This is a genomic window from Rhizobium sp. 01N447_2 (assembly GCF_056399245.1).
On the sequence record NZ_JBFTQY010000041.1, the window covers coordinates 1 to 56915 of the forward strand.

Consider the following 56915-nt stretch of genomic DNA (forward strand, 5'->3'; position numbering starts at 1 on the left):
CGGCTGGAATGCTCAGACGGGCGAATATGGCGACCTTTATGCGCAGGGCGTCATCGATCCGGCCAAGGTGGTTCGCACCGCGCTGCAGGATGCGGCCTCCATCGCCGGCCTTCTCGTCACGACGGAAGCCATGATTGCCGAGAAGCCCAAGAAGGACGCGCCGCCGCCGATGCCCGCCGGCCCCGGCATGGATTTCTAGAATCTCGCCCGCCCGCACCACCGGGCGGGCCTTTTCCGAGGGAATAGAGATGGTTCAGACGATCAAAAACCGATCGCAGGTGCCGCTGGACTCCCGCGATCTTGCAACCTGCCAGCGCGTCTTCGACAAGTTCAGTGCCGATTACGGGGTGGCAAGGAACAGCGACGAAGCCGAACGAATGGCCAGCATCATCATCGAGCTCTACCGACAGGGCGTGCGCGACCCCGATCACCTGCAGTCGATGGTCGAGGCGGCCCGCGGCCTCTTCGAAACGAGCGAGCGCCCGCCTACTGCTCCGGGAATTTGACCATGCTGCCGCCGCCGGTCGCCTGGTCCGTCGGGAAGACTTCAATTCGGGCGACGTCAGCGGTTTCGAACGCATCAGCCCGGATAGGCTTTTCGCCGCTTTCGTCGGACAGTCCCTGAGCGCGTCGGCCTCGGCCGACGGCGTAAACCCTCAGCCCATCTCGCGTAGCCTGTCGACCCGCTCGCAGCACCAGTGACCACGCCGCGACGGAGTGGCTCCGACATAGATCTCGCATCTGCTGACGACGACGTTTTCGCCGGTGACATGTTCGGCCTCGATGACGCTCCATGCCGCCACCTCGACCGGCTCGGGCCGCGCACCCGGCCGCGCTGGCCTTAGCCAGCTCCGGCAAGAACTCGAATTCCCTTTGCGCGGTCCGTCGCGGAACTGGCGGGTCCGGCGGAATTGACAAGGATCGGATCTTTTGAGCATTTCTGGGAGAATGATTCCACGTCTCCAGCCGAACGCTTCAATCCCCCTTCCCCCCGCGGATTTCTTCCAACGGCTCGTTGAGGCAGGCTTCGACGGTGACATCGAGACCGGCCCGGCAAGCCGGACTGTGTTTTCGACCGACAATTCCATCTATCAGGTCGAGCCGGCCGGCATCCTTTTCCCAAAGGGCATCGAAGACCTGCAGATCACGGCGGCCGTGCTGTCGGAGCCGGCTTTTCGGGGGATCACCGTCGCGCCGCGCGGCGGCGGAACCGGCACGAACGGTCAATCTCTCACCTCAGGCATCGTCGTCGACTGCTCGCGACACATGAATTCCATTCTCGAGATCGACCCGATCAGGAAAATTGCGCGGGTCCAGGCAGGCGTGGTCAAGGATCAGCTGAACCAGGCGTTGAAGCCCTACGGCCTGTTTTTTGCGCCTGAACTCTCCACCTCCAATCGCGCCACCATCGGCGGCATGGTCTCCACCGATGCCTGCGGCCAGGGTTCATGCCTCTACGGCAAGACCAGCAACCATGTGCTGGGATTGCGCATCGTGCTTGCGGATGGGACCGACTGGTGGTCCCGCCCGCTCGATGCGGAGGCACTCACGGAGATCGCCGCGCGCCAGGATCGCGTCGGCGAGATCCACAGGACGGTCGACCGCATCGCGCGCGAAAAACGGGACCGGATCACCGATATTTTTCCGAAACTCAACCGCTATATGACCGGTTACGATCTCGCGCACATCCGGCGCGGCGACGGAYGCTTCGACCTCAATGCCATCCTCTGCGGCTCGGAGGGAACGCTGGCGATGATCGCCGAAGCCGAACTTAACCTTCTGCCGATCCCCGCCCATGCGGCACTGATCAATATTCGCTACGGGGACTTCAACACTGCATTGGAGGATGCCCGCACGCTCGTCGCGTTGAAGGTCGCCTCAGTGGAAACGGTCGATGAAAAAGTTCTAGGCCTCGCCAGGAGCGACATCGTCTGGACCGGCATTGCCCGCTTTTTTCCCGACGATGCCGGCCGAACCACAAACGGCATCAATATCGCGGAAGTGCTCGCCGACGATGAAGCCGAACTCGACCGCAAGCTGGCCGAAGTGACTGCCGCGCTTGCTGCGGGCGCAAATGCGCATCACATGGGTTATACGATTGCGCGGGATCATGCCGATGTCGAGGCGATCTGGTCGATGCGCAAACGGGCGGTCGGCCTGCTCGGCAATGTGGACGGACCGGTCAGGCCTGTCGCCTTCGTCGAGGACACCGCCGTGCCGCCGGAAAACCTCGCGGCCTATATCCGCGAGTTCCGCGCATTGCTTGATGGCGCGGGCCTTTCCTACGGCATGTTCGGCCATGTCGATGCCGGCGTCCTGCACGTGCGGCCTGCCCTCGATCTCACCCGTGATGACCATGTCCGGCTGGTCCGGGAGGTCAGCGATGCCGTCGTGGCGCTGACGCGTAGATATGGCGGCGTGCTCTGGGGGGAACACGGCAAGGGGGTGCGTTCCGAATATGTGCCGGAAATTTTCGGCGACCTCTATCCCAGCCTGCAGGAGATCAAACGGGCTTTCGATCCGGAAAACCGCCTCAACCCGGGCAAGATCGCAACCCCTTCCGGCGAGCAAGCACTGCTGAAGATCGACGACGTTCCGCTGCGGGGAGATACCGACCGCATCATCGGCAACGAGATCCGCGCAGCCTTTGACAATGCCGCCTATTGCAACGGCAACGGCGCCTGTTTCGATTTCGACGAAACGAGCCCGATGTGCCCCTCCTATAAGGCGACACGCGACCGGCGTTTTTCACCCAAGGGCCGCGCCGCCCTGATGCGGGAATGGCTGAGGCTGCTTGCCGAGAAGGGCATCGATCCCCGCCAGGAGGCAAAGCGCTTGCGGCGAAGCGGCCCGCTCGCGAGCTTCGCGCGGCGCGCCTTCAACTCGCTGAACCCTCAAAATCGCGACGACTTTTCCCACGAGGTCCGCGTTTCGATGGATACCTGTCTGGCGTGCAAGGCCTGCGCGGGGCAATGTCCCGTGAAAGTCAGCGTCCCGGCCTTCCGCTCCAAATTCCTGGAACTTTATTACGGACGCTACCTCCGTCCGCTGAAGGATCCGCTGGTGGCAGCCATTGAAACCACCCTGCCCCTGGTCCACCGGATACGACCTGCCTACAACCTGGTCGTCGGCACGCGAGCCGGCAGGATGATGATGCGCGTCGCCGGACTGACGTCCCTGCCCCGTCTGCCGGCGATCTCTCTGGCGAAGGAAGCCGCCCGCCTTGGCGTGCCGCTTGCGACCCTTCGGCAAATCGAGGCCTTGTCGCCGCGTGAGAGGGAGCGGAGCGTCATCTTCGTCGCCGATGCGTTTACCGCCTATTTCGATCCTGAGGTCGCCCTCGCCGCAATCGGGCTCGCACGGAAAATGGGGCTTTCGCCCTTCCTCGCAGCATCCCACGTCAATGGCAAAGCCCTGCACGTTCATGGCTATCTCGGACGTTTCGAGGCTGCGGCAGGGCGGACCGCGCACTATCTGCAACGGCTGGATGATACGGGCGTGGCGCTGGTCGGGCTCGATCCGTCGATGACGCTCGCCTTTCGCAGCGAATACAAGGAGGTGCTGAAGGCGACCATTCTCCTTCCGCAGGAATGGCTGGTCGCCAATCTCGACCGGCTTGCCGCTTCCCCCTCCACCATCATAGGCAGGAGCTTCCGGTTGATGGCCCACTGCACCGAACGCACCAATGCGCCTGGCTCAATCGCACAATGGAAAAAAGTGTTCGAGAGCCTCGGCATCGATCTTCAGGCAGTGCAAACCGGCTGTTGCGGAATGGCCGGCACCTTTGGTCACGAGGCCAGTAATCGGGCGATTTCCGAGCGCCTCTATGCGATGAGCTGGAAGCCAGAGCTTGATGTGGCAGGCGAAGGCGATATCCTCATGGCAACGGGATATTCCTGCCGCTCTCAGGTGAAGGAAATCGACGACAAGCGCATTTCCCATCCGTTTCAGGTCATCGATCGGATAATTGCTGAAAAGCCAGACTTCGCGCAATAGGGGGCACTCAGATACCTTGCCGAGAAACGGAACTGCTTCAACACGTTACGCCTCACCATACATCAATAATGATGATCTCGGCCGGACGCATCAGGATGCTTTTCCCCGAAGAACGGTCATGTGCTCGTGCTGCACTTCGTTCGCGTCGTTTAGCACCGCGCACCAAAGCCTGTTGCCGAGCCGAAGCGACACCCGCTTGGTGCCCTCATGTTCAGCCGTGCCGACTTCCACCGTGCTGACGACGGAGCCATGTCGCATGTGACGGCGGAGCGCGGCCAGCGACAGTCCGAACCGCTCCGCAAGTTCGGATGACTCCAGGATGAAATCGCCATTTGCATCACGCTCGATCAACACCGGCTTATTCTCCCACCGCTTTACATATCGATGACAAACCGRCTCAGGCCACTGCCGGGATCGCATTATCTTCCTTTGGCAGCAATCGCGCCACTGCGCTCAGCAGATCCGTCTGCGATATCAGGCCAAGGATCCGATAATCGTCATCGACAATGATGACCGCATGCGTGTGCCCGTCCGTCAGAACGGGCAACAGCGACAGAGCAGGATCCGAAGGTCTGGCCACCGCCGGCCTCGCGATCGCATGCGCGATGGTCTCGGTGCTCATCGACAATTCCCGCAAGCCGACAGCGCCGACGAGACGGCCCTCCGGGTCCTTCACCGGCAAGGTGCGGATATTATGCTTCAAAAGAAGATGCCGTGCGGCATCCGGCTCCGAAGCTTCGCCAATGGCGATCACGTCACGCGACATGATATCGGCACAGCTGATCTTGCCGTTTGAGCGGATGGCCGCTTGCAGCTCGACCTGCTGCAACAGCCGGCCGAGGTCTGCCCGGTCGATATCGAAGGTTTCGTCGAGCGCTTCGAGGGCCGCATCGACATCCTCCTCGCGAAAACCGACCCGCACGGCCGATGGCAGGTCGATTGTCTGATGGGTATTCTCCGCGGATTTCGGAACGACGTGCGGATAATTCCGCTTGGAAAGCTTGTGGAACAACAAGCCAAGGCCGACGAGAATGCAGGAGTTCAAAGCGACGGGCACGAAAGGAAAGAGGAATCCCCAGCCGGCAACGACAGGACCGCCGAGCACGGCGGTCAGTGCAGCGGCTCCTCCCGGTGGATGCAGGCAGCGCGTGAAGGACATCGCGCCGATGGCAAGCGAAACGCCGACGCCGGTCGCGATGATCGGATCGCGAATGAAGTAGGCGGCAATAATCCCCATCAGGGCGGAAATCGTATTGCCGCCGATGATTGACCATGGCTGCGCCAGCGGACTTGCCGGCACCGCGAAAAGAAGCACCGCGGACGCCCCCATCGGCGCGACGATCAGGGGAAGATGCGGCCCCTGGCCGAACAGATAGCCGCTGATGACGCCGGTGAGACCAATGGCCAGCAAGGCGCCGAGACATCCAATCAATCGCTCTCGTAAGGTCGCACCGGCCAGAATAGGTGAAAACAAACGGAAGCGGCGGAAGCGGCTCGGTCCCACCTTCGGGGAAACGGGATACTGCATGACAAGACCAATTTTAAGCGAGGATTATCTGGCGGCGAGGGAGGAAGACGTTCGGGCTAGTTTGTCGCCAGCCTGATATCTCTGCCTTTAGTCGCGCTGAGGACTTCGTGGAATGCGTTGAACGCGCTTGGGCGATCATTCCTGCGGTAGACGAGCAGCGTCTCGACAGGCCCGAGCTGATGGGTCTGGACAGGCGTCGGCCAGTGCATGAGATCAAGGACGGATCGCGGCATGACGCCCGCCGTATTGCCGGTCGCAACGCTCGCCAGGATAGCGTGATAGGAGCCGAGTTCGCTCGTCGGCAGGGCGCTCGATTTGCGCGCCCAGTTTTCGGCGATCCGGCGATAGGTGCAGCCGGGTTCCAAAGCGGCGAGTGATCCGACACGCAGGTCTGCGGCGGATTTGATGGAGGGATGCCCGGACGGCAACACGATCAACAGGTCCTCGACAAAAACCGGCTCCATCTCCAGCGCCTTAAGTTCGGCATCGAAGCTCGGGTCTTCCTCGCGCATCGTCTTCGGCGGGCGGGCAATCAGCGCGCAATCCAGCGCATTGGAGAGAACGTCGCGGGTCAGATCGCGGGACGCCCCCATCGTCAGATGAAGTGACACATCAGGCCACATTTGATTGAATTGCGTCAGCGCAGCCGGCAGCCTGCTTGCCGCCGTGCTCTCCATGGTGCCGACCCGCAATGTCCCCGATGGGGCGAGAGGCCGCACGGCCTGGCGCGCTTCGAGCGCAAGCGCCATAAGCCGGTTGGCATAGGCGAGAAACGTCTCGCCCTCACGTGTCAACGTCATCTTCTTGCCGTCACGGCTGAAGAGCGAAACGCCGAGGTCCTCCTCCAATTGCTGGACGCGCGTCGTCACATTCGACGGCACCCGCCCTACGGCCTTGGCAGCCTTGGTAACACTGCGGTCGCTGGCAACGGCGAGGAATATCTCGATCGATGAAAGGTCCAATGAAAGGATCTCGTTTCCGGAATTAAGACGATAGATAATTCTCTATATAAAAATCATTGCCTCAGCTCAAGCCGGTTTCGGCATCGGACCAAAATCATGAGCCCAAGCAGACGAACGATTGCCGAAAAAAGGGTCGCGACGCCGAGGAAATAGCCATGCAAGCCGCGACATGGCCTCTGTTGGATGACGTTTTGAGGGTTTGAGGCTGGCATGAGGTTTGCATGCCTAGGGCTATCTGCAGATCGATCGGCGACGACCTCAATGTTGCAACTTGTCTTGACCTGTCTTCTTCTGAGCGTCGCTTCAGGCTTGAGCATGCGCCGTTTTCTTCTGCCGTATTTCCCAGGCGGCGATCTCGCCGAGAAATCCGCCCCGGTGACAATCGTCGCAAGCGCCGTCTTTCTGGCGGCAATCGCTTTCACCGTCTCCGATCAGGATCTTTGGGCGAAATCGCTCATCCTGATGCTCGGCCTTGCGCTGGCAGCCATGTTCGACGATGCAAGACCCAGGCTGACGATCGCTCTCTCCGCCATCAGTCTGGCTGCCTACCTCGGGCTTCGTTCGATCGCCTGAGTATCCAACCATCACGCAAACAGATCAGTGGCGATTGAACACTGCAGCGTATCGCGGTGTCGACGCCCATTCGTCAACAGAGCCACATCTTACAACCTGAAACATCTCCCGACGGGGGACAAAGAAGACTTCACGCAATACGAGCAAATGATCTCTATTGAAGAATATTCTTTCGCTGTTATTCTGTATTATAGAACATTACCGAAGCACACTGGGATCGCAGCAAGCAGAAATCGGACCTCCCGCGATCGGTGTCTCTCGACTCCAGGAAATCGAGACCATCGATCCCGGGACCTGATCGTGACGATGCCGAAATCCGGTTTCGTAACGACAACGGCTCCCGCGCCGCACGGATGTTCGAGTTGCGCTGACGATGGGGAGGCGAGTGGCGATCATGGACAACGACCCGGCAGGAAAAACCTGGTCGGAATGGTATGCGTGGCATCCTGTCTTGCCGATCGATGACTCAGTGTACTGGCTCGAGACCGTATACCGACGGGAAAGTCCGGAAGGTTTCTGGCAATATCGTTCGTTCCGGCCCGAATGTGAGCGCCGGCAGGCTCTGATCGACATGCCGGTCTGTCCCGGCGCTTAAAACCCGACAACGATCGCCAGCTAGGCTTGCGTCAACCGAGCGCCTGGCTGACGAGCGCATAGGTTCTCGGCTCATGCGCTGCCTGATGTCCCGAAACCGGAAGCCAAGGGCCGCCGAGCGACATGGTCGTCACGATGTCGTAAACGGGAAGTCCGCAGCGAGAGAGGAACTCGGAAAAGGTTCCGCCCTGCTCGCGTGTGTCGAGGCGCAGGAACGATCCTGCATGCTCAGCCGCATGCGGGCGGACGACGGCGATCGCGTCCGCGTCACTGCGCGCCACAATAGGACCGATGACATGGCCACGCCCGAACCGCCGGCAAAGCGAGAAAGCCTCGATCCTGCCGGCGCGGGTCAACACGATGCCTTTGGAATTTGCCATCAGCCGAGCCAGGAGCAGCTTGCGATCGGTGCCGAAGGCCACGCAGTCCAATTCGGCGATCGCTTCCAGATCGCCAGCCTCCACTGCCCGTATCACCGCACCGGACGGCAGCTCCACATCCGGCGGCGAGACCGCTTCGCCCTGGCATTGAAAGACGAGCGCCTCGCGAACAAAGTTCAGGGACCGATAGAGACGTCGCGCTGCACGCGTCGCATTCAGCCCGAGGTTGCGCCCGGCGACCTGCTCCAGCGCGTGGCCCATGAGCCATTGCCCGGCGCCATTTGTTTGAAGACGAGGCGAGGTGATGACCATACCGATCGTGGCAAATTGCGCGTCGTAGGGAAACCACATCGCAGAGCCCAGGATGCGGCCGATGTCATCGATCGCCACGATGCCCTGGCCGAATTCCCGCAAGAACTGCCAGTCTTCGCCACGATGCGGCCAGGCGACGGTCATCGACAGCGCATGCAACTGGTCGAGGGCAACGCTGTCGATCCCGGCAATGTGCGTCTCGAAACTATCGACGAACCTGGATTCGGATGTCAGTTCACTCACTCCCACCCCCTGCCGCATTTTTCTGGCCAAGCCTGTGCCCGGAAACTTCTCTGCCGAGACTAGAACAGATCGTTCGATACAATTCACTGGTGAGGCCGGCGCAAACACAACAATCGACCAAATCCGCTGCGCTTTCGGCAAATAAAGCCTGGGCCGTCCTCTAAAGTCATTGGCTAGGCCCGACCGGCCGCAGTCGTCGTTCACCGTGAGAACCTGGAATGTCGCCTCCCGTCAGCCCAGTTGCAAGCACCTCGAAGATCCGCGCACTGTGAGGAATCCCATGCAGGCAATTGAAATTCTCGAAAGGCTCGTTGGCTTCCCCTCCGTCGTCGGCACGCCGAACGGTGAGATCGTGGCGTGGATCCGGCGCTATCTGCAAAGCCACGGCGCTGTCGTCACGGAGCTTCCCGGCCCGGAGGGAGACCGGTCGAACCTCTTCGCCACCATCGGCCCGAGGGAAACGCCAGGCTATATCCTCTCAGGCCATATGGACGTGGTCCCCGCCGCCGAGGGCGGCTGGACCAGCGATCCGTTCCGCCTGCGGGCCGAAGCGGACCGCCTCTACGGTCGCGGCGCCACCGACATGAAGGGCTTCCTGGCCGCCGTTCTCGCGACCGTCCCAGCGCTTGCTGCCATGCCGCTTCGCCAGCCCGTCCACCTTGCCTTTTCCTATGACGAGGAGGCCGGCTGCCGCGGCGTGCCGCACATGATCGCCCGCCTGCCGGAGCTCTGCGCAGCCCCGCTTGGCGCGATCATCGGCGAGCCGAGCGGCATGCGGGCAATCCGCGCCCACAAGGGCAAGGCCGCCGCCCGGCTGACGGTCAGGGGCCAGTCCGGCCATTCCTCGCGTCCGGACCTGGGACTGAACGCAATCCATGCCATCACCGATGTTCTGGCCTGCGCTCGCGCCGAAGCTGAATACCTCACCTCCGGCCCATTCGAGCATGTCTTCGAACCGCCCTACTCCTCGCTTCAGGTCGGCACGCTGAAGGGCGGCCAGGCGGTCAACATCATTCCCGACAGCTGCGAGGCCGAGTTCGAAGCGCGGGCCATTTCCGGCGTCGATCCCGCCACTTTGCTGGCGCCGCTCCGAGCATCGGCCGAGGCGCTGTCGCCGCTCGGCTTCCAGGTGGAATGGCGCGAACTCAGCGCCTATCCGGCGCTTTCGCTTGCCGCCGATGCGCCGCTTGCGGCCCTGCTTGGCGAACTGACCGGTATCGAGCCGCTCGCCGCCGTTAGCTACGGCACGGAGGCCGGCCTTTTCCAGCGCGCGGGCATCGACGCGATCATCTGCGGCCCCGGCGACATCGGCCGCGCCCACAAGCCGGACGAATTCATCCTCACCGGCGAACTGCTCGCCTGCCAGGCGATGATCGAGGCGCTTGGCCGCCGCTGCGCCTGATGACATCGAGATCAAGGAGCCGACGCAATGACTTTTCTCTTCAATTCCGATGCGAAGCGCGGCGCCATCTTCGCCGAAGCCTTCGCGCGCGAACTGCCCGACATTGCTTTTTCCATGGATCCCAACTCGATCGAACCAGACGCCGTGCGCTACCTGATCACCTGGACGGTGCCGGATGATCTCGCGCGCTACCGCAATCTCGAAATCCTCTTTTCGATCGGCGCGGGTATCGACCAGTTCCGCATTGATGCCGTGCCTGCGTCGGTCAAGGTCGTGCGCATGGTCGAGGACGGCATCATCAGGATGATGCAGGAATATGTGACGCTGGCAGTCCTTGCGCTGCACCGCGACCTGCCGGCCTATCTCCACCAGCAGCGGCGCCGGACCTGGCAGACGATCGCTTCTAGGCAGGCCTCCGRACGCCGCATCGGCGTGCTCGGGCTCGGCATGCTTGGGAGTGCCGCGCTCGAACGTCTGCAGCCCTTCGGCTTTCCGCTTTCGGGCTGGAGCCGCAGCCCGCGCGAGATCGACGGCATCCGATGCCTGAGCGGCCGCGACGGTCTCGATACTCTGCTTGCAACCACCGACATTCTTGTCTGCCTGCTGCCGCTGACGGATGAGACGCGCGGCTTCCTGAATGCCGAGCTCTTCGCCGGATTGCCGGCTGGCGCTGCACTCGTCCATGTCGGCCGCGGCGCTCAGCTCGATCATCAGGCGCTCGTCGACACGCTCGACGCCGGGCATCTCTCCGGCGCCGTCGTCGACGTGACCGAGCCGGAACCGCTGCCTGAGGACCACGCCTTCTGGAACCATCCGAAGATCCTGCTGACGCCGCACATTGCGAGCGTCACCCAAGCTGAAACCGCCGCGGCGGCCGTGATCGGCAACATCAAGCGGCACCAGGCCGGCCTCGATCCGATTGGACTGATCGATCGCAACCGCGGCTACTGAGTTCTCAACCTAGGAAAGCAAAATCATGTCCCTCCTCAAGACGATCGACACCAACCCATCCTTCGCGCCGCGCGAATCCGGCCCCCTCCCCGAACGGCTGATCTCGGGCAATCCTGCCTTCAAGACCTGGGCACAGGATGTCGCCCGCAGCGAGTCGGTTCATAGCGGTGTCTGGGAAGCGACACCCGGCGAGACACGCTCGATCAAAGGCGAGACCTTCGAGTTCTGCCACATCCTTTCCGGCCTGATCGAACTCACGCCGGAAGGCGGTGAACCGGTGGTCTACAAGGCGGGCGACAGCTTCGTCATGAAGCCGGGCTTTATTGGCGTCTGGAAGACGATCGAGACGGTGCGCAAGATCTACGTCACCGTGACGTGACGCCGTAGATTTGACTGCCGCAGCGGCGAAAACGCAATTTTTCGCCGCTGCGGCACCACCGGTCGATGCATGCTGCTCGCGTTCCCCAGTTAGGCTTGTCTCAGCCCATCCCGAGGACATGCGATGACACTCAGCTTCGATCCGAACACGATTTCCACGCCCGTCGGGCATTTCATCGGCGGCCGGCTGGTTCCGGCCGAGGCCGTCATCGACATGCACCGTCCATCCGACGGCAAGGCCTATGCCGGCTGCCCGCTGGCCGACGAGGTCCTTGTCGATCAGGCCGTCGAAACCGCCAGGACCGCGTTGAAGACGAGCAATTGGGGTGGTGTGCGGCCACGCGAGCGCACCGTGGCGCTGCAGCGCTGGGCGGACCTGATCGAAGCCGAGGCGGAGCCCCTCGCCAGGCTCGAGGCGCTCTCCTCGACACGGCCCATCGGTCATCTCGTCGCCGGCGACATCGCCGTCACCGCCGAGCAGATCCGTTTCTTTGCCGAATTCGCCGACAAGGAGGGCGGCGACCTCGTCCCGACCGACGATGCGAACTTCGGCATGATCATGACGGAACCCTATGGCGTCGTCGGCGCCATCACGCCCTGGAATTTTCCCTTGTCCATGGCCGGCTGGAAGCTCGGTCCGGCGCTGGCGGCAGGCAATGCGGTGGTGTTGAAGCCATCGGAAATGACGCCGTTTTCCACACTCTATCTCGCCGAACTTTCGGTGCGGGCGGGCCTGCCGGCCGGTCTCGTCAACATCGTGCTCGGCGACGGCCCGACCACCGGAAATGCGATCACCGGACATCCAGGCATCTCCAAGATCAGCTTCACCGGCTCGACGGCAGCCGGCGCGGCGATCATGACCAATATCGCCCGCACCGGCGTGAAGCCGATGACGCTCGAACTCGGCGGCAAGAGCCCGCAGCTGGTTTTCGCCGATGCCGATCTCGAGCTTGCGGCGGGCGCAATCGCCGGCAGCATTCTCTCCAACGCCGGTCAGGCCTGCGTTTGCGGATCCCGCCTGATCGTCGAGGCGAAGGTGGCGGACGCGCTCGCGGCAGCACTTATCGAGAGGCTGGCGGCCATCCGCCCGGGCCCCACCTGGGATGAGGCGACTGACTATTCGCCCGTCATCTCCGAACGCCAGATCGCCCGCATGGACGGTATCATCCGTGCCGCCATCGACGACGGCGCCGAATGCCTCACCGGCGGCCGCCGGCTCGACCGCGAAGGCTATTTCTACGCACCGACCCTGATGTCAGGCGTGACGGCAACATCGCCGGCGGTTCTGGAGGAAATTTTTGGACCGGTCCTGACCATTCAGACCTTCGAGGACGAGGAGGAGGCGCTCAGCCTCGCCGACCATCCGGCCTACGGGCTCGCCGCCGGCCTCTTCACCCGCGATCTCTCGCGTGCCATCCGCGTGACCCGCCGCCTTCAGGCCGGCACCGTCTGGGTCAACCGCTACGGCCGCTCACGCGACCATATCCTGCCGACCGGCGGCTACAAGCAGTCCGGCATCGGCAAGGATCTCGGGCGCGAAGCCTATCTCGCCAACCGCAAGAGCAAGAGTGTGCTCATCAGCCTGTGAGGACCTGCGATGAAGACCTACAAGATTGCCCTTCTGCCCGGAGACGGCATCGGCCGCGAYGTGACGGCAGCGGCCTGGGCCGTGCTCGAAAAGGCCGCTCAATCGAACGGATTTTCTCTTGATGCAACCAGCTATCCCTGGTCCTGCGACTACTATCTGGAGAATGGCAGCATGATGCCCGCCGATGGCATCGAAACGCTCAGATCCTTCGACGCCATCCTGCTCGGCGCCGTCGGCTGGCCTCGCAAAGTGCCGGATTCCGTATCGCTGCACGGACTTCTGCTGCCGATCCGCAAGGCTTTCGTGCAATATGCCAATATCCGCCCGCACCGGCTGCTGCCGRGTGTGCAGGGACCGTTGCGGTCTGACGGCTTCGACATCCTCTGCATTCGTGAAAATACCGAAGGCGAATATTCCGGCGCTGGTGGCCGCGTCCACCAGGGGACCGATAATGAAGTGGCTGTGGAGACCTCGATTTTCACCCGCAAGGGAGTCGAGCGCATCCTGCGTTTCGGCTTTGAGCAAGCGCGTGCGCGCAGCGGCAAGCTTGCCTCGGTGACGAAGTCCAACGCCCAGAAATATTCGATGGTCTTCTGGGACGAGATCACCCAGAGGCTTTCTGCCGAATTTCCCGATGTCGAGGTGACCAGCTACCATATCGACGCCATGGCCGCCCGCATGGTCATGGCGCCTGATAGTCTCGACGTCGTGGTCGCCTCCAACCTGTTCGGCGATATTCTCACCGACCTCGGCGCCGCCATCCAGGGCGGGCTCGGCTTTGCCGCCTCCGCCAATATCAATCCCGATCGTTCGGCGCCCTCGATGTTCGAACCGGTCCACGGGTCGGCGCCCGATATCGCTGATCTCGGCATCGCCAATCCGATCGCCGCCATCTGGTCTGGCGCGATGATGCTGGAGCATTTGGGAGAAGCGGCTGCCGCCGCAAGGGTGATGGCATCAATCGAGGCGACGACGGCACGCGGCATCGGCGCAATTCCCGGCAAGGACAAGACCGACGCGATCACGGCATCGGTGCTTTCGGCACTCGGCTGATCAATGGAGAACAGAATGAACGGATTAAGGGATAGCAGTCTGCTTCGTGAGCTGGGGCTGATCGACGGAGAATGGCGCGGGGCTGAAACCGGGCGCACGATCGAGGTGATCGATCCGGCGACCCAGCATGTGCTGGGCACGGTGCCCGACATGGACGGAGCCGATACGAGAACGGCGATCGCGGCGGCGGAAAAGGCCTTCGGTCCATGGCGCGCAAAGACCAATGCCGAGCGCGGCGCGTTGCTGGAAGCCTGGCACGATCTGATGCTCGATAATATCGAGGATCTGGCGCTGATCCTGACCCGTGAGCAGGGCAAGCCGCTGACGGAGGCGCGCGGTGAAATCCGCTACGGCGCCTCGTTCATCAAATGGTTTTCCGAGGAGGCGCGCCGCATCGGCGGAACGACCATTCCCTCGCCGACGGCGGATCGGCGGATCGTCGTTTTGAAGGAGCCCGTCGGCGTGTCGGCGATCATCACGCCGTGGAATTTTCCGAATGCGATGATCACCCGCAAGGTCGGGCCGGCGCTCGCCGCAGGCTGCACCGTCGTCGTCAAACCATCGGACCTGACCCCCTTTTCGGCGCTGGCGCTCGGCGTATTGGCAGAGCGCGCCGGCATCCCCAAGGGGGTGATCAATATCGTCACCGGCATGCCGGCCGGCATCGGCGACGAACTGATGGCGAACCAGACCGTCCGCAAGATCTCTTTCACCGGCTCGACCCGCGTCGGCTCGCTGCTGATGCGCGGCGCGGCCGACAGCGTCAAGCGGCTCAGCCTCGAACTCGGCGGCAACGCGCCCTTCATCGTCTTCGACGACGCCGATCTCGATCTGGCCGTGGAAGGCGCAATCGCATCGAAATTCCGCAATGGCGGGCAGACCTGCGTCTGCGCCAACCGGCTTCTCGTCCAGTCCGGCGTCTATGAGGCCTTTGCCGCCAAACTTTCGGCGCGCGTATCGGCCATGAAGGTCGGGGCCGGCACGGATGCCGGCACCGATATCGGGCCGATGATCAACAAGGCGGCGATCGAGAAGATCAAGCGCCATGTCGACGATGCGGTGGAAAAGGGAGCGAGGATCCTTACCACCGCGGGTTCCGTGCCTGAAGGCAATCAATATGCGGTGCCGATGGTGCTCGGCGGTGCGACGACCGAGATGCAGCTTGCCAGCGAAGAGACCTTCGGACCCGTTGCCCCGCTTTTCCGTTTCGACAACGAGGAAGAGGCGATCCGCATCGCCAACGCCACGCCCTTCGGGCTTGCGGCCTATTTCTACACCGGGAGCCTGAAACGCTCCTGGCGTGTCGCCGAAGCGCTCGAATTCGGGATGGTCGGCCTGAACACAGGGGCGATCTCGACCGAGGTCGCTCCCTTCGGCGGCGTCAAACAATCCGGTCTTGGCCGTGAGGGCGCGCAATGCGGCATTGAGGAATATCTCGAAATGAAGAGCTTCCACATCGGCGGGCTTGCCTGACCATAGGAAAACAAAGAACGCCGGGAAATCATCCCGGCGCTGGATGATCGGAACGACGGCCGATGCTCCTGCTGGAGCAACTCCGACACGCCGTTTCGAATACTCCGCAGCCTTTGGCGGATTCCTGCAAAATTACGGCGCCTAAAACAACATTTCTTTGACGCTGCTTTGACGGCAGGGTGCTACGGCCGGTTTGCGAAGTTACGCAGAGGGATTTCAACCGGTTATGCTTCAGTTCGATCATCTCCATAGCATAGATTTACATTTCGCAATCCCGGTTTCCCTTCTCGGTTGCTTGCCAGACGCCGCAGTTGTGGCAGACTGGTCCCCGGATGCCAGGTTTTCCGGCCGCCAAACGAGCGTATCGGAGGCAACGGGGGCGGGGCCGGTGGATCGCATGAACAAGGAGCACGATCCGTTTCGGATGTTCCTGCTCGGGCCTTTTGCCCTTGTGGACGCTGGGGGGCGGTCGGTTACTCCGAAATCCAAAAAGGCCCAGGCTCTTCTGGCGATGCTTGCATTGTCCGCCCGGGGCTCGCGCTCGAGAATCTGGCTTCGGGACAAGTTGTGGAGTGATCGCTCCGACGACCAGGCGGCAGCCAGTCTGCGCCAGGCCCTTTTGGACATTCATAAGAGTCTGGGGCCTGCGCGTGATCTCTTGATTGCGGATAAGAATACCGTTTGGCTGGATATGGACCGACTCGTTCTTGATACCGAACTGGAGGTTCGGACAAAGCGGTCCGCGGATCAAATCACCGACGAGTTGCTCGAAGGTATAGACATCCGCGATCCAGAATTCGAGGACTGGTTAACGCTTGAACGGCAGAACTGGTATAGCCGGCTCAATGTAGGACAAGTCCACGACGTCTTCGAGCCGCGACAGCAGCCGAGCCGCGATATTGCCAAACATTCCGCCCTGCTACCTCTGACGGGTGCCCCGGATGTGCCAAGACAAGGCAAACCCGCGGAAATCGCCAGCAGCAACCCATATCGGCGGCCGGCAGACGGTGACTGGCAATGGGTCATGGTCCTTAAGCCCCCTATCGTGGTGGGTGTTGGAGAGGGCGGACAAATTGCTGCGACACGGTTCCAGAATCTCATTGCAAAAGCCATCACCGATGGGCTGGCCATTGGCGTCAGCGACCTCTCCTTCACCTTGCCGGATATTGAAGAGAGCGAACAGCGGATCAGCCTTCCGATATGCCTACAGCTTCGCCTCACGTTTGACGGTGACATGGTGATGATCGAACTGGTGATGAAGCACCTGATCAATAACCGTATTCATTGGCTGAGCAGTCAGGCAATCAACCGCACGCAGTTCGAGCGAGGCGAGTTCGGCACCGCCGCTGCGCTGATCAGCCAGGCCGTCGATCAGCTGACCTATTTCCTGGAGACCCAGGCAAACGACAGTCGATTGTCGCAAGACGGCCTCCTGATCGACGCCGTCAATGCGATCTTTCGGCTGTCGCGTAGCGATCTGGATAATGCGGAGCGGCGCCTGGAAGAACAGATCCAGTATCAGCCGCGGTCATCGACTTTTGCGTGGCTGTCATTCATCCGGACTTTCCAGGTTGGCCAACGTTTCAACGCGCTTGACGCGCATCTGATCGAGCAAGCTCAGGCATATGCACGCAAAGCGCTGGAACTCGATCCGCAGAATTCCGTGTCGCTTGCGCTCGTCGGCCACGTCCATTCGTTCTTATTCGGCGAATACGACTATGCGGCCAACCTGTTCGAAAAATCGATCCGCCTGAACCCGGCCCTGCCGCTCAGCTGGGATCTCTATGCGATGCTGCACTGCTATGCAGGCCAGCCCGACAAGGCGGTGGCCATGGCGCGTTGGGTACAAGAGCTCGGCGTCTACAGCCCGCATAAATATTACTTCGATACGACCAAATGCATTGCGGCAGCGCTTGCGGGCGATCATGCCGCAGCCATAGCTGCAGGCGAAGAAGCCCTCCGGGCACGGCCGAACTTCAACAGTCTGCTGCGCTATCTTACCTCCAGTCACGCCCATTCCAACAATCTCGGCGGCGCGCGGCATTACCTGCAGCGTCTTGAGACGGTCGAGGGCAGCTTCTCCATCAACGCCTTCCGCGGCAGCGGCTATCCGCTGCTCGACACAGGCGGCGGGCAGATTTTGATCGACGGCCTGCTCAAGGCCGGCGCCAAGCTGCGCTGAACTCCGGACAAATCTTCACATCATCGCGCAAGGAGGCTGCAATGGAAGCGGACACTACTGAGGAATCGCAATCGAAAATTGTTTTATTTCTAAACAGTTATAAATTCAGGATTGAGCCGGATACGGTCCTTCCATGCGAACCCAGGGACGATGCCGGTGCTGATCCTCTCGCCGGTGCATCACCGGCTGCACCTGATGCAGCCTCCGGGGCTGTGCTTTTCCTCGGCACGGATGACGATGGATCGCCCCTGCCCGGGCCCATGATGGCGACGATGGCCGTAGCCTCGGTCCTCAACAAGAGCGTCGCAAACAAGTCGGTGCTCAACAAGGCGTCGCTGAACAAAAACAAGAACAAAAATAAGAACAAGAACAAGAACAAGTCGACGATGGATGGCGGCAGCCTCGGCGTGTCGCAGCTTATCCCCTCCTTCGAGCTGCGCAGGCTGCACCAGCAGCCGTCACGCAACGCCTATACCGCGGCGCGGCGCTTCACCTGGGAAAAGCTGGATATACTTCCGCCCCCCGGCCCGGATTATACCCGCCTCGAAACGACGGTACTGCTCTCCATGCAACGCCGCGACCGCGAACGGGTGCGCCGCCTGCCCGACATCCAAATCGAGTCGACGATCTCCGTGGGGGAATTCACCCGCGCATTGCATATCGAGGATCTTGGCGGCTTCGAGCAGACGGAAGGCCTTTTTCAGGCGATCCTGACGGCCTGCGAATATGTCGGCCTGATCTACAAGAGCCAGTTCAACCGGCTGCGGCCAAACCAGTTCGAGCCGATGCTCCGACCGTTGCTGGCCGTGCCGGTCCACGAGTCCTACCCCAGCAACCATTCGTTCCAGTGCTTTTCGATCGCCTTCGCGTTCTCGACGATCCTGCCGGAACATCCGGCCACCGACGAGCTTGCCCGCATCGCCCAGAACGTCGCCGAAAATCGCGAATGGGCCGGCCTGCACTATCCGAGCGATACGCAGGCGGGGCGAGATCTCGCCCGACGCTTCGCTCCCTATCTCCACGACGCGTTCGGTCCTCTGTTCCAGGCCGTACACGACGAATGGGTCTGAATTCGCCAGCTGCTGCTCAACAGGATTACAACCATGACGGATCAAACACAAATGCCTGAGCCCGCACCGATCAACTACTATTATCTCTGGCACCTGACTGCCCTTGGCGTAGTCGACGCAGAATACGGATCGGCTCCGCCGGCACCTCCAGCGCTCGATGAGAGCGCCGCACGCGCGCTCCCCGATCCCCTCATCACCGGCACGGTCTGGGATGCTATCGCTTCCGCCGGCCCGTTGCGACCCGCACGGGTCGCGTTGATCGATGTCGGCGTATCTCCGGATCATCCCAATCTGGCAACCCGGCTTGACCGGGAGGCGTCAATCGATTTGACGACCCATCGTTACGGTGCGCGCGTGCTCGAAATTCTTGATACGACCACATCCTTCGACCGCGAGGAAAGGCATGCCTTCTTTGCCGGGCTCAACATCGCTCCGCTCGGCAATATCGGCCTTTCGAATGACGACCGGGACTATCTCGGTGATCTGGTTGCCGAATACGCCGCGTCGGAAGGGGTACTCCGGCGGCTCTACAATCCGGAATCGCTTTTTGCATCGCATGGTACCTGCTGTGCCGGGCTGATCGTCGGCGAACCCGCCGTTGTTGCGGAAGAAGGCACGCCAAGCCTTCCGCCGGAAGGAGCCTTCTATGGGAATGGCGACGAGCTGCGCACGAGCGGCAATCGCAACGTCATCCCCTATTTCGGCGTTGATCCTTTCTCAAGGCTCATCTCGATCAGAACGTCCTTCGAAGACGATGTCAGGCAGTTCATTGCGGCCTTTCTTTATGCCTATCATCAGAAAGCAGACGTGATCGTCTTGCCGCGCGGTCTGCCCGACCCGAAACGCAGCATCGTTGATCCGAAGAACGAGCTGAAGGCCGACCTGGAATTATGGAAAAACCAGGATGCCGCCAATCTGTTCACGCGCATTGCCGTTGCTGATCAGGGTGGGCCTGAACTGGAGCCGAAGGCTGCGCAGAAAGGCTCCAATCCGGATCGCCCGTGGCATGTCCTCAAACAACTCATCCTCGCCATCAGCCGGCACATCCCGATCGTCTGCGCCGCAGGAAACAGTGGCGAGAGCCAGCTGATCTATCCGGCAAGTCTTGCTGCCGACAACAACGGCATCATTGCAGTTGGGGCCGTTACCGTCGAAGGTTTCCGTTCGGGCTACAGCAATTACGGCGAAGGATTGACGGTAGTCTCCCCCTCTGACGACGGGGAGGTCTTCAACAGGCATCAGTTGCGCCTCGACCGGCTTTCTCCGTTTGCCGCGCAGCACGACTACAGCGCTTTTCGAACGCGGGAATACTACTATTCGCACTTCTCGCTGCTGACGACCGATCTGCCGGGGATTTTCGGCTATAATCAGGGCTCCGATCCGTGGTCGGCCATCGTGCCGTTCGGAACCAATCCGGGCATCGGGGGCGGATACTACACCCCCTTCGGGGGCACATCAGGCGCGTCGGCGCAGGTGGGTGGGCTATGCGCCCTGATACAGCGGGCCTACAAAAGCCGCCACAATCCCGGTGACCGCCTCTCGGGGCTTCAAGTGAAATCAATTCTGAAGACCGCCTCCCGCCTGGACGCCATTGTCGCGCCCGGAACGAGGAAATTGACGGCGGATTGCATGAACGCCGAGAGCGAGGACGCCGTCGAGATGGCCTATTTCTTTGGAGCGGGCCTGCCAAATGCGCGGGCGGCGGTCCAGGCGGCTCTGGCGATCTGACTGCTGCGGCTGCGTTATCCAAATTCCAAGCCTCCTCTATCGAGGGGGCTTTTTCTTTGTTTACGCCTTTTTTACGGATTTTTAACGCGAAACTGGCGGGCGAATGACGCCCTTGGGGAATAGTGCCTCTCAACCGACGAAGCACAACGTTCCGATGCCGGGCAAAGTCGTCCCGAACTCCGGCATTTTTGCCCGAGATGCAACCTTGATCTGCCCGAAGACAAACCCATGGAGGCTGCCGATGTCCGCGTCCCGCATTCAACAATTGGCAGATGAGGCGCGCCTCCTGCTCAAGCGCAATCCCCTGATGGCAAGTTCCGTCTCCCTGCAGCGCGTGGCAACACGCAACCTTTTGAAGCGACGCTTCCAATATGGCCGCACGCTTGTGGCGGCTTCGAAGCTCGCCGGTTGTTCGGCTGGGGTAGAGGCATTGTCAGGTTACTTCCCCGACCTTGCAGATGGCGGATACACTCGCCTGCCGGAGCTTCCGCCAGCGGTTGCCGGACCGGTCGGMGCCGACCCTTACCGTTCATCCGTACTTGCAGCCTGGATGGGTGCGCTCGCGCGCAGTCTGGAATGGCAGGCAGCCCGCCCCGATGTGCAGGTCGTCGGCCGCTATCTGCAGCCGGATCTGATCGCATCGGATCTTGAACTCGAACGTCAGACAGCGTGCCAGCTCTCTTGCGGCATCGGCCTCGTGCACATCGAAAGTCCGGCGCGAAGCCGTATCATGCAAGCCCTCCTCCGCCAATGCATGCCGGACTATCCCCGGCCCGGCTATCCGATCACCGACGATGCGGAATTGGATCGAATCGCCGACCATCTGGAGAAGGCCTTAGCATTGATCGCGGACTTGGACGAGTACGGCCATCAGCGTCTGGTCGCCGGTCTACACACGCTTTACGTTGGCGTGCGGCGCGAACCGCAGTGCTCCTTTTCGAGTTCGAACGAATTGCCGGGCAGCGCGCTCATCGTCCTTTCCAGAGAGAGGTTGCGCGCCGGCGATCATGCCGCGACAGCGGCCCAACTGCTTCATGAGGCGGGGAATATCCTGCTCGGGTTCTATACGACCTCGGCGGCGGCATCCCTGCCCGGCGAGTTCCAGTATGTTTCCCCATACAAGAAAGACCTACAGACGCTCGAGAGCATCCTGCATACGGCCTACACCATTCCCTGGGAGTGCGCCTTGCGCATGGCATGCCTATCCACCGAGTCGGATCTTGAGCGCCGCGCCCGGAAAGCGGCATTCATAATCGCCTATGCCGCGCGGCAAGTCCCGCTCATCGACATAGCTCGGAAAGGTATCGAACGTCTTGGCGGCGATGTCCTCCTCGACCTCCCAGACATCGCCGCCATTCCTTCCTGGAGCAGTCGGATCTTGTTCCTCGTCGGCCAGTTGCTTGCCGAAGAACCCATTGCGCACCGGCAGGCGCATCTTGCCGAGCGCCAGCGAGTTCTCGATCGCCAAGCCTGGGATATCGGACAGATGCTGCTGCGCGGCAAGGAGCCGATCGATCCTCGGATGGGCCGGCGAGAGATCGATGACAGCGGCGACAATGTCAGCCTCTGGTACGACGGCAAATTCCACGTGATTGCGAAGACACCCGACCATGCGATGGGCGAGGATTACGGTCACTACGCCGCGACGATCCGCGGAGTTGCGCCCGCCGAGATGGAGGCGATCTGATGGTCAATGATCAGTCTAGACGATTGTCAACGGCAATCCGTGCGCCCGTCGACTTCCCGAACTTCTTCGCCCACAGCCTGGGGTGGGGCGGCAGAGGGGCTCTGTTCACCGGCAATAGTGCTGATCCTGTCGAGGAACGGAGCCCCAATGTTACCGGGCCTGCATTCGGGGTCTCGTTGGAGGGTTCCAATATGCCGGATGAGGACGAATATGTCTCCACCGCATTGGATCACGACGGCGCCTTCCTGACGCCTCTTCGCCATCGTCAACGCGACTTCGCAGGTTTTGGCGAAATCGACTTCGTCATTATCGGATGCGGCGGCTTGGGCTCGCAGATTGCCATCCAGCTTGCGGCCCACGGCGCGCGCCATTTCTATCTCGTGGATGCCGATCGTATCGACGAGGACAACTTGAACCATGTCCCATGGGCGAGCGAAGCTGATCTCGGCCGGCTGAAGACGGACAAGCTGGCGACCTGTCTGGCCGCGTGTTTCTCGGCCAATGTCTTCGCGCTGCCGGAATTTGCGGAAGGGGCCGCAGCGCTCCGATTGATCGCAGATTACGCCCACAATCCGTTCGTCGTTCTCGCCGGCGACGATTCTCATCCGGCCCAGGAGTTCCTGACGGCCTGCCACGCATCGAAAGCCGGCCTGCCGCCCCATCTGCATGTCGGCCGCTCCCAAGCACATGGCATGGCGGGTCCCTCGGTCGCAGTGCATGAGGACGCATGTCCCGTCTGCCATTGCACCGCCCAGGTCGCAACCGACGACGGCCTTCTCGCTCCACCGGCCGCTGCCGAGAACGCATTTATCGCCGGCCTTGCCGTGTCGCGGATTGCCCAAAAATGCCTTTCGAGACACTCGGCCGCACGGGGACGCCGATGGATATTGGACCTCAAAAGCAATCAGGCCGAGCTGCGTTCTCTCTGCGAACACCCCGAATGCAAGGTATGTCCATGAACACGCTATTTTCGTCGGGATATTGTTGCTCCGTTGGCGCAACTGCCGGAAAGAACGATGAGCTGACGATATCCGAAGCTCTTTGCGATCCACTGATCGCCATGGTGATGCACGCCGATGGCGTGACCTCTGAAGAATTCAAGCGACTCCTTGAGGCGGCAGCCCGTGAGCTAAAAGCCAATCTGGCTAACTGATGGTTGACGAGCATGTGTGGCCAATCCCGGTGCGAAACCATGGCCCGGCATTGGCACTGGCCGCCCCGCGGAGTTCAGGCACAATGAGATTCGATATGTTGAGAAACTTCCCAACGATAATTCTGGTTTTTGCCGAAGGGAAAGATCGCAGAGTGATCCGTACCGCTCGCGAGGCTGCCCAACTGTTGCTGAAGGAATGGCCCATCGACGATGGTGAGGAATTCTTCACGGCGGTGAGAACCTGTTTGGAGGTTCTTACCGGAGATACCGAGCCCGAGATATTGCATGAGGCGATCGTCCGCGCCGCATATGAAGCGGGTATTGCAGCCATCACGACTGATAACAGCCTTGGTGTTCTCAGGATCTATCCAGTCAGCCAGGTCAGATAGTTGACCGCGCGCAGGTACTCATCGCAATCCTGCCCCCATCGAGCCGCTTCGGCTGCAATCGGACTGATCCGGCCCGTTACTGGAAGCGATCGAGCGTCTTGTAATAGAGCCCGACGAGCGGCAGGAACCACGGCTTTCCGAAATGGCCGGGGACGGCCGGCCAGTCGAGCCCCTTGATTGGGTTACGGTCGGTCTTGCCGAGGATGGAGTCGGCCATGATCATGCCGAGATGGGTGGAGAGCTGGGCGCCGTGGCCGGAATAGCCCATGGCATACCACACGCCGTCGACATAGCCGGCGCGCGGATAGCGGTCCTTCGTCATGTCGACGAGTCCGCCCCAGCAATAGTCGATCTCGACGCCGGCAAGCTGCGGGAAGATTTCAGCCAGGCTGGCGCGGAGAATGTCGCCGCTCCTTGCGTCTGATCGTTGATCGGACGTGGCGGAAAACCGGGCGCGACCGCCGAAGATCAGCCGCTTGTCCGGCGACAGCCGGAAATAATTACCGATGTTCATCGACGTCACGCAGGTCCGGTTGCCCGGCATCGTAGCCGCGATTTCGGCGTCGGTCAGCGGACGCGTGGCGATCAGAAAGCTGCCGACGGAAATAATCCGGCGGCGGAAATAGCTGAAGAGCGACGGCGTATAGGCGCCTGTCGCGACCAGCACGTGGTCTGCGGTGACGGTGCCGCGTGCGGTCGTCAGGCTGTGGCGACCGTTGCCCTGCCGGTGCGCGGTCACGGCTGCCTTTTCGAAGATGATAGCGCCGTGACGCGCGGCTGCCGTGGCGAGCCCCGCGACATAGCGGCCCATATGCATCATCGCGCTTTTCTTCGAGAGCATGGCGCCGTGGAAGGGCGACCCGACCTCGCTTTTCAGGTCACCCGCCGTCAGAAGCGCCGTGTCCGGATCGACCTCTCTATGAACGGCCTCGAAATTGCGGGCAATCGCGTCGAAATGCTGCGGCTTGGAAGCAAGCTTCAGCTTTCCGGCGCGGCGGAAATTGCAGTCGATCCCCTCTTCGGCGATAATCGCCTCGATCGTGTCGATGGATTCGTCGAATGCCTTGTAGAGGGCGACGGCGCGCTCCACGCCGAGTGCTGATTTGGCGGACAGGAAACTGTGGGCGAGCCCGTTGTTGAGATGTCCGCCGTTGCGCCCCGATGCCCCCCAGCCGACCCGTTCGGCCTCCAGCACGACGACCTTGACGCCGGCCTTTGCAAGCTGGCGCGCAGCGGCAAGCCCGGTAAAGCCGGCGCCGATGACGGCGACGTCATAATGTCCTTCGACGGGGCCCCGAGCGCCGCCGGCAAAGGCTGGTGCCGTGTCGTGCCAGTAGGATTCGAACTGCATCCGCCTCTCTCCGTCAGAGCCCGACGACGCCAGGCAGGCCCGAGATGTCAGGAATTTCGACATAGCCGTAATAGGGATTGGCCGGCTCGTGGCCACGATTGACCCAAACCTTGTTCTTGATGCCAAGGTCGTGGGCCGACATCAGGTCATAGCGGAAGGAGGACGAGCAATGCAGCACGTCTTCCGGCCCGCAGCCCAGCATATCGAGCATATATTCAAAGCCCTTGAAGCGTGGCTTATAGGACTGCGCTTGCTCAGCGGTATAGACCGCATGGAAGGGCGCGCCGAGTTTTTCGACGTTCGACATGATCTGCGAATTCATGGCGTTGGAGAGGATGACCAAAGGGATTTCCTTGGCGACCTTGGCGAGACCGGCCGGAACGTCCGAATGCGGCCCCCAGGTCGGAACCCGCTCATAGATCATCCGGGCGGCTTCGTCGCGAAATGTCACGCCGTTGCGCTTGCATGTCCGCTCGAGCGAATTGTGCACCACCTCGGCATAGGGTTTCCAGTCGCCCATGATCTCGTCGAGTCGATAGGCGGCGAAATTCTTGATGAATTCCACCATGCGTGGCTCGTCGAGCTCTTCGCCGTAGAGATCGCGTGCCGCCTCCGCCATCTGAAAGTTAGTCAGCGTGCCGTAGCAGTCGAAGGTGATGTATTTCGGACGGAACGTCGTCATTTGAGTATCCTTGAGCGATCGGAACTGGGGACGTGTCACAATCATAGGCACCGCTTCACCCACAGCTCGTCTGAATTGGCGGCATCGGAAGCAGAATCTATCGTATCGAAAGCAGGGTTTGGCAGAAGGTTGCGCGTCTGCCCGCGGTCGACGTCCGGCGGAGTGACGCCTTCAATCGCCGTCGTGATCGTGATCGTGATGCGACGGAAGGTCGAGGCCGAAGGTGTTGACGAGATCGGCCACCTGCGCCGGGCTGAGGAAACGAGGATTGAGGTTGCGCAACAGCAGATAGAGCTTCGCCGTTTCCTCCAGTTCCTCGGTCGCAAAGACCGCCGCCTCCAGGCTGTCGCCGGCGACAACAGGTCCGTGATTGGCCAGAAGCACTGACGAATACTTGCCCGCCAGTCCGCGGATGGCGTCGGCCACCGCCGGATCGCCGGGACGATAATAGGGCACCAGCGCGGTTTCGCCGGCGCGCATCAGATAATATGGCGTCATCGGCGGCAGGGCGGCGCGCGGATCGATCTCCGGCAGCATGGTCAGTGCCACCGCATGGGTGGAGTGAAGATGGACGATGGCGCGGGCGCTGCCGCGCGTATCGTAAAGGGCAGTGTGCAGCGGAATTTCCTTGGTCGGCTTGTCGCCGGACAGGAGCCGGCCCTCGGCATCGAGCCTGGAGATCCGCGCCGGGTCGAGAAAGCCGAGCGAGGCGTTGGTCGGCGTAACCAGCCAGCCGCCATCCTCCAGCCGCAACGATATGTTGCCCGACGAACCGGGCGTCAGCCCGCGCTCGAATAGCGAGCGGCCGTATCGGCAGATTTCCTCACGCAGGCGCGCGTCGGACATGACAGTTCCTCCAATATTACGCGGTTGCCCCTTCGATCAGCTCAAAGCCGAGATCGACGGACTGCGGCGGCGCATTAGCGACGACCAGTTGCGCGGCTATCTCCCCGGTCGCCACGCGCGGCGTTCGGATGGTCGACAACGGCTGTGGGGTTGCCCGGCCGATATCGAGGCCGTTATAGCCGAAAATGGCGAGCTTCGAGGGGATGGCGATCCCTTGAGCCAGACAATGAAAATAGCCGCCCAGCGCCATGTCGTCGTTGGAGAAATAAACCGCATCGAGATCGGTCGTCCGGGCAAGCAGCCGCTCCAGCCCCAACCTGCCGTTTTCCACGGACGAAGCGCCTGGGAGAATTTCGCGGGCGACGAGCGGGGCGTCATGTGCGCCGAGCGTTTCGCAAAAGCTGGAAAACCGCTTGCCGGCACGGGTATCGCGGTTCAGGTCGTGACCGACATAGCCGATCCGGCGATAACCCCGCTTGAGCAGGAAGGCAGCGCTCCCCCGCCCGGCTGCGCGGTTCGAGAAGCCGACCGCGATATCGAGAGCATCGCCGTCGAGATCGAGCAGTTCGACGACCCGACACCCGCTGGCGCGCAGCATCTTCACTGTACCCTCGGTATGCTCGCATCCCGCCAGCATGACCGCCGCCGGCCGCCAGGCAAGCATCGCGGCGGCGAGCGCTTCCTCCTTGCCCGGATCATAATCGGTCACGGAGAAGACCGCCTGATACCGGTTTTCCTCCAGAACAGCACTGGCACCGCGCAGCACATCGGGAAAGACGATGTTCGACAAAGAGGGAATAACGAAGGCGACAAGACGCGAACCGGTGGAGGCCAGCGTTCCCGCGATCCGGTTCGGCACATAGCCCAGCCGCTCGACGGCGGCCATCACCCGCTCGCGCGTCTTACCGGAAAACGAACCGTGGTTGCGCAGCACGCGCGACACCGTGCTCTCACCGACACCGGCCGCCTCCGCGACTTCGGCAAGCGTCACCGTCGCCTGATGTTTGAATTCCATCGTTACGTTTGAACCCGACTGTTGAGGTGGTTGTCCGACCTGCCGGCCCGATGACCACCGCGTTGCCACCATTTTTCACCGCTCTCGCCAAGAAGCAAGGTTTTTTTGGCAGCGCTACCAATTTGCTGTTGGCAGCGCTGCCAAAATGGATTAATGAAAATGGCAGCGCTGCCAAAAAGTGGCTCGGCGTGCCGCGGGAGGATCGACAGGAGACCGCGGCAACAATCGGAGGAGAAAATCATGACGCTGCAGACGCAAGCGCCAGTCATTGGCGCACATCCCGCCCAGACGCTCGAAGACCGTGCCTATGGCAAGGTATTCTGGCGCATCGTACCCTTTTTGATGCTGTGCTACGTGGTCGCCTATCTCGACCGCGTCAATGTCGGTTTCGCCAAGCTGCAGATGTCGAGCGAGCTCGGCCTCTCGGAAGCCGCCTATGGCATCGGCGCCGGCATTTTCTTCATCGGCTATTTTCTGTTTGAAGTGCCGAGCAACATCATCATGAACAAGGTTGGCGCACGGGTGTGGATCGCCCGCATCATGCTCACCTGGGGCATCATTTCCGCCGCCTTCATATTCACCTCGTCGGAAACAGTCTTCTATGTCCTGCGTTTCCTGCTGGGCGTTGCGGAAGCCGGATTTTTCCCCGGCATTATTCTTTATCTGACGGCGTGGTATCCGGCCCATCGCCGCGCCAGGATCATCACCACCTTCATGTCGGCGATCCCGATATCCGCCATTTTCGGCAATCCGCTTTCGGGTCTCCTGATGGACAGTTTTCACGGCACGCACGGACTTTCCGGCTGGCAGTGGATGTTCCTGATCGAAGCCATTCCGGCTATTCTTTTCGGCGTTGTGACGTTCTTCTACCTTGATGATACGATCCGGGGCGCGAAATGGCTGAACGATGAGGAAAAACGCGTGCTGACGGCCAATATCGAGGCGGAGAACCAGGCCAAGACGGCAAGCCCGCACAGCATCGGCGCAACGCTGACCGACCGTCGCGTCTGGCTGATGTGCCTGATCTATTTCTGCTTCGTGCTCGGGCAATATGGCCTGAATTTCTGGATGCCGACCATCGTCAAGGCCTCGGGCGTCAACGGAAACCTCAATATCGGCCTGATTTCCGCGATCCCTTATATCTGCACATTCGTCGTGATGCTGGCGCTCGGACGCTCCGCCGACAGGCTGCGCGAACGCCGGTGGCACCTCATCGTCCCAGCGCTCATCGCCGCCGGTGGTTTCGTCGCGGCGACGATGGCGACGAGCACGACGGTCTCGATTGTCTGCCTCTCGCTGGCTGCTGCCGGCGCCATCAGTTGCGCGCCGCTGTTCTGGTCGCTTCCGACGGCATTTCTCGCTGGCACCGGCGCTGCAGCCGGCATTGCCTGGATCAATTCGGTCGGTAACCTCGCCGGGTTTCTCGGGCCGTTTCTGGTAGGCTATCTCAAAGACTTCACCGGCACCAACAGCGCCGGCATGTATCTGCTGGCGGCTGCGTTGGTCATTGGTTCGCTGGCCGTGTTGACGGTTCCCGCGAAAACCGTCAATCGCTGAACTCGCGCATAACCCCGAAAATCGGAATCGATTTTCGGATAGGATTATGCGCAAATTCAAAATGTTAGAGCGTCCTTAGCGCGTCTTGTAGACGCACGGCGCTCTAAAGCCCCTCCGGGATAGCACCCGGAGGGGCGCAGACCTTTCTCAAGAGACTGGAGAAGCTCCTCATGTCACCGCTTGCTGAAAACTCAGGTCCCGACATTATCGCGGCCGTCATCGGTCTTGGTTCCATGGGGCTTGGAATGGCCCTGTCGATGAAGCGCGCAGGTCTCGACGTCGTTGGATATGACGTCACGCCGGCGGCAGTGGACCGCTTCGTCGACGAGGGTGGACGTGGCGCGTCAACCCCCGCCGCTGCGGCAAAGGACGCCGACATCGTCGTCTCCGTGGTCGTTAACGGCGCGCAGACCGAGGCCGTGCTGTTCGGGCATCAAGGTGTCGCGCATGCGATGAAGCCCGGCGCCGTCTTCATCTCATCGGCAACCATGGATCCAGCCGTCGCGCGCGATCTGGCCGGGCGGGTGGAAGCTCTCGGCCTGCATTATCTCGACGCGCCGATTTCGGGCGGCGCGGCCAAGGCGGCGCGTGGCGAACTGACGATCATGGCATCCAGTTCCAAACAGGCCTTCGATACGGCACGCCCGGGTCTCGACGCCATGGCCGCCAAGGTCTACGAGCTTGGCGACGAGGCCGGAAAAGGCGCCGCCTTCAAGATGATCAACCAGCTTCTCGCCGGCGTGCACATCGCGGCCGCCTGTGAGGCCATAACCTTTGCCGCCAAGCAGGGCCTCGACCTCGACAAGGTCTATGAGGTGATCACCGCGTCGGCCGGCAATTCCTGGATGTTCGAAAACCGCGTGCCGCATGTGCTGGCCGGAGACTATACTCCGCTCAGCAGCATCGAGATCTTCGTCAAGGATCTCGGTATCGTCCAAGATATGGCCCGCTCCGAGCGTTATCCGGTACCGCTCGCGGCAGCCGCCTTGCAGATGTATCTGGCCGCCTCCGGGGCGGGCATGGGCCGTGACGACGATTCCTCGCTGGCGCGCCTCTACGCCAAGCTTTCCGGCGCTGAATTGCCCAGCTCCACCAAAGAGCCGCAGAGCCTGTAAAAGGAACGCGAGACATGCCGGTTTTCGCCGCCAACCTGACGATGATGTTCAACGAATGGGCGTTCCTCGACCGTTTCGACGCCGCAGCCGAGGCCGGGTTCGCCGCCGTCGAATACCTCTTTCCCTACGAAGCCACGCCGGAGGCAATCGCCGAACGGCTTGCCCGCAACAATCTGCAGCAGGCCTTGTTCAACCTGCCGCCGGGCGACTGGACAGCAGGCGAGCGTGGCATCGCGGCCCTCCCTGGACGGTTCGATGCGTTGAAAGCGGATGTCGCGCGGGCACTGGACTATGCGGCGGCAACGGGCGTCAGACGGTTGCATTTGATGGCAGGCATCGCCGACCCTCATGACGAAGACGCCGCCTCCTGTTACCGGCGCTCCGTCACCTATGCGGCCGGGCGGCTTGCGGAAAAGGGCATCGATCTTCTGCTCGAACCGATCAACGGGCGAAACATGCCGGGATATTTCCTCAACGACTTCGGCGTGGCCGAGCGGCTGATTGCCGAATGCGGTCTGCCGAACCTGAAGCTGCAGTTCGACATCTATCACCGACAGATCATCCATGGCGACGTCACTATGGCGTTGCGACGCCTGCTGCCGATCACCGGCCATATCCAGATCGCCAGCGTGCCGTCACGCAACGAACCGGACGGGGAGGAGCTGAACTATGCCTATCTGTTCGGCGAAATCGACCGCCTTGGATATGACGGTTTCATCGGCTGCGAATACATCCCGCGCGGCCACACATTGGACGGTCTTGGCTGGTTCAAACCTTTTGCACGGAGCTAGACGATGGCTATTTTGCTCGGATCAATCGCTGACGACTATACGGGTGCGTCCGACCTCGCCAACACGCTGACGAAGAACGGTCTGCGCACGGTACAGACGGTCGGCATCCCTGATCCGGCGCTGGCGCTGCCGGATGTCGACGCCGTCGTCGTTTCCCTGAAGATCCGCTCCGTCCCGGCCTCGGACGCCGTCGCGGCGGCGGCGAGCGCCGAGCGGTGGCTGCGCCAGCGGGGCGCCGGCCATGTGCTCTACAAGATCTGCTCGACCTTCGATTCCACCGATGCCGGCAATATCGGTCCGGTCACCGAAGCCTTGAGCGATGCAGCGGGCGGCGGCATCGTACTGGTGACACCCGCCTTTCCGGAAACGGGACGCACCGTCTATCTTGGCCATCTCTTCGTCGGCGGACAGCCGCTGAACGAAAGCCCGCTCAAGGACCACCCGCTCAATCCGATGCATGACGCCAATCTCGTTCGGGTTCTCACCCGCCAATCGCGCAACGTTGTCGGACTGATCGATCTCACGACCATCGCGGCCGGACCCGGCGCCGTCAAGGCGAGGCTCGATTCCTTTCGCACTGCAGGCATCACCGCTGTTATCGCCGATGCGATTTTCGAGCGGGATCTTGAAACGCTCGGTGAGGTCGCTCTGGAAACGCCGGTGTCCACCGGTGCGTCCGGCCTCGGCCTCGGCCTTGCCCGTGCGCTCGTCCGCTCCGGTCGGATTTCCTCCGGCGGTGCAACGACGRCGGACGCCATTCGCCCCGTGGGCGGGCTTTCCGCGATCGTTGCCGGCAGTTGCTCCAAGGCGACGCTCCGCCAGCTCGACATCGCCGAACGGTCGATGCCCGTCCTGCGGCTCGACCCGGAGCGGCTGCTTGCCGGTCCGGATGAGATCGCCGCGGCGATTTCCTGGGCTGGAGACCGTATCTCCGCCGGTCCCGTCGTCATCGCCGCGAGCGCGGCGCCTGAAACCGTATCCCGGCTGCAATCGCTCTATGGAAGAGAGGCCTCCGGCCACGCGATCGAGACCGCGACGTCGATCATCACAGCCGAACTGGTGGAGAGAGGCGTGCGGCGCCTTGTGGTCGCAGGCGGCGAAACCTCGGGCGCGGCGGTCGACAGGCTCGCCATTCCGGCATTTCTGATCGGCCCGGAGATTGCGCCCGGCGTGCCGGTGCTGCGCACGGTCGGCAATGCGCAGGGCGATATGCTTCTGGCGTTGAAATCAGGAAACTTCGGAGGCGAAGACTTCTTTACGGCAGCGCTGGCGATGATGCACTGACAGACCCGGGATCCACGAATATCAATCGATTCTAGCATAAGATGCGGCGGCCGATGACAGCAACGCCATAAGATACTGCTTGAACCACGGCCTTCAGACGATCTGCCCGCCAGCGCTCCGGCAGACTGGCGGGCACGACATGAAGGACGCCCCCATGCAAGCAAGTCAGATCGAAATCGTCCCATTCGGCCCCGAACATCTGGAAGCCGCCGTCGCGCTCTCAAGACAGGCGGGCTGGCCGCATCGGACGGAAGACTGGCAGCTGGCGCTTTCCTTGAGCGAAGGGATGGTTGCGGTCGAGGACGGAAAGGTCGTCGGCACCGTCCTCGTCACGCCTTACAAGGGAGATTGTGCGACCATCAATATGGTCATCGTCGACGAGACGATGCGCGGCAGGGGTCTCGGCCGGAAACTCATGGACGCCGCATTGCTGGCCGCCGGAGACCGGCCGCTGAGGCTGGTGGCGACGACGGCAGGCCTGCCGCTCTACCAAAAGCTTGGCTTCCACGAGACGGGAACCGTGCTCCAGCATCAGGGCCTTGCCGGAGAAATCGCCGCGCCGGCGGAAACGGAAGCCGCCACCGATGCCGACCTCCCCGCCATCGCGGGACTCGACCGCCTTGCCTTCGGCGGCGATCGCGAAGGGCTACTCTCCTATTTCGCCGGGATCGGCGAATTCGCCGTCATTCGCCGCGACGGCGGTATTTCGGGCTTCGCGTGTCTGCGTCCCTTCGGCCGCGGCGAAGTGATCGGACCCGTGGTGGCCGCCGACCTCGGCGAGGCCAGGAAACTCATCGAACATTTCATCGCCAGGCGGCCCGGACGGTTCCTCAGGGTCGACACCACGGCCGAGACCGGCCTTTCCCCGTGGCTCGCCGAACGCGGGCTCGCCCATGTCGGCGGCGGAATCACGATGAGAAAACCGTTGGCCAACGACGCCGCCGATCCGACCGCCACCACCTTTGCCCTCGCCAGCCAGGCACTCGGCTGATCCGGAGATTTCCATGTACAGCAATTCCCTCATCGAACTTGATCGCGCCCACCTCATCCATCCGGTCGCCTCCTACCGCGGCCATGAAAAGCTTGGCGTGCGCGTGCTGGCCTCGGCCAAAGGCGCGACGGTCACCGACGCCTCCGGCAAGCAGCTGATCGACGGCTTCGCCGGCCTCTGGTGCGTCAATGCCGGTTACGGCCACGAAAGCATCGTCGAGGCGGCGGCCCGTCAGATGCGCGAGCTTCCCTATGCGACGGCATATTTCGGCCTCGGCTCCGAGCCCGCGATCCGGCTTGCCAGCGAACTCGCCGACCGCGCACCGGGCGATCTCAACCACGTCTATTTCACCCTCGGCGGCTCGGATGCGGTGGACAGCACGATCCGCTTCATACGCTACTATTGGAATGCCCGTGGGCAGCCTCAGCGCGATCAGTTCATCTCGGTCGAACAGGGCTATCATGGCTCCTCGACGGTTGGAGCGGGTTTGACCGCGCTGCCTGCCTTCCATGCCGGCTTCGGCGTTCCCTTCGATTGGCAGCATAAGATTCCGTCTCACTATGCCTATCGCAACCCGGTGGGCGACAATCCGCAGGCGATCATCGAAGCCTCGCTTGCGGCGCTGAAAAGCAAGGTCGAGGCGATCGGGCCGGAACGCGTTGCCGCTTTCTACGTCGAGCCGATCCAGGGCTCGGGCGGCGTTTTGGTGCCGCCGAAAGGTTGGATGAAAGCCATGCGCGAATTCTGCCGCGCGCACGACATCCTTTTCGTCGCGGACGAGGTGATCACCGGCTTTGGCCGCACCGGCCCGCTTTTTGCCTGCAGCGAGGATGAAGTCGTGCCCGATTTCATGACCACCGCCAAGGGCCTGACCTCCGGCTACGTCCCCATGGGCGCCGTCTTGATGGCCGATCACGTCTATCAAGCGATCGCCGAGGGTGCGGGTGCTGCCGCCGTCGGCCATGGCTATACCTATTCGGCCCATCCCGTTAGCGCCGCAGTCGGCCTCGAAGTCCTGAAGCTTTATGAAAACGGCCTTCTCGAAAACGGCGTCAGAGCCGGTGCGCGGCTGATGCAGGGTCTGGAGTCGCTCAGAGATCATCCGCTCGTCGGCGATGTCCGCGGACGCGGCATGCTCGCCGCCGTCGAACTTGTGGTCGACAAGGTGAACAAGACGCCGTTGCCGGCATCCGCCGAACCCTCCCGCCGCATCTTCGATCGCGCCTGGGAGAACGGCCTCGTCATCCGCGCCTTCGGCAATGGTGTGCTCGGCTATGCTCCGCCACTCTGCTGCACCGAAACGGAGATAGACGCGATCGTTGAGCGCACCCGCATCACCCTGGACGAGACGCTGGAGGACCCGGATGTGCGTCGGGCGCTGCAGGCCTGAGAATATCGCGAAACGGTCAGATTCGGTATTTTGTGCCGCCTCATGATGCCTATTCGGCGAATCCGGTGCGGTGCAGGTGACACACTGAAATCAACGAAAGGCCACCGCAGAAGCCGGCCTTCCATACAAGAGCGGGACAAAGACCCCGCCAGCGGAACAGAATTTTCTTCTTCGAGAAGCCGAGCTCCCATCGGAGCCGAACACTGGGGAATTCACGTGAGCAAGAGCCTTCCGGAATTCAAATACCTGACCTTCGACGTCGTCGGCACGCTCATCGACTTCGAAGGCGGCCTCAAGACCTGCCTCGCCGAGATCGCGGCCGAGGCGGGGACTGAAATCGACGGCGAGCAGGCTCTTAGCCTCTACCGGGCAGCCCGTTACTCCGAGGATGCCGACCTCTTCCCCGACGACCTCGTTCGCGTCTACCTGGCGATCGCGCCGAAGCTCGGCCTGCCCACTGACCAAAAATATGGCGAACAACTGCGGGATTCGGCAAAGAGCTGGAAGGGTTTTGCAGACAGCGCCGCAGCGCTGGCCAGTCTTGCCAAAGATTACCGCCTCGTGGCGATGACCAACGCCCGCCGCTGGGCATTCGATTTCTTCGAGAAGGAACTCGGCAATCCCTTTTATGCCGCCTTCACCGCGGATGATACGGCGACCGAGAAACCCGATCCCGCATTCTTCGAGAAGGTATTCGACTACGTCGCCTCGGAAGGACATTCGAAGGACGACATCCTGCATGTCGCCCAGAGCCAGTACCACGATATCGGGATTTCCAGGAAACTTGGGCTGACCAATTGCTGGATCGAGCGGCGACATGCCGTGAAGGGTTACGGCGGCACGATCGAGCCGGCCGAGTTCACCAAACCCGATTACCATTTCACCTCCATGGCCGGCCTTGCCGATGCCGTGGCCGCTGCGCGCGCCTGACTTTGAAAGCAGATCGGGCCTGCCCATAACGGGCAGCCCGCCACAGAAGAAAAGGGGAATGAGATGAACGACAAGATCACCAATTGGACCAGGTCCGACGACGCCATGGTCGAAACCGCCATCCGTCGTGGCGCCACCCGTCGCGAGTTGCTGCATATGATGCTTGCCGGCGGCGTGGCCATGTCGGCCGGCGGGCTCGTGCTTGGCCGTGCCGGCAAGGCGCTCGCCGCCACGCCCGTTTCCGGCGGCGCGCTCAAAGCGGCCGGCTGGTCGTCCTCGACGGCCGATACACTCGACCCCGCCAAGGCATCGCTCTCCACCGACTATGTCCGGTGCTGCTCCTTCTATAATCGCCTGACCTTCCTCGACAAATCAGGCACGCCGCAGATGGAGCTTGCCGACGCGATCGAGTCCAAGGATGCGAAGACCTGGACGGTCAAGCTGAAGACCGGCGTTACCTTCCATGACGGCAAGCCGCTGAGCGCCGATGACGTGGTTTTCTCGCTGAAGCGCCATCTTGATCCGTCCGTCGGCTCGAAGGTCGCCAAGATCGCCGCCCAGATGACCGGCTTCAAGGCGGTCGACAAACAAACCGTCGAGATCACGCTCGCCAGCCCGAATGCCGACCTGCCGACCATCCTGTCGATGCATCATTTCATGATCGTTTCCGACGGCACGACCGATTTCACCAAAGCCAACGGCACCGGCGCTTTCGTCAAGGAAGTCTTCGAGCCGGGCGTTCGCTCGGTCGGGATCAAGAACAAGAACTACTGGAAATCCGGCCCGAATGTTGATTCCTTCGAATATTTCGCGATCAGCGACGACAATGCCCGTGTAAACGCACTGCTTGCGGGCGACATCCATCTCGCAGCCACGATCAATCCCCGCTCGATGCGCCTCGTCGAGGCCCAGGGCGACGGCTTCACCGTGTCTAAGACGACGTCCGGCAACTATACCAATCTCAACATGCGACTGGATATGGAGCCCGGCAACAAGCGGGACTTCGTCGAGGGCATGAAGTATCTCGTCAATCGCGAACAGATCGTCAAATCGGCGCTGCGCGGTCTCGGTGAAGTCGGCAACGATCAACCCGTTTCACCGGCGAACTTCTATCATGACGCAGAGCTGAAAGCGCGAGCCTTTGATCCTGAGAAGGCGAAGTTCCACTTCGACAAGGCCGGCGTGCTTGGCCAATCCATCCCGATCATCGCCTCCGATGCGGCGAGCTCGTCGATCGACATGGCCATGATCATCCAGGCGGCCGGCGCCGAAATCGGCATGAAGCTCGATGTGCAGCGAGTGCCATCCGATGGTTATTGGGACAATTACTGGCTCAAGGCGCCGATCCACTTCGGCAATATCAACCCGCGGCCGACCCCCGATATCCTCTTCTCCCTGCTCTACACCTCGGACGCTCCGTGGAACGAAAGCCACTACAAGTCGGAGAAGTTCGACAAGATGCTGATCGAGGCGCGCGGCTCTCTCGATCAAGACAAGCGCAAGACGATCTACAACGAGATGCAGGGCATGGTCGCCCAGGAAGCTGGTACAATCATTCCGGCCTATATCTCGAACGTCGATGCCACGACCGCCAAGCTCAAGGGCCTGGAAGCCAACCCGCTCGGCGGCCAGATGGGATACGCTTTCGCGGAATATGTCTGGCTTGAAGCCTGATACAGCAAAGGAGACTGGGGCTGCAGCCGGGCCCCAGTTCCTCCATCTGCATTGATGGAACTTAACTCGAACGCAAAGGGAAGACGCCCGTGAACCGCCAGGTCTTATCCCTTGTACTGAGCAGATTGTTCGTCGCCGTGATCACCCTGGTGATCGTCTCCTTCGCCGTCTTCTTCGCGACAACGCTGTTGCCGGGAGATACGGCGACGATCCTGCTCGGCCAAGCCGCCACGCCGGAAGCCGTCGAAGGCCTGCGAAAGGCCATGCATCTCGACGAACCGGCGCTCTTTCGTTTCCTGCGCTGGATCGTCGGATTGCTGCAGGGCGACCTCGGCACGTCCTATGCCAACGAAATGCCGGTCGCTGCTCTCATTGCCGGCCGCTTCGTCAATACGCTGAAACTCGCCGGCGTTACCGCGCTGTTCTCCGTGCCTATTGCGCTGACGCTCGGGATCACAGCGGCGATGCTGCGCGGCACCCTTTACGACCGGATCGTCACCGTGATCACCATCGGCGTCATCTCCGTGCCGGAGTTCATGGTCGCGACCTCCGCGGCGCTCATCTTCGCCGTCTATCTGAAATGGCTGCCGGCGCTGTCCTTCGCCAATGAGGTCCACAGTCTGACCGACGTGCTGCGCGTCTATGCCATGCCGGTGATCACCCTCACCTTCGTCGTCTCGGCCCAGATGATCCGCATGACACGCGCGGCTGTCATCGAGACGCTCAACACACCCTATGTCGAGATGGCGCTGCTCAAGGGCGCTTCCCGGCCGCGCATCGTCTTTCGCCATGCTCTGCCGAATGCGCTCGGCCCGATCGTCAATGCCGTTGCGCTTTCGCTGTCCTATCTGCTCGGAGGCGTCATCATCGTCGAGACCATTTTCAACTATCCTGGTATCGCCAAGCTGATGCTGGATGCCGTCGCCACCCGCGACCTGCCGCTGATCCAGAGCTGCGCGATGATCTTCTGCCTGGGCTATCTGCTCCTGATCACCATCGCCGACATCATCGCCATCCTTTCCAATCCGAGGCTCCGATGACTATGACCAGTTCCGAAACCACCTCAGGCCGGCTGTCCGGAACCCGGTTTGGCTATCGCTTCAACATCGTCGGCGCGATCGGCTTCACTGTGATCCTCTTATGGGCGCTCGTTGCGATCTTCGCGCCATGGATCATCCCCTACCCGGTCGGCGAGATCATCGATCTCGACTATTTCGGCCCGATGAGCCGGGAACTCTGGCTCGGCTCCGATTATCTCGGCCGCGACATGCTCTCGCGGATTCTGATGGGCGCACGCTACACGGTCGGTATCTCGCTGGCGGCGGTGACGATCGCATGCTTCAGCGGCGTCGTGCTCGGCATGATCGCAGCGGTCGCCGGCGGCTGGCTGGACACGATCCTCAGCCGCTTCCTCGACGCCCTCAACTCCATCCCGAGCAAGCTGTTCGGCCTGGTGGTCGTCGCTGCCGTCGGCTCCTCAGTCCCGGTGCTGATCATGACGCTGTCGGTGATCTACATCCCAGGCGCTTACCGCTTCGCCCGGGCGCTCGCCGTCAACATCAATGCAATGGATTTCATCACGGTTGCGCGCATCCGCGGCGAAAGCACCCTCTATCTCATTCGCTCGGAAATCCTGCCCAACATCGTCGGACCGGTGCTTGCCGATCTCGGCATCCGCTTCGTCTTCATCGTTCTGCTGCTCTCCGGACTTTCCTTCCTCGGCCTTGGCGTCCAGCCACCCTATGCCGATTGGGGTGCGCTCGTGCGCGAAAATATCGGTGGCCTGCCATTCGGTGCGCCGGCGGTGATGTTTCCCTCGCTTGCCATCGCCAGCCTGACGATCAGCGTCAACCTGCTGATCGACAACCTGCCGCAGAAAATCCGCGACCGGAGTGTGTCATGAGCAATTTCATCGAAATCCGTGACCTGAAGGTCGAAGCCACCACCGATTCCGGCCGACGTGTCGAGATCATCAAGGGTGTCAGCCTCGATGTTGCCGAGGGCGAGATCGTCGCGCTGATCGGCGAGAGCGGCTCGGGTAAGACAACCATCGCCTTGACCCTCATGGGCCACACCCGCGCGGGCTGTCGTATCTCCGGCGGCAGCGTTTCGGTCGGCGGCAAGGACATGGTCACGCTCAGCGAGAAGCAGCGCGCCAAGGTGCGCGGCACCGAAGTCGCCTATGTCCCGCAATCGGCAGCTGCCGCCTTCAACCCGGCCACATCGATCATGGACCAGGTGATCGAAGTCACGCGTATTCACCAGCTGATGTCGCCGGATGAGGCGCGTGCCCGGGCCGTCGAGCTCTTCCGGGCGCTGTCCCTGCCGGAACCCGAGACGATCGGCAGCCGTTATCCGCACCAGGTTTCCGGCGGCCAGCTGCAGCGTCTGGCCGCCGCCATGGCGCTGATCGGCGACCCGACCCTCGTCATCTTCGACGAACCGACGACGGCGCTCGACGTCACGACCCAGATCGAAGTGCTGCGGGCTTTCAAATCGGTCATGAAAAAGGGCGGCATATCAGGCGTTTATGTCTCGCACGACCTTGCCGTCGTGGCGCAGATCGCCGACCGCATCGTGGTGTTGAAAGGTGGGGAGACCCAGGAAACCGGCACCACCGACGAGATCCTCAGCAATGCCAAGCACCCCTATACYAGGGAGCTGCTCGCTGCCTTTGAGCCAAAGCCGCGCGGCGCAGTGGGCCCCGCCGAACCCGCGACCGCTCCCCTGCTGAGGATCGAAGATCTGGTCGCGGGTTATGGACAGCGCCAGGCTGACGGACTGCCGCTCGTTCGCGCGGTCGAGCACGTGAGCCTGAAGGTGGAAAAAGGCCGCAATCTCGGCATCATCGGCGAATCCGGTTGCGGCAAGTCGACGCTCGCCCGGGCTATCGCCGGCATCCTGCCGGCCTCGGTCGGCAGTATCGTCTTCAACGGCACGGAGCTGCGTCGCAGCGCTCGCGAGCGCTCGCGCGATCAGTTACGCGAGATGCAGATCGTCTTCCAATACGCCGATACCGCACTCAACCCGGCAAAATCGGTGGAGGACATCCTCGACAGACCTTTGGTCTTTTACCACGGCATGGATCGCAAGGCGCGGAACACCCGGATCGATCAACTGCTCGACATGGTGCGCCTGCCCCGCAACCTGCGCCATCGCCGGCCAGGCGAACTCTCGGGCGGCCAGAAGCAGCGTGTMAACTTCGCCAGGGCGCTTGCCGCCGATCCGAAGCTGATCCTCTGCGACGAGATTACCTCGGCGCTCGACACGGTGGTCGCCGCCGCCGTCATCGACCTGCTCAAGGAATTGCAGCGCGAACTCGGCCTCTCCTATATCTTCATCAGCCACGACCTCTCAGTGGTGGAGGCGATCTGCGACGAGATCGTCGTGATGTTTGGAGGCAGGAAGGTCGAGGAAATCACCTCCTCGACAGTGAAGGCCCCGCAGCACCCCTATTCGCAACTGCTCTTCTCATCCGTGCCGACGCTCGATCCGGCCTGGCTCGACGGGCTCCAGCAGGATCCGGAACTGGTGCGGGCTTATTGCCGGCACTGAGTGCCGATCTCCTGCACGCTTGCCAGACACGGCGCGCACCCGGTCAGGTCGTGTTGAAAAGCCTGGACTACACGGCACGAGATCTGCARGTGGCAGCGAACATGGCTTTGGAAAGCAAGCCCGAAATTCTGTCGCAAGTCCTTCCAACCAGTATGGAACTTACACTTATAGGGAGAACAACCTGCGACAGAGAATCAGCATCTGCTTAGGACCGATTGGATCGGGGAAAGGCAACGGGGTGAGGTCGGTCTGGAACCCCGAAATCTTGCGTTTGAGCGGGGCTCCGGCTGCGGTCCTCTCGCCGGCTAATGCGGAAACAAGGTGGTTAGCGGCATGTGGGCCTTGATGATCGGCGATTTCAGGACGACGAAGCTGAAATACTTGTCGATGCCGACGTCCATATCGGTGAGGCGCTCCATGATCGTCTGGTATTCGTCGATGCCGGCAGTGACGAATTTCAGCAGATAATCGTAGCCGCCCGAAACCAGATGGCATTCGATCACCTGGTCGACCTTCTCGATCGCCGCCAGGAAGCGGGCGAAATCGATCTGCCGATGGTTTTTCAGGGTGATCTCGGTGAATACAGTCAGCGTCTGCCCGAGTTTGCTGACGTTGATCTGGGCCGAATAACCTTCGATATAGCCCTCCGACTGCAGCTTCTTCACACGCATCAAGCAGGGGCTCGGCGAGAGATTGACCAGTTCGGCGAGTTCCACATTCGTGACGCGGCCGTTCTTCTGCAGTTCGTAGAGAATTTTTACGTCGATCCGGTCGAGTTTCATCGCACACGCCCTCAATGACGCAGCAGATTATGCTGCCTGTTTCCCAGACCAACCTTAGCACATGACGCTGGCCTGTCGATCGCGTTGCGAGACAGGCCGAAGCACAAACGGCTGCTGGCATCCTCCCAACACGGAATCTTCTGCTGCCACCAACCGATCTCCGGCAAAGCCGTGGCGTCGGATCCGCTACACTACTGTTAAAACGGAGACGCTCCCATGCCCGCACCGCTCAATCGCGTCGATACCACGCCGGAACTGCCTTCCACCGCTGATGTCGTGGTCATCGGCGGCGGCATCGTCGGCGTTTTCGCGGCCTATTACCTCACCCGGCGCGGATTGAAGGTCGCCCTCGTCGAGAAGGGCCTGATCGGCGCGGAACAATCGAGCCGCAACTGGGGCTGGTGCCGCCAGCAGAACCGCGACGCGCGTGAATTGCCGATGTCGACGAAGAGCCTCGATCTGTGGGAACGCTTCGCCACTGAGACCAGCGAGGACACCGGCTTTCGTCGTTGCGGTCTCTTCTACCTCAGCAATAGCGACGAGGAACTGTCCGGTTGGGCCCGTTGGCGCGATTTCGCCCGCTCGGTCGGCGTCACGACGCATATGCTGAGCAGCGCCGAGGCAACCGAACGCGGGCATGCCACCGGCACCTCTTGGAAAGGCGGGGTGTTTTCGCCGACCGACGGCACCGCCGATCCGGCGAGCGCTGCGCCGGCCGTCGCGCGTGCGATCCTTAAACTCGGGGGCACGGTGCATCAATCCTGTGCGGCCCGCGGCCTCGACGTCGAAGGCGGCAGGCTCTCGGGCGTCGTCACCGAGCACGGCACGATCCGCACGAAAATCGCGATCCTGGCCGGTGGCGCCTGGGCCTCCTCCTTCTGCCGCCAGCTCGGCATTCGATTTCCGCAAGCCTCGATACGCTCCTCGATCCTCTCCGTATCTCCGGGCGCAGGCAGCCTTCTGGATGCGCTGCATACATCAGCCGTGTCGGTGACGCGACGCCGCGATGGCGGCCACACGCTGGCGATCAGCGGCCGCGCCCGCGTCGATCCGACGCCACAGCAGTTCCGCTTCGCGCGGCAGTTCCTGCCGATGTTCGCCCGGCGCTGGCGCAGTCTCGCACCCGGTGGGTTGGAAGGGTTTCGTTCGGGTCACGAATCTCTGGCCCGTTGGCGGCTCGACAGGCCGACGCCGATGGAGCACATGCGCATCCTCGACCCGACGGTCGACGAGGCCACCATTGCCCTCACCCATGCGCGGGCGCTCGAGCTTCTGCCCGCCTTGAAGAAGACCGCCATCAGCGCGGCCTGGGCAGGCTATATCGACAGCACGCCCGATGGCGTGCCGGGGATCGGCGAGATCGCCACCCTGCCGGGTTTCATCCTTGCCGCCGGCTTCAGCGGCCACGGCTTCGGCATCGGGCCTGGCGCTGGTCATCTGATTGCCGATATCGTCACAGGCGACGAGCCGATCGTCGATCCCAGGCCCTATCATCCCGACCGGTTCGGGGGATCCGCCTGGGGCAAAGTGGCGGATTTTTAGGACTCGGTCGGGCTTTGCGCCACGTTCGACGACGCGGATCGGCACGACTTGGTACCGGCCATAGGAGCCGATGCATCACGCTTCGATTGCCACGATCACGAAAAGCCGGCGGTCAAGGGAAGGTGTATCGCTTCGGTTCCTCACTGGCATTATTGGCAATAAAGGCGCGCAATGCCGCCGCCACAGGCGTGCCAGCGACGGCGAGATCGCGTACCGTGCTCATGTGATTGCCGTCTGCGACCTGCGATGCCCGTACGTCAAGCCCTTGGGCGGCAAGAATGTCCCTGAACGCGTTTGCCTGTATTTTGAACGGATCAGTTTCCAGTTCGCCGGTCATGATAGCGACACGCGTTGCAGGATCGTGCTCTTGATGCATGGGCGTAAACCGTCGCACCTCCTCGTCGCTCAAGGCGATCTCGTCACGCAGGAAGGACGTCTGCAGGGGCTGGAGATCGTATAGCCCGCCAAGCAGGAAAGCAGCAACTACGCCCGAAGGCGCTGGCGAACGATGGAAGAGAAAGGTTGCAAGATGTGCACCGGCGGAGTGGCCACTGACGGAGAACCGCTTTGACGTGGCGCCAAAACGATCGGCATKCGCCAGTAGAAAAGCCTTGGCTTTCAGGACCTGACCAACCAGGACGTCCATTCTCGCCATGGGCATCAACGAATAATCGACGATGGCTGCGACCGTGCCAGCGCCGGTGATAGTCTCAGCGACGCAGGAATAGTCCTCCTTGGAAAACATCCGCCAATAGCCGCCATGGATGAACATGTGGATCGGCATGTCCGAGCCGGCACTGTTTGGCAGGAAGATATCGAGCGTCTCGCCAGGCAAAGCCCCGTAGGCGATGTTGGCCTCCATGGCGACAGTGCGCCGCGTTGCAAGGCTGCGAGCACGGATATCGCCGACGATCGCGTCGAAATCTGCGACATGGTCACGAATGCGGAACGGATCGGCGGCCACAGGTTCCTCCCTCAGAAACTTGTCGCAATGTACTTGGCTTCCATGAACTCCGCGATACCGTGATGCTGCCCTCCTTCACGTCCAAGGCCGCTCTGTTTCACACCGCCAAAGGGGGCAGCGGGATCGGAGACCAGTCCACGATTAAGGGCGATCATGCCGGCCTCGACCTTGGAGGCGACCCGCATGCCGCGGCCAATGTCGCGGCTATAGATGTAGGCGGCGAGGCCATATTCCGTATCGTTGGCGGCAGCGATGACCTCTGCCTCGCTCTCGAAACGGTAGAGCGGCGCGACGGGACCGAAAATCTCCTCGCAGCCGATGTCGGAGGCCGGGGCAACATCGACAAGCACCGTCGGCGGATAAAAAAAGCCGCGTCCTGCCAATGTTCGTCCGCCGCAGAGCGCGCGCGCGCCGTGCGAAATGGCGTCCGCAACAAGGCGCTCGATCTTCTCCATCGCCTTGCGCGTGATCATCGGACCGCACTCGGTATCCAGATCCACACCCGGGCCGACCCTGAGGGCGGCCATGCGTCGGGTAAATTTTTCCGCGAAGGCATCGTGGATACCGGACTGGACATAAATGCGGTTTGCCGCCGTGCACGCCTCGCCCGCATTGCGCATTTTCGCGACCATCAGACCCTCGATCGCCGCGTCAATGTCCGCATCGTCGAAAACGATGAACGGCGCGTTGCCGCCGAGTTCCATGGAACAGGAGATGACATTTTTCGCTGCTTCCGCCAGAAGCGTGCGGCCGACGCCGGTCGAGCCTGTGAAGGAGAGTTTACGCACGCGCGGGTCGGCCAGCATGGCGGCGATGACGGGGCCTGGCGTCGATGTTGTCATCACGTTCACGACGCCCGGCGGCACGCCAGCCTCCTCGTAGAGAGCCCCAAGCGCATAGGCCGTCAGCGGCGTCTCGCTCGCGGGTTTCAGGATGACGGTGCAGCCTGCGGCAAGGGCCGGCGCGATCTTGCGGGTCGCCATCGCGGCCGGGAAATTCCACGGTGTGATGAGAACGCAGATGCCGATAGGCTGGTAGTCGACGACGATGCGGTTTCCGCCGGCCGGGGCAAGGCCGAACTCACCAGAGATCCGCACCGCCTCCTCGGCGTTCCAACGAAAGAACTCCGCCGCATAGGCCACCTCGCCGCGCGCGTCACGCAACGCCTTCCCGTTCTCGAGCGAAATGAGCCTGGCAATCGTTTCGGAGCGCTCCACCATAAGTTCGAAGCAGCGGCGCAGGACCTCGGAACGCTTTCTCGGCGGGGTCTCGCGCCAGCTTTCCGCCGCGCTTGCGGCAGCCTCAACGGCCGCTGCCGCATCCGCAAGGGTCGCGTCCGGCACGGCGGCAATGACCGCCTCGGTCGAGGGGTCGATCACCTCGATCCGACCCTCGCCCGCCGCAGGCCGCCAGGCGCCGCCAATATAGAGGCCGCGGGAGAACGCGCTGAGCTCGAAGGGATCGTGGTCTGGATGCGAAGAATGCTGGTTGAGGTTCATGATGGTTTCCCAGGTCAGAGGGCGGAAGCGGCCAGGTCGCCGTCATAGGCGGCGCGCACGAGGCCGCGCATGGCGGCCGCATCGAAGGAGCGTGGATTATTCTTGATCAGCCGGCCGATGCCGAGCGCCTGCTCTGCGGCCCAGTCGATACGGTCTTCCGGCAAGCCGAGCCCGGCAAGTGTCGGCGCGATGCCGATCGCGGCGAAGAGACGGCTCACCTCGCCGATCGCGGCATCGGCAATCGTTTCATCGTCCTCCACTCCGGTGGGATCGAGACCGAGCGCCCTACCGACAATGGCGATGTCCGCGCCCGCGACGCGGCGATTATATGTCATCACATAGGGCAGCATGGTCGCAACCCCGAGGCCGTGCGGCGTATGGGTCAAGGCACCGACCGGATATTGCACGGCATGGGCCGCAGCGGTGCCCGCCGTTCCGAAGGCGCAGCCGGCTGCGAGCGCGCCCATCATCACATCGGCGCGCGCATCGATGTCGGCGCCGTCGACGAAGGCCTTTTCCAGGCTCCGGCTGAGGAGCCGGATGGCATGCAGCGCGAACTGGTCGGAGAGATCGCTCTTGCCGATGAAGACATGCTGCTGCGCGAGTTCAGGATCGCCGGGGCGGCGCATAGCCGTGAAGGCTTCGATGGCATGCGTCAACGCATCCGCACCGGCAATCGCCGTCAGCCCAGGCGGGCAGGATAAGGTCAGTTCCGGGTCGCAGATCGCCGCTGCGGCGATGAGATATGGGCTGGAAATGCCAACCTTCAGGATACGGTCAGGATCGGAAACAACCGCGACCGGCGTCACCTCGGAGCCCGTGCCTGCCGTCGTCGGCACGGCGATGACCGGCAGGACAGGCGCCGGCACCTTGAACTCACCATAGTAATCGGCGAGCGCGCCGCCGTGAGCCAGCAGGAGCGAAGCGCATTTCGCCATGTCGAGACAGCTGCCGCCACCGATGCCGATCACCATATCGGGCTCAAAACCGCGCGCGGCCTCAACGCAAACCGCGACCGTATCTTGCGGTACGTCCGGCAGCGTGCGGTCATGCACCAGGACGACAATGCCGGCCGCTTCAAGTGCGGCGATCATTTCCGCGAAAACGGGTGTTGCGGCAAAACGCGCATCCGTGCAGACGAGTGCGCGCCGGCCGGTCCTGCTGGCGACGCTCGCGAGCGCATGGCGCTGGCCGACGCCAAACAGGATTTCCCGCGGCAGCCTCAAGGCGGCAAACAGGCTCATGATCTTTGTCCCTCGAACGCCAGAATGCGAGGGCGCGAAAGCGCGTTGAGGTCTTCCCAGAGGCGCTGGTCGATCTCGAACCCGTTGCGGCTTGCCGCCGCCCGCCGCCGGCGGGCACGATCGCCCGGGACGAGAACCGGTTCGCCGGCGCTGGCGGGTGGTGAAGCGCGCACGGCATCGAGATAGGTCGACAGTCGCGCCGGCAGTCCCGGCGCCAGACTGGGCTCGATCAAGATGAAGACGTCGCCCTTGTTGCATGGCGACTGGCTGTCGAGCGTGCCGCGCACATCGGGTGCGAGCGCCGAGCCGGCAAGAGCTGCCACCAGCAGCTCCAAAGCGATGCCGAGGCCGTAGCCCTTCGCGTCGCCGAAGGGCGCAATTGCGCCGGCCTTGGCACGCCCCGGATCGGTTGTCGGGTTGCCGGCCGCATCGCGCGCCCATCCCTCGGGAATGGGTCTGCCGGTCGCCGCGTGATGATGGATCCTGCCCATCGGCACGAGGCTGGTGGCCAGGTCGAGCACGAGCGGTTCCTCGGCGGTCGGCACGGCGATGGCGATGGGGTTGGTGCCGAGCATGGCCCGGGTGCCGCCGAAGGGATGGACCAGTGCCTCGCTCGACGAGAGCGCGATGCCGACGAAACCCATTGCGGCGATCGCCTCCACATAATGCGCAAGCATGCCGAGATGGTTGGCATTGCGCACGGCGACAAGGCCGATGCCAAGATCCGGAATGTGAGGCGCCAGCCGCTCGATCGCGGCCATGGCGACGACGGGGCCAAATCCCGACGAACCCTCCACCTCCAGCACCGCATCCGCGCGCCAGCGCTGCGTGCCCTTCGTCTGCGGGTCAATGACCCCGCGCTCGATCCGTTCGACCAGCCGCGGAAGCCGGTACAGGCCATGCGAGGGGTGCCCCTTCATCTCCGCCGTTACCAGGACGCGAGCCTGCAGGGCCGCATGGTCACGCGGCGCGCCATGCTCTTCCAGCAGGCGGGTGGCAAGTGCAAGCGCTGCCGCTTCGGATATGCGCATGATTTTTCCTCCCTATATTAAATCGTATAGGATATAGGATTGTCTTGGCCGCAGCATCGTGCTAGCGATTGGACCTGTCAAGAGGCAAGGCAGCAGATGATTTCAACGAAACCGAAGGAACCCTCAACGGGCACAACCCAGATACCGCGCGCCAACAGCCTGGCGGGCGACGTCTACGAGGCAATTTTCAACCAGCTCATGTCGTTGAAGATTGCGCCGGGGACGCGCATCACGGTCGACAACCTGGTCAAGGAGTTCAACGTCTCCCATACGCCGATCCGCGAAGCCCTCGGCCGGCTTGAAGGCGAAGGCCTCGTCGTCAAGCAGCATCTCGTTGGCTATCGTGCCGCGCCCCAGATCACGCGCCACCGCTTCGACGAGCTCTATGAACTGCGTCTGCTGTTGGAACCTGCCGGCGCTGCGAAGGCGGCCGAGGCGATGAACGACGAAAAGCTCGCCATACTCACCGAGGCCGCAGGCGTGATGACACGCAGCGACAACAGGGACGAACGAGCGAACTATTCGGCCTTCGCGCGCCAGGACGCCATCTTTCACGACCGGATCATGGAATTTGCCGGCAACGAGTTGATCCGCGAGATGCTGACATTCCAGCACACGCATTTCCATATCTTCCGCCTGATGTTCCATCGCCGCGTCACCGAGGAGGCGCTCGCCGAGCATCAGACGCTGCTCGATGCCTTTGCAGCGCGCGACCCGGGCGCGGCTGCGAACGCAATGCGCATTCATATCGAACATTCGCGCGACCGGCTGTTGCCGGCATTCGACGAAATCTGAGCAACCGCGCCGGGCAAGGACGAGCCTGCCCGACCTGACAACGAGGAGGAGAACCCATGCCAGGCAAGAAAATCCTGATGCTCACCGGCGATTTCACCGAGGAGTACGAAATCTTCGTCTATCAGCAGGCGATGGAGGCGGTCGGCCACACGGTGCACGTCGTGTGCCCGGACAAGAAGGCCGGCGACATCCTCAGGACGTCGCTGCACGATTTCGAGGGAGACCAGACCTACACCGAAAAACTCGGGCACAACGTCACCATCAACAAGACGTTTTCCGAGGCTGAGAACCAGCTCGACCAGTATCATGCCGTCTACTGCGCCGGCGGGCGCGGACCGGAATATATCCGCACCGACAAGCGGGTGCAGGCAATGGTGCGTCATTTTCACGAGCAGAAGAAGCCGATCTTCACCATCTGCCACGGGGTCCAGATCCTGATTGCGGTCGACGGTGTCGTTCGCGGCAAGAAGGTGGGTGCACTTGGGGCCTGCGAACCCGAAGTCACCCTGGCGGGCGGGACCTATATCGACCTCTCGCCTACCGAAGCCTATGTCGATGGCACGATGGTTTCGGCCAAGGGCTGGACGGCGCTCGCCGCCTTTATCCGCGAATGCCTGAAGGTGCTGGGAACGGAGATCCACCACACCTGAGACGACGGCACCAAGGAACAAAAGGCCCGGCAGGTGACATCTGCCGGGCCTTGTTTGCGGTTGGGCCTGCAATCACCCTCCGCCGCGGTTCCAGCCGCGGCCACGGTCGCCGAACATTYCATAGCCGCCATCGGTGATGGCAAGCGTATCCTCCAACTTGATGAATCCGCGCTTTGGGTGAAGCATCGTCGTCTCGACCGAGATCACGTTCCCGGCTTCCAGCGGTTTGTCGGCATCGATGCCATCATAGGTGACGGGGTGGTTCGTCATGAGGAATGGCGCTTCGTGGGCAATGAGGCCCATGCCATGGCAGAAAAAGTCGGTGAAGGCCGCCGACGGCGAGGCCTTGAGCTCGGCCTCCGCTGCCACGATCATCTCCCTGCCCGCAGCCCCTGCCCTGACCTTGGCGAAGGCCGCTTGCTGGATGCATTCGACTTCGGCCAGAAGGTCCTCCAGCTCCGCATCCGGCTCGCCGAGCACACCCATGCGGCAGAGGTCACCAATATATCCGTGATAGTTGCCGCCGGAATCGATCGACAGGATCTCGCCCTCGACCCAGGCCTGCGGCGAGCCCGCGCGGTTGTGGCTGGAGCCGAGCGTCAGCAGGCAATATTCGAAGTGCAGGCCGCGGTTCGTTTCCTCCCGGCGCAGCTGCTCGATGATCTCCATCTTCGTCGAGCCGGCGCGAGCCGCCGCGATCGTCGCCAGCATAGAGTCGGTAATCAATTCGGAGGCGCGTCTCAGCTTTGCCAGTTCACCCGGCGTCTTGACGGCCCTTAGCCGCTCCAACACATGCGTGGCATCGACAAATCGAGCGCCATCCAGCCGAGAGGCAAGCAGGTCGCGGGCGTCGGATGGCAGGAAGGCTGGCTCGATGCCGATGCGCCCACCAGCCTTGCCGATTTTCTTCAGGTGCTCGACGGCGAGCCCGGCGGCATCCTGCGTGCCCCATGTCGCCGTATGCACGGCGGGCGTCCAGAATGGATTGTTCTGGTGCTCTGCGCCCTCCATGCGGTTCCCCACATAGGCGGAGTGATCGGGCGCGCCTTTCTCATAAATCACCATCGGCAGATACCGGCTATGCCCGATCGCATCCATGGCGGCGAAGAAGATGAACTTATAGCCGCCCATGAGATATTGCGTGTTGTGTTTGGAGGTGGCGACGATGACGTCGATACCGGCTTCCTCCATGAGACGGTCGAGCTTGGCCGTATCGAACGGCGTCACGGCGGCCTGCCTTGTTTGCCCTGCATTGTCGTTCATTGTCTTTCCTCCCAGAAAATGGATGCGACGCCTCAGAAGCCCGGCTGCAGCAGGCGGAAGTCCGGCAAATCGCGAAGCGCAAGCTCCGGCCCCGCCGGTGAGTAGACCACGAAGAGGAGCATCGGCCCGCCGCCGGTGTTCTTCGTCGAATGAAAGCGGCTTTCCGGAATATAGATCGTGCAGCCGCTGGCGACCTTTCGCGTGATCGGATTACCCGTCTCGTCCTCGACCATCTGCTCGCCCTCGCCGGAAATCACAAAAATGATTTCCTCCGCGCCAGGGTGATTGTGGCGGGAATGGCCCTCGCCGCTCGGCAGTTCGACGACACCGCCGGAAAACCGGCTGGCGCCGTTGACCTCGGGCGCCACAGTCAGCGACAGCTTGCCCCAGTCGAAGCCGAAGGCGCTCACGTCCTTCGGATAGATGAAGTACTTGTCCTTTACCATGAAACCGCCTCCTCCACATCCTTCTTCAGACGATCGCGCCGAGGGCGAGCGCCTTGAAATCTTCGGTCTGCTTGCGAATTGCCGCCTCTGCCGGCAGGCGCTCCATCGAGCTTGCGCCATAAAAGCCGTGGCAGCCAGGGCAACGCTCGAGAACGTAGCGCGCATCCTCCGGCATGGAGATCGGGCCGCCATGGCAGAGCACGATGACGTCGTCGCGCACGGAACGTGCCGCCTTGGTGATCGCGGTGATCTCATCGACGCAGTCATCGAGGGACTTGCCGGAGGTGGCCCCGATCGTGCCGCCGGTCGTCACGCCCATATGCGCCACAACGATGTCGGCGCCGGCGACCGTCATGGCGACAGCCTCGCTCTCGTTGAAGACATAGGGTGTCGTCAGCAGGTCGAGCCCGTGGGCGGTGGCGATCATCTCGACCTCCAGATTGTAGCTCATGCCTGTCTCCTCGAAACTCTGCCGCATCCGGCCATCGAAGAGGCCGATTGTGGGGAAGTTMTGTACGCCGGAAAAGCCCATTGCCTTGAGGTCGGCGAGGAAGCGCGGCATCAGCACGAAGGGGTCCGTGCCGTTGACGCCGGCGAGAACCGGCGTCTTTTTCACGACAGGCAACACTTCGAGCGCCATGTCCTTCACAATCTCGTTGGCATTGCCATAGGCCAGCAGCCCGGCCGCCGAACCGCGCCCCGCCATGCGGTAGCGCCCAGAATTGTAGATAATGATGAGGTCGATGCCGCCTGCCTCCTCGGCCTTGGCGGAGATACCGGTGCCGGCGCCGCCGCCGACGATTGGCACGCCGGCTGCGATCATGCTGTGAAATTTTTCGAGGATGGTCTTGCGCGGTATGGCTGGCATCAATTTGTCTCTCAGGGGTTGGCGATGTCACGATAGGCCGCGACGGCGGCCTCGGCGAAGTGCGGATCGTTGATATGCAGCGGCAGGCGAATAAGACGTCGCGATGCCGTCGGCTTCACCGTCGCCTCGAGCGCGGCAAAAAGCGCGGCGTCGGCTTGCGGATCGAAGAACGGACCGCCTTCGATGTCGAGGGCCGAAACGCCCTTTTCGGGAATGAGGAAGCGTACGGGGCCGTGGCAGAGATTGAGCTTGTCGCCGATCCAGCCGCCAATCTGCGCGCATTCGGCCGACGTCGTGCGCATCAAGGTGACGTTCGGGTTGTGGCGGTATAACAGCCGGCCGGCATAGCGCTCCGGAACGGTCTCCGGCGCCCAGAAGTTCACCATGTCGAGCGCACCGACCGAGCCGACATAGGGCAAGCCTTTGCGAGCAATGGCGCCAAAACGGTCCGAGGTGGCAGGCAAGACGCCGCCGAAAAGCAGGTCACAGACCTCGGTCGTCGTGATGTCGAGCACGCCTGAGACCAGTTCGCTGTCGGCAAGCTTCTCCATCGCGCGCCCACCCGTGCCTGTCGCATGGAAGACCAGGCAATCATAATCCGCTCGGAGGCGCTCGACCATGGCGGATACGGCAGGTGTGGTAACGCCGAACATGGTAAGCCCGAGGGCCGGTTTGGATGCAGTCACCTCAGCCGGCCGGCGGGCCATGGCCGTGATCGCCTGTGCGGCGTTGTGAAGGATGACACGGCTCAGCCGGTTCAGGCCCGCCATGTCCGTGACCGAGGGCATCATCACGATGTCGGAAACATCGACATAGGGCGCCACATCGCCGGATGCGAGCGTCGAGACCATGATCTTTGGCAGACCGAGCGGCAATTGACGCATGCCTGCAGTGATGATCGAAGTGCCCCCGCCTCCACCGATACCGATGACACCGGCGATGTCCTGGCACTCCGCGAGGAAGCGCGCGAAGGCAATGCCCATCGCCTCGACCGCCCTTCCGCGGTCCCCGCTGGCAAGAACGGCTTCCGCCCCGTCCGGATGGCACGCCGCCACTGCGTCGGCCTTCACATCGACGGCGGTCGCAGGCTCGCCTATGCCGACGTCGACGCGGACAACACCCCCGCCCGCCGCTTCGATGCAAGCGGCCAGGTACGCAAGCTCCTCGCCCTTCGTGTCGGCCGTGCCGACCACGTAGATCTGCTTCATTTCCCCTCCGCGACCGGGTGAATTCCTCCCGGCATATCTCACGTTCGGGGCAAAGCGACGGGCCCTTGCAAAATTGTGAGACGTGCGTATCATAAAGACATGGATGTCTCACGTCAACAGAACGAAACAGCCAGGACCGAGCGAGGCCCGCGTGCCCGAACGCGAAAACTGATGCTCGAAACGGCAACGCGGCTCATGCAGTCCGGCATCACACCGTCGGTAAGTGAAGTCGCCGAGGCTGCCGAAGTCTCGCGCGCGACGGCCTACCGTTACTTTCCGAGCCAGGCCGCGCTCGTGCATGCCGTGGTGGATGAGGCTCTAGGGCCGATACTCGGCTGGTCGTGCGACAGTCCGGATGCACGCACCCGCGTTGCCGACCTCTTGGCGACCGCGATGCCGCGCATCGACGAGTTCGAGGCCACCTTCAAGGCGGCGCTGAAACTTTCGCTGGACCAGTGGGCGCAGCGCCAGGCCGGCACGCTCGGCAACGAGCCGCTGTTCAAGCGCGGCCACCGGGTCGACCTGCTGAAGAGCGTGACTGCCCCCCTGCAGGGCACCGTGCCGCCCGAATCCCGGGAACGCCTTGCACAGGCTCTTTCGCTTGTCTTCGGCGTCGAAGTGCTGATCGTATTGAAGGATATCTGGGGCCTGACCTCGGAAGGCGCGCAGTCTGTTGCCGAGTGGGCCGCCAAGGCGCTAGTCGATACCGCATTACGGCAGGCAGAGAGCGAGGCATGACGTGGGGCGCCCACACTTGGCGCACCAACTGGTTAGACCAGTGTCAGTAATATATTCTTGTATTGTGGTCTGGATCGGCGATGATGATGAATGTGAGACGGTCCGACAAGACTGCGTCAGCAGGCCCGCAATTGCGGGGGAAAGACGTTGACACCTCGACGACGAGCCTTTGATGAAAGCTCTCCGAGGTTGCGCTTGACGATAATGGCATTTGGTAATACCAGATCAGGGAAACGACATTCAGGCTTGAGATCTGAAACGAGCTAGGGGTCGAGGAGGACCCCCAGCCCGAACACCACCCAGGAGGATCGGGAAGCCAGATCGGGAGGCCCGCGATGAAGCGGGAAGCGTGCATAAATGGGAGGAAACGTTATGCGCAAAACTATGACCGGTCTGTTGGCCGGTGTCGGATTGATGTGGGCCTGCGGAACGTCCGCACAGGCCCAGGAACTGACCATCTTCTGGGCCGAGTGGGACCCGGCAAACTACCTTCAGGAACTCGCCAACGAATATGAGGCTCAAACCGGCGTTAAGGTCACGGTCGAGACCACACCATGGGGCGACTTCCAGACCAAGGCCTTCACCGAGTTCAACGCCAAGGGTTCAGCCTATGACATGGTCGTCGGTGACAGTCAGTGGATTGGGGCGGCGTCAGAAGCCGGCCATTACGTCGATCTGACCGACTTCTTCACCAAGCACAATCTGACCCAGGTGATGGCCCCGGCAACGGTGAAATACTACTCCGAATATCCGTCGAACTCGAAAAAGTACTGGTCAGTTCCGGCCGAAGGCGACGCCGTCGGCTGGTCCTACCGCAAGGACTGGTTCGAAGATCCCAAGGAGATGGAGGCGTTCAAGGCCAAATACGGCTACGACCTCGCCCCGCCGAAGACATGGGCCCAGATGCGTGACATCGCCGAGTTCTTCCACCGTCCAGACCAGAAGCGATACGGAATCGCCATCTACACCGACAATTCTTATGACGGTCTCGTCATGGGTGTCGAGAACGCGATCTTCTCGTTTGGAGGCGAACTCGGCGACTACCAGAGCTACAAGGTCGACGGCATCATCAATTCCGAGAAGAACGTCAAGGCGCTCGAGCTTTATCGCGAGCTCTACGGCTTTACGCCTCCGGGCTGGGCCAAGTCCTTCTTCGTCGAGAACAACCAGGCGATCACCGAGAACCTGGCGGCGATGAGCATGAACTACTTCGCCTTCTTCCCTGCCCTGGTGAACGAGGCGTCCAACCCGAACGCCAAGGTTACCGGCTTCTTTGCCAATCCGGCAGGCCCGAACGGCGAGCAATTCGCAGCGCTCGGCGGCCAAGGCATATCGGTCATCTCCTACTCAAAAAACCAGGAAGAGGCGATGAAATTCCTCGAATGGTTCATCAAGGACGAGACCCAGAAGCGCTGGGCTGAACTCGGCGGCTACACGGCAAGCGCCAAAGTGCTTGAATCGCCGGAATTTCAGAACGCCACGCCTTATAATAAGGCCTTCTACGAGACCATGTTCAAGGTCAAGGACTTCTGGGCAACACCTGAATATGCCGAACTGCTGATCCAGGCGAACCAGCGCATTTATCCCTTCGTCACCGCCGGCCAAGGCACGGCGAAGGAAGTGCTCGACTCTCTAGCAGCGGACTGGAACGCGACGTTCAAGAAATACGGACGCAATAAATAGCAAACGCCATCAGCGGAGGGGCTCCGTCGCCCCTCCGTTGCATTCTGCATCTCGCGCCCAAAGGCGCGGTTCGAGAGGGCGCGGCGCCCGGAATTCACCTCGCGCATCGTGATGCTTTTTCCGGCATCCGGCGCCGACTCTCGGAGGAGGAGAGGATTGGCCACCGCAGTCATGACATCGCTGGACACGAAATCGCGTGCCGCATCTCGCGGCATGAGCGACATCCGAATTCGCAATCTCTTCATCATTCCGACGATCCTGTTCCTGATCGTCTTCAACATCTTTCCGCTGATCTATTCGCTCGGCTATTCCTTCACCGACTTTCGCGCCTCGTCGAACGCGCCGGCGAACTTCGTCGGGCTGCAGAACTACCGCGACCTGCTGAACGATCCTTTCATCTGGTCGAATTTCGCCATCACCGCGAAATATGTGATCGTCTCTGTGACGGGGCAGGTGATCGTCGGCTTCGGCACCGCGATGCTGCTCAACCGCGATATCCCGCTGAAGGGTCTTCTGACGACGCTGCTGCTGCTGCCGATGATGCTCTCGATGGCCGTGGTCGGCCTCTTCTGGAAGCTGCTCTACGACCCGTCCTTCGGCATCATCAACTACGCACTCGGCCTCGGCTCCTTCGAGTGGCTGTCGAATCCGGACATGGCGCTCTATGCGGTCGCAATCACCGACATCTGGATGTGGTCGCCCTTCGTGATGCTGCTGTCGCTTGCCGGCCTTTCGGCCGTGCCGAAGCATCTCTACGAGGCAGCGGCGATCGACCGGGCGGGCCCGTTCTATACCTTCTTCCGCATCACGCTGCCGCTGGTGGCGCCGATCCTGATGATCGCAATCATCTTCCGTACGATGGAGGCCTTCAAGACCTTCGACCTCGCCTACATCCTGACCAGCCAACCGACGACCGAGGTGATCTCCATCCGGCTCTACAAGATGGCCTTCCAGGAATGGCAGACGGGGCGCTCCTGCGCACTCGCCTACATCGTGCTCGTCATGGTTCTCGCCATCACCAACATCTACGTCAAGTACCTCAACAAAGTGAAGGAGCGCTGAGATGGCTGCCGTCCAAACCCGCTCCGAACGCGCGCTGAACCGGGTGGCGATCGCCGCCGTACTGGTCATCACGCTGATCTTCCTGGCGCCGATCTACTGGATCACCTCGACGGCCTTCAAGCCGCGCAACCTCGCCACCTCCATTCCGCCGACGGTGCTCTTCGAGCCGGAACTCTCGCCCTTCGTGAAGCTCTTCACCAAGCGCTCGCAATTGCGCGGGGCGCCGACTCCTGAAGAATATGCCGCCGCCCCCTGGTGGGAGCGGATGGTGTTCGACGGCGGCGAGAAGATCGTTCGCTCCGGCCGCGGCGAGGTGC

At 62.0% G+C, this 56915-nt stretch carries 52 protein-coding genes and 2 pseudogenes; 36 read left to right on the top strand and 18 right to left on the bottom strand.

The window, feature by feature from the left end; translation table 11 throughout:
- A pseudogene (gene groEL, locus AC1ECN_RS23950) lies at window positions 1-199 on the top strand (chaperonin GroEL); the annotation flags it as partial.
- A 49-nt stretch (window positions 200-248) separates the two neighbouring features.
- A complete protein-coding gene (locus AC1ECN_RS23955; RefSeq protein ID WP_018072955.1) occupies window positions 249-506 on the top strand; it encodes a hypothetical protein in 258 nt (85 codons plus the stop codon).
- A gap of 150 nt (window positions 507-656) precedes the next feature.
- On the opposite strand, the gene AC1ECN_RS23960 is transcribed toward AC1ECN_RS23955, so the two are convergent.
- The gene (locus tag AC1ECN_RS23960) at window positions 657-803 is read right to left on the bottom strand and encodes a hypothetical protein (protein ID WP_165448373.1); all 147 of its coding nucleotides are present in this window, start codon (window positions 801-803) and stop codon (window positions 657-659) included.
- A 145-nt stretch (window positions 804-948) separates the two neighbouring features.
- Here AC1ECN_RS23960 and ydiJ point away from each other — a divergent pair, with 145 nt between their 5' ends.
- Complete coding sequence (gene ydiJ, locus AC1ECN_RS23965; RefSeq protein ID WP_477954299.1) at window positions 949-3996, top strand: D-2-hydroxyglutarate dehydrogenase YdiJ; 3048 nt, start codon at window positions 949-951, stop codon at window positions 3994-3996.
- Between the two features lie 90 nt (window positions 3997-4086).
- On the opposite strand, the gene AC1ECN_RS23970 is transcribed toward ydiJ, so the two are convergent.
- From AC1ECN_RS23970 to AC1ECN_RS23980, 3 genes are read right to left on the bottom strand one after another with little or no spacing between them, the layout of a single operon-like run.
- On the bottom strand, window positions 4087-4350 hold the full coding sequence (locus AC1ECN_RS23970; protein WP_018072952.1) for a DUF6522 family protein: 264 nt from the start codon (window positions 4348-4350) through the stop codon (window positions 4087-4089).
- A 43-nt stretch (window positions 4351-4393) separates the two neighbouring features.
- Window positions 4394-5524, bottom strand: coding sequence for an HPP family protein (locus AC1ECN_RS23975; RefSeq protein WP_024319633.1), 1131 nt, complete (start codon window positions 5522-5524; stop codon window positions 4394-4396).
- 56 nt (window positions 5525-5580) lie between these two features.
- The gene (locus AC1ECN_RS23980) at window positions 5581-6486 is read right to left on the bottom strand and encodes a LysR substrate-binding domain-containing protein (RefSeq protein ID WP_024319632.1); all 906 of its coding nucleotides are present in this window, start codon (window positions 6484-6486) and stop codon (window positions 5581-5583) included.
- A gap of 261 nt (window positions 6487-6747) precedes the next feature.
- Here AC1ECN_RS23980 and AC1ECN_RS23985 point away from each other — a divergent pair, with 261 nt between their 5' ends.
- Window positions 6748-7059 (top strand): hypothetical protein, encoded by a 312-nt coding sequence (locus AC1ECN_RS23985; protein ID WP_027688304.1) that lies wholly within the window; start codon window positions 6748-6750, stop codon window positions 7057-7059.
- Between the two features lie 394 nt (window positions 7060-7453).
- The gene (locus AC1ECN_RS23990; protein ID WP_027688305.1) at window positions 7454-7654 is read left to right on the top strand and encodes a hypothetical protein; all 201 of its coding nucleotides are present in this window, start codon (window positions 7454-7456) and stop codon (window positions 7652-7654) included.
- Window positions 7655-7685: 31 nt separating this feature from the next.
- Here the strand turns inward: AC1ECN_RS23990 and AC1ECN_RS23995 are convergent, their stop codons facing one another.
- Complete coding sequence (locus AC1ECN_RS23995) at window positions 7686-8606, bottom strand: GNAT family N-acetyltransferase (RefSeq protein WP_027688306.1); 921 nt, start codon at window positions 8604-8606, stop codon at window positions 7686-7688.
- Window positions 8607-8868: 262 nt separating this feature from the next.
- Between AC1ECN_RS23995 and argE the strand changes: the two genes are divergently transcribed.
- The 13 genes from argE (at window position 8869) to AC1ECN_RS24060 (ending at window position 23642) form a co-directional block, all read left to right on the top strand.
- Window positions 8869-9990: an acetylornithine deacetylase gene (gene argE / locus AC1ECN_RS24000; RefSeq protein WP_024319630.1), complete on the top strand. Its 1122-nt coding sequence runs from the start codon at window positions 8869-8871 to the stop codon at window positions 9988-9990.
- 27 nt (window positions 9991-10017) lie between these two features.
- Window positions 10018-10941: a 2-hydroxyacid dehydrogenase gene (locus AC1ECN_RS24005; protein WP_477954302.1), complete on the top strand. Its 924-nt coding sequence runs from the start codon at window positions 10018-10020 to the stop codon at window positions 10939-10941.
- A 25-nt stretch (window positions 10942-10966) separates the two neighbouring features.
- Window positions 10967-11320 (top strand): cupin domain-containing protein, encoded by a 354-nt coding sequence (locus AC1ECN_RS24010; protein WP_018072944.1) that lies wholly within the window; start codon window positions 10967-10969, stop codon window positions 11318-11320.
- A gap of 123 nt (window positions 11321-11443) precedes the next feature.
- Window positions 11444-12907 carry an aldehyde dehydrogenase family protein gene (locus AC1ECN_RS24015; RefSeq protein WP_130726087.1) on the top strand — a complete coding sequence of 488 codons (1464 nt, stop codon included), beginning with the start codon at window positions 11444-11446 and terminating at the stop codon, window positions 12905-12907.
- A 9-nt stretch (window positions 12908-12916) separates the two neighbouring features.
- Entirely contained in the window at window positions 12917-13960 is a 1044-nt protein-coding gene (locus AC1ECN_RS24020; RefSeq protein ID WP_477954304.1) for a tartrate dehydrogenase, read from the top strand.
- Between the two features lie 15 nt (window positions 13961-13975).
- Entirely contained in the window at window positions 13976-15433 is a 1458-nt protein-coding gene (locus AC1ECN_RS24025) for an NAD-dependent succinate-semialdehyde dehydrogenase (RefSeq protein WP_020397588.1), read from the top strand.
- A gap of 226 nt (window positions 15434-15659) precedes the next feature.
- A complete protein-coding gene (locus AC1ECN_RS24030) occupies window positions 15660-17615 on the top strand; it encodes an SARP family transcriptional regulator (protein WP_130665553.1) in 1956 nt (651 codons plus the stop codon).
- A 41-nt stretch (window positions 17616-17656) separates the two neighbouring features.
- Complete coding sequence (locus AC1ECN_RS24035) at window positions 17657-18685, top strand: phosphatase PAP2 family protein (protein WP_020397587.1); 1029 nt, start codon at window positions 17657-17659, stop codon at window positions 18683-18685.
- Window positions 18686-18718: 33 nt separating this feature from the next.
- Window positions 18719-20413, top strand: coding sequence for a S8 family serine peptidase (locus tag AC1ECN_RS24040; RefSeq protein WP_130658047.1), 1695 nt, complete (start codon window positions 18719-18721; stop codon window positions 20411-20413).
- A 103-nt stretch (window positions 20414-20516) separates the two neighbouring features.
- A complete protein-coding gene (locus tag AC1ECN_RS24045) occupies window positions 20517-22100 on the top strand; it encodes an aKG-HExxH-type peptide beta-hydroxylase (protein WP_018072936.1) in 1584 nt (527 codons plus the stop codon).
- Window positions 22100-23059: a ThiF family adenylyltransferase gene (locus AC1ECN_RS24050; protein ID WP_018072935.1), complete on the top strand. Its 960-nt coding sequence runs from the start codon at window positions 22100-22102 to the stop codon at window positions 23057-23059. The genes AC1ECN_RS24045 and AC1ECN_RS24050 overlap by 1 nt, the downstream gene beginning before the upstream one ends.
- Window positions 23056-23253: a hypothetical protein gene (locus tag AC1ECN_RS24055; protein ID WP_018072934.1), complete on the top strand. Its 198-nt coding sequence runs from the start codon at window positions 23056-23058 to the stop codon at window positions 23251-23253. Before AC1ECN_RS24050 ends, AC1ECN_RS24055 begins: the two co-directional genes overlap by 4 nt.
- Before the next feature lie 83 nt (window positions 23254-23336).
- Window positions 23337-23642, top strand: a complete 306-nt coding sequence (locus AC1ECN_RS24060) for a DUF982 domain-containing protein (protein WP_027688317.1) — start codon at window positions 23337-23339, stop codon at window positions 23640-23642.
- A gap of 76 nt (window positions 23643-23718) precedes the next feature.
- Here the strand turns inward: AC1ECN_RS24060 and AC1ECN_RS24065 are convergent, their stop codons facing one another.
- The 4 genes from AC1ECN_RS24065 to AC1ECN_RS24080 form a co-directional block, all read right to left on the bottom strand.
- Entirely contained in the window at window positions 23719-24993 is a 1275-nt protein-coding gene (locus tag AC1ECN_RS24065) for an NAD(P)/FAD-dependent oxidoreductase (protein WP_130658048.1), read from the bottom strand.
- A gap of 13 nt (window positions 24994-25006) precedes the next feature.
- Window positions 25007-25675: a haloacid dehalogenase type II gene (locus AC1ECN_RS24070; RefSeq protein ID WP_130658049.1), complete on the bottom strand. Its 669-nt coding sequence runs from the start codon at window positions 25673-25675 to the stop codon at window positions 25007-25009.
- 171 nt (window positions 25676-25846) lie between these two features.
- Window positions 25847-26521 (bottom strand): 3-oxo-tetronate 4-phosphate decarboxylase, encoded by a 675-nt coding sequence (gene otnC / locus AC1ECN_RS24075; RefSeq protein WP_017956779.1) that lies wholly within the window; start codon window positions 26519-26521, stop codon window positions 25847-25849.
- Window positions 26522-26537: 16 nt separating this feature from the next.
- Complete coding sequence (locus AC1ECN_RS24080) at window positions 26538-27536, bottom strand: LacI family DNA-binding transcriptional regulator (protein WP_018072929.1); 999 nt, start codon at window positions 27534-27536, stop codon at window positions 26538-26540.
- 240 nt (window positions 27537-27776) lie between these two features.
- Here AC1ECN_RS24080 and AC1ECN_RS24085 point away from each other — a divergent pair, with 240 nt between their 5' ends.
- The 11 genes from AC1ECN_RS24085 to AC1ECN_RS24135 all read left to right on the top strand — a co-directional run bounded on the left by AC1ECN_RS24085 (window position 27777) and on the right by AC1ECN_RS24135 (window position 40823).
- A complete protein-coding gene (locus AC1ECN_RS24085) occupies window positions 27777-29093 on the top strand; it encodes an MFS transporter (RefSeq protein ID WP_477954310.1) in 1317 nt (438 codons plus the stop codon).
- Between the two features lie 170 nt (window positions 29094-29263).
- The gene (ltnD, locus tag AC1ECN_RS24090) at window positions 29264-30208 is read left to right on the top strand and encodes an L-threonate dehydrogenase (RefSeq protein WP_164582079.1); all 945 of its coding nucleotides are present in this window, start codon (window positions 29264-29266) and stop codon (window positions 30206-30208) included.
- Between the two features lie 14 nt (window positions 30209-30222).
- A complete protein-coding gene (otnI, locus tag AC1ECN_RS24095; protein WP_130726088.1) occupies window positions 30223-30999 on the top strand; it encodes a 2-oxo-tetronate isomerase in 777 nt (258 codons plus the stop codon).
- A 3-nt stretch (window positions 31000-31002) separates the two neighbouring features.
- Window positions 31003-32283, top strand: a complete 1281-nt coding sequence (gene otnK, locus AC1ECN_RS24100; RefSeq protein ID WP_477954313.1) for a 3-oxo-tetronate kinase — start codon at window positions 31003-31005, stop codon at window positions 32281-32283.
- Between the two features lie 154 nt (window positions 32284-32437).
- Complete coding sequence (locus AC1ECN_RS24105; RefSeq protein ID WP_164582077.1) at window positions 32438-33274, top strand: GNAT family N-acetyltransferase; 837 nt, start codon at window positions 32438-32440, stop codon at window positions 33272-33274.
- A 13-nt stretch (window positions 33275-33287) separates the two neighbouring features.
- The gene (locus AC1ECN_RS24110) at window positions 33288-34664 is read left to right on the top strand and encodes an aspartate aminotransferase family protein (RefSeq protein ID WP_130658055.1); all 1377 of its coding nucleotides are present in this window, start codon (window positions 33288-33290) and stop codon (window positions 34662-34664) included.
- 216 nt (window positions 34665-34880) lie between these two features.
- On the top strand, window positions 34881-35594 hold the full coding sequence (locus AC1ECN_RS24115) for an HAD-IA family hydrolase (RefSeq protein WP_130689892.1): 714 nt from the start codon (window positions 34881-34883) through the stop codon (window positions 35592-35594).
- A gap of 63 nt (window positions 35595-35657) precedes the next feature.
- Entirely contained in the window at window positions 35658-37268 is a 1611-nt protein-coding gene (locus tag AC1ECN_RS24120) for an ABC transporter substrate-binding protein (RefSeq protein WP_130726091.1), read from the top strand.
- An 89-nt stretch (window positions 37269-37357) separates the two neighbouring features.
- Window positions 37358-38308 carry an ABC transporter permease gene (locus AC1ECN_RS24125; RefSeq protein WP_130726092.1) on the top strand — a complete coding sequence of 317 codons (951 nt, stop codon included), beginning with the start codon at window positions 37358-37360 and terminating at the stop codon, window positions 38306-38308.
- Window positions 38305-39171, top strand: coding sequence for an ABC transporter permease (locus AC1ECN_RS24130; RefSeq protein WP_018072919.1), 867 nt, complete (start codon window positions 38305-38307; stop codon window positions 39169-39171). The genes AC1ECN_RS24125 and AC1ECN_RS24130 overlap by 4 nt, the downstream gene beginning before the upstream one ends.
- Window positions 39168-40823, top strand: coding sequence for an ABC transporter ATP-binding protein (locus AC1ECN_RS24135; RefSeq protein ID WP_027688331.1), 1656 nt, complete (start codon window positions 39168-39170; stop codon window positions 40821-40823). The genes AC1ECN_RS24130 and AC1ECN_RS24135 overlap by 4 nt, the downstream gene beginning before the upstream one ends.
- A 305-nt stretch (window positions 40824-41128) precedes the next feature.
- Here AC1ECN_RS24135 and AC1ECN_RS24140 read toward each other — a convergent pair whose 3' ends face one another.
- Window positions 41129-41605 (bottom strand): Lrp/AsnC family transcriptional regulator, encoded by a 477-nt coding sequence (locus AC1ECN_RS24140; RefSeq protein ID WP_003549758.1) that lies wholly within the window; start codon window positions 41603-41605, stop codon window positions 41129-41131.
- A gap of 216 nt (window positions 41606-41821) precedes the next feature.
- On the opposite strand from AC1ECN_RS24140, the gene AC1ECN_RS24145 reads away from it, so the two are divergent.
- Window positions 41822-43147, top strand: coding sequence for an NAD(P)/FAD-dependent oxidoreductase (locus tag AC1ECN_RS24145; protein ID WP_130726093.1), 1326 nt, complete (start codon window positions 41822-41824; stop codon window positions 43145-43147).
- Between the two features lie 112 nt (window positions 43148-43259).
- On the opposite strand, the gene AC1ECN_RS24150 is transcribed toward AC1ECN_RS24145, so the two are convergent.
- From AC1ECN_RS24150 to AC1ECN_RS24165, 4 genes are read right to left on the bottom strand one after another with little or no spacing between them, the layout of a single operon-like run.
- On the bottom strand, window positions 43260-44111 hold the full coding sequence (locus tag AC1ECN_RS24150; protein WP_477954319.1) for an alpha/beta hydrolase: 852 nt from the start codon (window positions 44109-44111) through the stop codon (window positions 43260-43262).
- An 11-nt stretch (window positions 44112-44122) separates the two neighbouring features.
- Window positions 44123-45610, bottom strand: a complete 1488-nt coding sequence (locus AC1ECN_RS24155) for an NAD-dependent succinate-semialdehyde dehydrogenase (protein ID WP_164582075.1) — start codon at window positions 45608-45610, stop codon at window positions 44123-44125.
- 14 nt (window positions 45611-45624) lie between these two features.
- Window positions 45625-46854 carry an iron-containing alcohol dehydrogenase gene (locus AC1ECN_RS24160; protein ID WP_018072914.1) on the bottom strand — a complete coding sequence of 410 codons (1230 nt, stop codon included), beginning with the start codon at window positions 46852-46854 and terminating at the stop codon, window positions 45625-45627.
- On the bottom strand, window positions 46851-47885 hold the full coding sequence (locus AC1ECN_RS24165; protein WP_130726096.1) for an Ldh family oxidoreductase: 1035 nt from the start codon (window positions 47883-47885) through the stop codon (window positions 46851-46853). The genes AC1ECN_RS24160 and AC1ECN_RS24165 overlap by 4 nt, the downstream gene beginning before the upstream one ends.
- Before the next feature lie 96 nt (window positions 47886-47981).
- Between AC1ECN_RS24165 and AC1ECN_RS24170 the strand changes: the two genes are divergently transcribed.
- Window positions 47982-48680: a GntR family transcriptional regulator gene (locus AC1ECN_RS24170; RefSeq protein WP_024319603.1), complete on the top strand. Its 699-nt coding sequence runs from the start codon at window positions 47982-47984 to the stop codon at window positions 48678-48680.
- Window positions 48681-48736: 56 nt separating this feature from the next.
- Window positions 48737-49330, top strand: a complete 594-nt coding sequence (locus AC1ECN_RS24175) for a DJ-1/PfpI family protein (RefSeq protein WP_003562944.1) — start codon at window positions 48737-48739, stop codon at window positions 49328-49330.
- A gap of 72 nt (window positions 49331-49402) precedes the next feature.
- Here AC1ECN_RS24175 and AC1ECN_RS24180 read toward each other — a convergent pair whose 3' ends face one another.
- Genes AC1ECN_RS24180 through AC1ECN_RS24195 form a run of 4 tightly spaced genes read right to left on the bottom strand, consistent with a single transcriptional unit; the run spans window position 49403 to window position 53115 of the window.
- Window positions 49403-50593, bottom strand: a complete 1191-nt coding sequence (locus AC1ECN_RS24180; RefSeq protein WP_477954322.1) for a M24 family metallopeptidase — start codon at window positions 50591-50593, stop codon at window positions 49403-49405.
- Window positions 50594-50625: 32 nt separating this feature from the next.
- Entirely contained in the window at window positions 50626-51039 is a 414-nt protein-coding gene (locus AC1ECN_RS24185) for a cupin domain-containing protein (RefSeq protein ID WP_024319601.1), read from the bottom strand.
- 25 nt (window positions 51040-51064) lie between these two features.
- A complete protein-coding gene (locus AC1ECN_RS24190; RefSeq protein ID WP_477954324.1) occupies window positions 51065-51907 on the bottom strand; it encodes a phosphoenolpyruvate hydrolase family protein in 843 nt (280 codons plus the stop codon).
- An 11-nt stretch (window positions 51908-51918) separates the two neighbouring features.
- Window positions 51919-53115: a Tm-1-like ATP-binding domain-containing protein gene (locus AC1ECN_RS24195; protein ID WP_130689883.1), complete on the bottom strand. Its 1197-nt coding sequence runs from the start codon at window positions 53113-53115 to the stop codon at window positions 51919-51921.
- A 99-nt stretch (window positions 53116-53214) separates the two neighbouring features.
- Between AC1ECN_RS24195 and AC1ECN_RS24200 the strand changes: the two genes are divergently transcribed.
- The 4 genes and pseudogenes from AC1ECN_RS24200 to AC1ECN_RS24215 form a co-directional block, all read left to right on the top strand.
- Entirely contained in the window at window positions 53215-53853 is a 639-nt protein-coding gene (locus AC1ECN_RS24200) for a TetR/AcrR family transcriptional regulator (RefSeq protein WP_018482341.1), read from the top strand.
- Window positions 53854-54225: 372 nt separating this feature from the next.
- Window positions 54226-55536, top strand: a complete 1311-nt coding sequence (locus AC1ECN_RS24205; protein WP_018072906.1) for an ABC transporter substrate-binding protein — start codon at window positions 54226-54228, stop codon at window positions 55534-55536.
- 156 nt (window positions 55537-55692) lie between these two features.
- Complete coding sequence (locus AC1ECN_RS24210) at window positions 55693-56598, top strand: carbohydrate ABC transporter permease (protein ID WP_018072905.1); 906 nt, start codon at window positions 55693-55695, stop codon at window positions 56596-56598.
- A 1-nt stretch (window position 56599) separates the two neighbouring features.
- Window positions 56600-56915, top strand: a pseudogene (locus AC1ECN_RS24215) (carbohydrate ABC transporter permease); the annotation flags it as partial.

What these genes read in the sequence shown, in the direction of transcription:
- AC1ECN_RS24110 (WP_130658055.1), top strand. Translation starts at nt 33,288, where the DNA reads ATGTACAGCAATTCCCTCATCGAACTTGATCGCGCCCACCTCATCCAT.
- AC1ECN_RS24205 (WP_018072906.1), top strand. Translation starts at nt 54,226, where the DNA reads ATGCGCAAAACTATGACCGGTCTGTTGGCCGGTGTCGGATTGATGTGG.
- AC1ECN_RS23985 (WP_027688304.1), top strand. Translation starts at nt 6,748, where the DNA reads ATGTTGCAACTTGTCTTGACCTGTCTTCTTCTGAGCGTCGCTTCAGGC.
- AC1ECN_RS24105 (WP_164582077.1), top strand. Translation starts at nt 32,438, where the DNA reads ATGCAAGCAAGTCAGATCGAAATCGTCCCATTCGGCCCCGAACATCTG.
- argE (WP_024319630.1), top strand. Translation starts at nt 8,869, where the DNA reads ATGCAGGCAATTGAAATTCTCGAAAGGCTCGTTGGCTTCCCCTCCGTC.
- AC1ECN_RS24165 (WP_130726096.1), bottom strand. Translation starts at nt 47,885, where the DNA reads ATGCGCATATCCGAAGCGGCAGCGCTTGCACTTGCCACCCGCCTGCTG.
- AC1ECN_RS24185 (WP_024319601.1), bottom strand. Translation starts at nt 51,039, where the DNA reads ATGGTAAAGGACAAGTACTTCATCTATCCGAAGGACGTGAGCGCCTTC.
- AC1ECN_RS24055 (WP_018072934.1), top strand. Translation starts at nt 23,056, where the DNA reads ATGAACACGCTATTTTCGTCGGGATATTGTTGCTCCGTTGGCGCAACT.
- AC1ECN_RS24065 (WP_130658048.1), bottom strand. Translation starts at nt 24,993, where the DNA reads ATGCAGTTCGAATCCTACTGGCACGACACGGCACCAGCCTTTGCCGGC.
- AC1ECN_RS24050 (WP_018072935.1), top strand. Translation starts at nt 22,100, where the DNA reads ATGGTCAATGATCAGTCTAGACGATTGTCAACGGCAATCCGTGCGCCC.
- AC1ECN_RS24030 (WP_130665553.1), top strand. Translation starts at nt 15,660, where the DNA reads ATGCTTCAGTTCGATCATCTCCATAGCATAGATTTACATTTCGCAATC.
- AC1ECN_RS24040 (WP_130658047.1), top strand. Translation starts at nt 18,719, where the DNA reads ATGACGGATCAAACACAAATGCCTGAGCCCGCACCGATCAACTACTAT.
- AC1ECN_RS24200 (WP_018482341.1), top strand. Translation starts at nt 53,215, where the DNA reads ATGGATGTCTCACGTCAACAGAACGAAACAGCCAGGACCGAGCGAGGC.
- AC1ECN_RS24140 (WP_003549758.1), bottom strand. Translation starts at nt 41,605, where the DNA reads ATGAAACTCGACCGGATCGACGTAAAAATTCTCTACGAACTGCAGAAG.
- AC1ECN_RS24080 (WP_018072929.1), bottom strand. Translation starts at nt 27,536, where the DNA reads ATGGAATTCAAACATCAGGCGACGGTGACGCTTGCCGAAGTCGCGGAG.
- AC1ECN_RS23955 (WP_018072955.1), top strand. Translation starts at nt 249, where the DNA reads ATGGTTCAGACGATCAAAAACCGATCGCAGGTGCCGCTGGACTCCCGC.
- AC1ECN_RS24070 (WP_130658049.1), bottom strand. Translation starts at nt 25,675, where the DNA reads ATGACGACGTTCCGTCCGAAATACATCACCTTCGACTGCTACGGCACG.
- AC1ECN_RS24120 (WP_130726091.1), top strand. Translation starts at nt 35,658, where the DNA reads ATGAACGACAAGATCACCAATTGGACCAGGTCCGACGACGCCATGGTC.
- ltnD (WP_164582079.1), top strand. Translation starts at nt 29,264, where the DNA reads ATGTCACCGCTTGCTGAAAACTCAGGTCCCGACATTATCGCGGCCGTC.
- AC1ECN_RS24015 (WP_130726087.1), top strand. Translation starts at nt 11,444, where the DNA reads ATGACACTCAGCTTCGATCCGAACACGATTTCCACGCCCGTCGGGCAT.
- AC1ECN_RS24175 (WP_003562944.1), top strand. Translation starts at nt 48,737, where the DNA reads ATGCCAGGCAAGAAAATCCTGATGCTCACCGGCGATTTCACCGAGGAG.
- AC1ECN_RS23995 (WP_027688306.1), bottom strand. Translation starts at nt 8,606, where the DNA reads ATGCGGCAGGGGGTGGGAGTGAGTGAACTGACATCCGAATCCAGGTTC.
- AC1ECN_RS24145 (WP_130726093.1), top strand. Translation starts at nt 41,822, where the DNA reads ATGCCCGCACCGCTCAATCGCGTCGATACCACGCCGGAACTGCCTTCC.
- AC1ECN_RS24010 (WP_018072944.1), top strand. Translation starts at nt 10,967, where the DNA reads ATGTCCCTCCTCAAGACGATCGACACCAACCCATCCTTCGCGCCGCGC.
- AC1ECN_RS24130 (WP_018072919.1), top strand. Translation starts at nt 38,305, where the DNA reads ATGACTATGACCAGTTCCGAAACCACCTCAGGCCGGCTGTCCGGAACC.
- otnI (WP_130726088.1), top strand. Translation starts at nt 30,223, where the DNA reads ATGCCGGTTTTCGCCGCCAACCTGACGATGATGTTCAACGAATGGGCG.
- AC1ECN_RS24170 (WP_024319603.1), top strand. Translation starts at nt 47,982, where the DNA reads ATGATTTCAACGAAACCGAAGGAACCCTCAACGGGCACAACCCAGATA.
- otnC (WP_017956779.1), bottom strand. Translation starts at nt 26,521, where the DNA reads ATGTCCGACGCGCGCCTGCGTGAGGAAATCTGCCGATACGGCCGCTCG.
- AC1ECN_RS23975 (WP_024319633.1), bottom strand. Translation starts at nt 5,524, where the DNA reads ATGCAGTATCCCGTTTCCCCGAAGGTGGGACCGAGCCGCTTCCGCCGC.
- AC1ECN_RS24060 (WP_027688317.1), top strand. Translation starts at nt 23,337, where the DNA reads ATGAGATTCGATATGTTGAGAAACTTCCCAACGATAATTCTGGTTTTT.
- AC1ECN_RS24085 (WP_477954310.1), top strand. Translation starts at nt 27,777, where the DNA reads ATGACGCTGCAGACGCAAGCGCCAGTCATTGGCGCACATCCCGCCCAG.
- AC1ECN_RS24195 (WP_130689883.1), bottom strand. Translation starts at nt 53,115, where the DNA reads ATGAAGCAGATCTACGTGGTCGGCACGGCCGACACGAAGGGCGAGGAG.
- AC1ECN_RS24160 (WP_018072914.1), bottom strand. Translation starts at nt 46,854, where the DNA reads ATGAGCCTGTTTGCCGCCTTGAGGCTGCCGCGGGAAATCCTGTTTGGC.
- AC1ECN_RS24025 (WP_020397588.1), top strand. Translation starts at nt 13,976, where the DNA reads ATGAACGGATTAAGGGATAGCAGTCTGCTTCGTGAGCTGGGGCTGATC.
- AC1ECN_RS23990 (WP_027688305.1), top strand. Translation starts at nt 7,454, where the DNA reads ATGGACAACGACCCGGCAGGAAAAACCTGGTCGGAATGGTATGCGTGG.
- AC1ECN_RS24035 (WP_020397587.1), top strand. Translation starts at nt 17,657, where the DNA reads ATGGAAGCGGACACTACTGAGGAATCGCAATCGAAAATTGTTTTATTT.
- AC1ECN_RS24155 (WP_164582075.1), bottom strand. Translation starts at nt 45,610, where the DNA reads ATGAACCTCAACCAGCATTCTTCGCATCCAGACCACGATCCCTTCGAG.